Origin of the sequence: Rheinheimera sp. (genome assembly GCF_037442525.1) — a bacterium.
GTDB lineage: Bacteria > Pseudomonadota > Gammaproteobacteria > Enterobacterales > Alteromonadaceae > Pararheinheimera.
The window spans coordinates 516,352-568,878 of record NZ_JBBIQD010000001.1; the positions used below are offsets into that span (position 1 = coordinate 516,352).

Consider the following 52,527-nt stretch of genomic DNA (forward strand, 5'->3'; position numbering starts at 1 on the left):
CCACCCGCAACGGTGCTGAGGCGCTGGGCATGGAACAGGACATTGGCAGTCTGCTGCCGGGTAAAAAGGCGGATCTGGTCGTGGTGGCGGAAAACCCGCTGGCCAATTTCAAAGTGCTGTTTGGCACCGGTCATTACCGGCTCAACGCCAATAACGAGCCCGAACGCAGTAAAGGGGTGAGGTACACAGTGAAAGACGGCATTGTGTATGACGCCCAGCAACTGCTGGCGGAGGTGCGCCAGATGGTGCGGCACGCCAAAGCCCAAACCAGCAAGCCATAAAGGCAAAAGGGCGGTCCATGCCGCCCTTTCCTTTCGTCCTCGCTGATTACTTCAGATCATAACGATCCGCATTCATCACCTTAACCCAGGCTTTGACAAAGTCCTGCACAAACTTGGTTTTGTTATCGTCCTGCGCATACACCTCAGCGTAAGAGCGCAGCACAGAATTGGAACCAAACACCAGGTCAACCCGGGTGGCCGTCCATTTCACCACACCGGTTTTACGTTCGACTACCTGGTACGAGTTTTTGCCTGTAGGTTTCCAGCTGAAGGCCATGTCCGTCAGATTGACAAAGAAGTCGTTACTCAGCACGCCCACCCTGTCCGTAAAGACACCATGGCTGCTGCCGCCATGGTTGGCGCCCAACACCCGCATACCACCAACCAGCACCGTCATTTCAGCGGCCGTCAGACCCATCAACTGAGTGCGGTCGAGCATCATTTCTTCCGGGCTCACCACGTAATCCTGTTTCAGCCAGTTGCGGTAGGCGTCATGCAGCGGTTCCAGCACCGCAAAGGATTCCACATCCGTCATCTCTTGCGTGGCATCACCACGACCTGGCGCAAAAGGCACTGTCACACTGACTCCGGCATCTTTGGCCGCTTTTTCCACCGCCGCACTGCCGCCCAGTACTATTAAATCGGCCAGACTGATTTTTTTGCTGAGCCCAGCCTGCAGCTGCTCCAGCACGGTCAACACCTTTTGCAGACGGGCTGGCTCGTTGCCTTCCCAGTCTTTCTGTGGAGCCAGCCGGATACGGGCCCCATTGGCACCGCCACGGTAATCCGAGCCCCGGTAAGTGCGGGCGCTGTCCCAGGCCGTTGCAACCAGCTCTGCCACCGACAAGCCTGTCGCCAGAATTTTTGCCTTCAGCTCTGCAATTTCAGCGTCGGACAAGGTGTAATTCACCGCCGGGATCGGGTCCTGCCAAATTAAATCTTCAGCCGGCACATCCGGGCCTAAATACCGGCTCTTCGGGCCCAGATCACGGTGCGTCAGTTTAAACCAGGCACGGGCAAAGACTTCTTCAAAATAGGCCTGGTCTTTATAGAAACGCTCGGAAATTTTGCGGTACTCCGGGTCCACTTTCAGCGCCATATCAGCGTCTGTCATCACCACCCTAGTACTGCCAGGGCCACCTTCCACATCCGTGGGGGTATCTTCAGGTTTCAGGTTCACCGGCTTCCACTGATGGGCACCGGCCGGGCTTTTAGTCAATTCCCAGTCGTATTCCATCAGCATTTTAAAGAAGCCGTTATCCCATTTAGTCGGGTGAGTCGTCCAGGCCCCTTCCACGCCACTGGTGACCGTATCGCGGCCAATACCGCGGCTTTGCCTGTTCACCCAACCGAAACCTTGCTCTTCAATAGCGGCGGCTTCCGGCTCAGGGCCCAAATTGGCCGCATTGCCATTGCCGTGAGCTTTACCAACTGTATGGCCACCGGCCGTTAACGCCACTGTTTCTTCGTCGTTCATCGCCATACGGGCAAAAGTCACCCGCATATCCTGAGCTGTTTTTAACGGATCCGGGGTGCCGTCCACCCCTTCAGGGTTCACGTAAATCAGACCCATCATCACGGCGGCCAAGGGGTTTTCCAGATCACGCTGTCCAGAATAACGGCTGCCTTCGCCACCGCTTTTCGCCAGCCACTGTTTTTCCGAGCCCCAATAAATATCTTTTTCCGGATGCCAGACATCTTCGCGGCCTCCGGCAAAACCGAAGGTTTTAAAACCCATCGACTCATAAGCCATATTGCCAGCCAGGATCATCAGGTCGGCCCAGGACAGTTTATTGCCGTATTTTTTCTTGATGGGCCATAACAAACGGCGGGCTTTATCCAGGTTACCGTTGTCCGGCCAGCTGTTCAGAGGGGCAAAACGCTGAGTACCAGTGCCACCACCACCGCGGCCATCCGCAATGCGGTAAGTACCGGCACTGTGCCAGGCCATGCGGATCATTAAACCACCATAATGGCCCCAGTCGGCCGGCCACCAGTCCTGTGACACCGTCATTAAGGCTTTTAAATCGGCTTTGACTGCGGCCAAATCCAACGACGCAAAAGCTTTGGCGTAGTTAAAATCCGGGTCCATAGGGTTGGTTTTACTGTCGTGCTGATGCAGGATGTCCAGATTCAGCGCATTAGGCCACCACTGCTCTGAAGCATTAGCCGTCACTGTTTTAGCGCCATGAGCGAACGGACAGGTTCCGGTAGATTTATCCATCAATACTTTCCTCATCGTTGAGATCACGTTAGTCAGGGTCTGGTTCGCCCCTTGGGTGCTATAAACCTTAGCCCCTTTTTTTGACAACAGAAAGAAAGTTAAATGAACAGCCCTAATCGATTTTATTGATATAAAACAGGATTATCCTTCTATCTTCAATGGCCATTTGGAATGTCTGAGCTGTCGCCAGACCAGCCGCTTGCATCCTTTCTATTTATGGTATACAAGTTACTATGCAATACATAGTAACTTGTATCACTGAGTATCAACCATGACAGATACAGACAAAAATTCTGACAAATGGGAAGCCCAGTTGCGTAAAGGGACCTTGGAACTGGTCATTCTGGCCCTGTTGCAACAGCGCACTTTGTACGGGCTGGAGCTGTTGAAACAACTGCAACAGTACAGATCCACAGCCATCAGTGAAGGCACCCTATACCCCTTGCTGGACAGACTGAAACGGGATGACCTGATCGACGCTGTCTGGGTGCAGGAACATGACACCAGACCACGTAAGTATTACAGCCTGGCCCCTGCTGGCGTCGAGCGGCTGGCCGCCCTGCTCCAGCTGTGGCGCCAATCCGTGGCCGACATTGAGCAGTTGTTGTCGCCTGTCTGTATCCCCTCAGCTGAGTGAAGGAGAAACTTAGATGCAAACCCATACCACAGTGCAACAGTACCTGCAGCAACTTGAGCTGTACCTTTCCCGACTGAGCCATCAGGAACGCAACGATGTGCTGCGGGAAATAGAAAGCCATTTGTTTGATGTGCTGGAGACCCAACCGGAGACAGATATCCACACAGTGCTGCAAGGCTTTGGTTCACCCCGCGAGCTGGCGGCGCATTATGTTGCCCACCTGACGACAGGAGCTCCACTGCCAACAGGCTTTAAAGCCATGACAAAGGTAAAACGGGGCGTCACCTACAGCCTGTATTTTTCAATGGCTGTATTTGGTGGTGTGGTCGCCATCAGTCTTTTGATCACAGCTCTGGCTAAACTGTTTTGGCCAGAGCATGTCGGGGTCTGGTCGGAATCGGCAGGTGAAGCCGTGACCCTGGGCATTATGGCCGACCCCAAACCAGCAGAGCTGGAAGTACTGGGGTTTGCGTTGGTGCCCGTCGCGGCTATCGCCAGCCTTGCGGTGTTCTGGCTTACCCGAAAGGTACTACAGGTGCTGAAAAAGCAACTTTAATCGTCGTCCTGCCACAGCTCATCGTCTTCGGCCAGCTGTTGCAGCAGTTCAGCCTGGCGTTTGAGCTGCCGGGCGCGGTCTGCCAGATCACCAGGCACCACCGGGCTGCCTTGCCAGTCTTGCCCTTTAACGGCACCGGCCGCCAAAGCGGCCCATTTTTTCGCAAAAGCCTGCAAAGCTTCACGGGGCTCCGCCAGATCTGTGGCAGGTAAATGATCAAAAGGCACAGGCTGGGGCTGCGTGCCACTGCTGTCCCCGGCCAGGATCCAGTGCCCGACAAAACCTGGATCGTCCGGGTCTTCCACCGCCCATAAGCTCAGATAAGGCGCACAGTCCCACTCGGGCCAGTCGCAAATTTCGCCGTGCTGAATTTGTTGTGTTGTGACATAAGCCACCACAGCCGGGTAGAGCTGCTCACACCAGGCCCAGTCGTCGGTTTCATCCAGTTGCATATCAGTGTTACTCAGAAGTGTTCAAGGCAGCATTGTCGGTAAGTCGGGCGTCAGCGGCAAGAAAAATAATACCGGAAAAAAAATGTCAGAAAAAAGCCCCGGGAGCCGGGGCTGATCACGATTGAGTTATTGCGCGACACAACCGCAGACAGAACCAGCGCTGCTGTTGATATTGGTCCACTGGCCGTTCCATTTCAGATTACTGGCCGCATTGGGGCAAACGCCTGGATTGGCTGTGGTGCCCTGACAAATGCCCTGAGCGGCGCTGTTGCTGCCAATGGGAGTTGTTGAGGTCACATCAATGGCTTCCCCTTTGCCTATGACGATATCCAAAAAGGTATGGCTCAGATTCTGACTGGTGATATTGTTATTCACCGTCTGGCCTGTGCCGACAAAGTTGTGGCAGCCAAAGCAGTTACTGGCAAAACTGGCGCTGTTCAGATTCACATGCTGAAAAGTGGTTTCAGCCACCGTATTAGCCAGACGTAAGGAACCCCGCTCATTTGGCACCCCCTGCCCACCAGAGCTTTGGGCAATATTACTGACCCACAACGCCCCCACGTTAAAGTACTTGCTTAACACGGCCATACCGGCGGGCACCGAACTGCCACTGAGCAACGTATCCAGGCCACTGTTTTGTGCAGTAATAGCGGCCAGATTCTGATCCGCTTTTAAATCCCCTGACCCTGTGCCGTACGGAAACACCCGGCAGATATTGGTCGGGGTGCCTGTTGGGGCTGTCTGGTTTTCCGGAGGATTATTAAAGTTGCAGTTCAGCTTGGGATCGGTCAGCGAACCAGTCAGACCAGCAGCACAACTCTGGCTGGCAAAGGTCCACTGCGAGTTGGCAGGAACCAGTTGAGGCTCACAGTCTGGTGAGTTTTGTTGGTGCTCAAAGGTGGCCCAGATAAATTCCGGATGATCCGGGGTGGCAATGGCAATATGCATACCGACCAAACCTAAGGTTTGAGGCTGCCCACTGATCGTCAGTGGTTGAGTGACAAAATTGCCGCTGCTGATTTCAGAAGCTGACAACACTTTCCAGGCCGCTTTAATTTCGGTGGTGCCACCGGGAAAGTTAATCAGGTTTTGTTTTTGCAGCTCAACAGCGCTGCCAGATAAGTTACACATGGCTTTGTTAAAACGCACATCGTAATACACCACATTGCCGTCCTGTGCATAAATGGTGGCACCATCACCGGCCTGTTCGGTCGAAATGGAGGTGCTGTCCGCTTTATCCAGGCTGGTGCGTAAAGTCGGCCCTGTCACCGTCGCGTCACAGGAATTGGCCGGATTGCCCTGGTTGTCAAATTCCAGCACGGCGTATTGGCTGGGGTCCATAAAATTGCGTTGGCCCTGGCTATTTTGCGACATCAGGTATAAATAGGCTTGCGTCGAAAACTGGTAGAAATCGCAAAAGGTTGAATCGCCGGGTCCGGCACTTTGTTTGACTTCTGTTGGCATTGAGGGACTGCTCAGCCAGCTTGGGTCCACAGGGCAACTGGTATCAGCCATGGCTGGAGCACAAAATCCAGCCAGCAATAAGCTGGCACCAACAAGGGTTCTGGTGGTATTCATAGCAGGTGTTCCTTCCTTTTCATTGTTGTGAAAACAGACAATGCAACCGGCAGCCCATCCACCAATCGATTTTCTGTTTTAGATACACTAGTTGATGTTATCCAAATTTGAAACTAAATGAAAAAAAAGAAACTTAGAATCATCTAATTCAACGACGATCAGCCTGTCAAACGGGCCTGCTTCAGTGCGTATCGGACCCACATAAAACAGCTGCCTGGCTTGAATTGAATGGGTTCTCCACCCACTATGAAGAAAGAGCCATTGGCTTCAACAGGAACCTGACCATGAACTACCGGATTGAACATGACTCCATGGGCGCGTTGGAAGTGCCTGCAGATGCCTTGTATCAGGCTCAGACCCAACGGGCCGTACAGAATTTCCAACTGCACCCGGCCAGCCTGCCACTGCCTTTTATCCGCGCTTTGTTACTGATCAAACAAGCCGCAGCCCTTGCCAATGCGGAGCTTGGCTTATTAACGGCCCGCCAGAGTGATGCCATCGTCAAAGCGACCGAAGCCCAATTGGAACACACAGACCTCAGGCAATATCCGGTGGGTGTCTATCAGACCGGCTCCGGCACCAGCTCGAATATGAACGTCAATGAAGTGCTGGCCACAGTGGCAAGCCGTATAGCCGCTGAAAAAATCCACCCGAACGACCATGTGAATTTAGGCCAGAGCAGCAACGATACCATTCCAACCGCCATTCATGTCAGTGCCGCCTTAGCCATCAGCGGTGATTTATTGCCTGCGCTGGTTCAGTTGCAACAGGCACTGAACCAGCTGTCGGAGCAACAAGGTCATATTCTGAAAACCGGCCGCACCCATCTGATGGATGCCATGCCACTGCGTTTTGCCCAGGTGTTCAGCGGCTGGCAGGCTCAACTCAGCCACGCTGAACAACAACTGCAAGCGCAGTTGCCACATTTGCAGCACCTGGCCCAAGGCGGCACCGCTATTGGCACAGGCGTCAATGCCCATCCGGATTTTGCCCCGGCTTTTGCCAAAGCGCTGAGTCAACAAACCGGCCTGGCTTTTACCCCAAGCCCGAATTTCTTTTTCAGCCTGAGCACACAGGATGTGGCTGTGGCGACGTCCGGCGCCTTAAAAACCCTGGCGGTGGCGCTGCTGAAAATTGCCAACGATTTACGCTGGATGAACTCAGGCCCACTGGCAGGCCTGGCTGAAATTGAACTGCCTGCGCTGCAACCGGGCTCGTCCATTATGCCGGGCAAAGTGAACCCAGTGATCCCGGAAGCTGTGGCTATGGCGTCTGCCCAGGTGATAGGCCACGACAGCGCTATTACCATTGCAGGCCAGTCCGGTAACTTTGAGTTGAATGTGATGTTGCCTCTGGTGGCAGCCAACCTGCTCGACAGCATCAGTTTGTTGTCGGGCAGTCTGAGATCCCTGGCGGAAAAAGCCATAGTTGGCCTGAAAGTGCGGGCCGACACCACGGCCAAAGCGCTGGCGCGTAACCCCATTCTGGTCACCGCATTGAACCCGGTGATTGGTTATGAAAAAGCCGCAGCTATCGCCAAACAGGCGTACCAGCAGCAACGACCTGTGCTGGAGGTGGCGCTGGAACACACTGACTTCACTGAAGAGCAGCTGAAAGCACTGCTGGACCCGGCCCGGCTGGCCAACTAAGCGCAGAAACAAGACCAAACCCGCTGCTGCAGCGGGCTTTTTTTATCCGGCCGCCTGCACCACTTTTTGTTGCCCCAGCCGCCAGATGGCGTAACTGAACGCCAGGCTCAGCACCAGCATAAACAGGCTGGCCCACAACCATTTGCCTTCCGACGGGTTGTAAAACAGAAAGTAACCCAGCTGGGCCAGATTCAGGATGGCGATGCCTTTGAGCATCAGCTCTTTGTTTACCTTCGCCAGCACCAGCGCACCAAAAGGCGCCATAAAGAGCACCACAGGGTAAGCACAAAGCCAGGTCTGAATTTGATAACCGCTCAGTTGCTGTTCAACCAGACCGCGCCAGATAAAACCTGACACACTGATCGCCGCCATCAGCATGATGGCCAGCTGGGTTGCACGTTTTTCCTGCATCCGGAACAGTGTCACCAGCAAGGTGTACAGAATAATGTCTGCCCCTGTGCCAAACAGGCTGGCACACATGCCTCCAGCCACCAACACCATCAGCAGCAATCCCCATTCATAGCCTTTGGGAGTACGCAGTTCAGCCTGGCAACCCCGGTGTTTCCCCAGACTGTACACCAGTGCAAAGGCAGTGATCAGGCTTAAAAACAGCGCCTGAATAATGTACACCGGCAGTTGCTGCAACAGCTGCATACCCAACACAAAACCGGCAAAACAAGTTGGGATCATCCACAGCAGTGGCTTAAACACCCGCCGGTCCGGCGTGCTGCACAAAATAAAAATACTGGCGCTGGTCATGCCAATGCTCTGGATCATCAGGCTGAAATCCCGCGCCATCACACGGTCAATCTGCAAAAAAATATTCAGCACAGGAAACGCCACAGCGCCACCGCCTTCAGGGGTGGAACCCGCCACAAAAGCGCCCACCACCATAATGGCCGGGTAAAACCAGTGGTCCGCCAAAAAAGCCAGATCGTTAAAACGAAAGAACAGCCCCAGCCATACCAGCAAAGCAGCGACAAACCAAAAACGGAACCAGGGGTAAAGAAACATGCAAAAGTCTCCTGAAAGGGCTTCCAGTGTTATACCTGTTTCGCCTGAAACTGAACAGCCACTGCGGCAAATTTTGCGGGCCCCTTCATCGGACGTATTTCGCCGTGTCCTGGCAGCTTCAGCGTGATTTCCCCCCGGTTTGAGTTTTATACTACCGGCTTTTCACCCCCAGAGCTGTCTGAATGAACGCCCCTGCCCAGCACACCTCAGGCTTTGATGCCACAAAAACCATTTTGCCTGTCGTGGCAGCCGTCAGTTTTGTGCACCTGCTAAACGACTTGATACAGGCCATTCTGCCGTCGATTTACCCTTTGCTGAAAACCGAATACGACCTGAGTTTTGCCCAGATTGGCCTAATTACGCTGTGTTTCCAGCTGATGGCGTCCATGCTGCAGCCTGCGGTCGGCCTCTACACGGACAAACACCCCAAGCCTTATTTATTGCCAACCGGTATGGTATTTACCTTAGTGGGCCTGGTATTGCTGGCCCTGAGCAGCAGCTTTGCAGGCTTGCTGGTGGCGTCTGCGCTGATTGGCATGGGGTCGTCCACTTTTCATCCGGAAGCCTCGCGGGTGGCCCGTATGGCCAGCGGCGGCCGTTTTGGTTTTGCCCAGTCGTTTTTTCAGGTGGGAGGAAATACTGGCTCTGCCTTCGGCCCTTTATTGGCGGCCGCCATTATTCTGCCGCGTGGGCTGGATGCCATTTTGTGGTTTACTCTGTTTGCCATTTTGGGTATTGCGGTGCTCAGTGCGGTCAGCCGCTGGACCATCCGCTCTGGTGCCAGCTTAAAAGGCAGCAAAAAACAGCCCCATTTCAGCCATTTAACTTCGGCTCAGGTGAAAGGCGCCTTGCTGGTACTGGCTGTGCTGGTGTTCTCCAAATACATCTATATGGCGGCGCTGACCAATTACTACACCTTCTACCTGATAGAAAAATTTGCCCTGTCGGTGGCCGATGCGCAGCTGTATCTGTTTGTGTTTCTGGCCTCTGTCGCTTTCGGGACTTTCGTCGGCGGCCCTGTCGGCGACAAAATCGGCCGTAAAGCGGTGATCTGGATTTCTATTCTTGGCGCTGCACCATTCACCTTACTGTTGCCTTACTGCAACCTGGCCTGGACAGCCGTGCTGTCCGTGCTGATTGGTCTGGTGTTGTCCTCGGCATTTTCCGCCATTATTGTGCTGGCGCAGGAACTGGTGCCACATAAAATTGGCCTGGTCTCCGGCATCTTTTTCGGCCTGATGTTTGGAATCAGTGGTATTGCAGCTGCGGGCCTGGGCGCCTGGGCCGATCACTCATCCATAGTGCAGGTGGTGGATTATTGCGCTTATTTACCTCTGCTTGGCATCATCACTGCCCTGCTGCCCACAATGCGGAACCGCTGACGCCCCCCAGTCCGCCTCCCAACACAGCAGGTACAACCCAAAGCGCTCCGACGGACAGGGCGCCGGGCCCCTGCCCTTGAAATTCTCGGATTGAAAAGTTACAACAGACCAGACAGTGTTCAGGGAGGTTCAAATGGCAGTCCGTTTTTTAACCACAGCAATGGCGCTTGTATTGTGTCTGGTCCAGTCCATCACCCAGGCAGCGCCTGCACTTCAGGCTGGCGCTGTGGCGTCACCGGATCGTTATGGTGCTGACGTCGCGGAGCAAATCCTGCGTCAGGGTGGCAATGCGGTCGACGCCGCCATAGCCACTGCCTTTACCCTGGCCGTAACCTACCCGGAAGCCGGCAATATAGGGGGTGGCGGCTTTATGCTGATCTGGTTCAAGGGCCAGCCCTACTTCCTCGATTACCGCGAAACCGCGCCGGCCGCTGCCCACCGCGATATGTACCTGAATGCCGACAAACAGGTGATTAAAGATTTAAGCCTGATTGGTCATCAAGCCAGCGGAGTGCCCGGCACTGTGATGGGTTTATGGCTGGCGCATCAGAAATTTGGCAGCCTGCCGTGGAAACAACTGCTGGCGCCAGCCATTGCTTACGCCCAACAGGGCTTTATCGTCGCCGAAAATCAGTATCAGTACCGCGCTGATCTGTTGCAGCAACTGCAGGGGAAAACCAATTTCGCCGCCTATTTTGGCAGCATGAAGGCGGGACAGACCTTTAAGCAACCGGAGCTGGCGCAAACCCTGAGCCGGATTGCCGACCAGGGGCCGGACGATTTTTACAAAGGCAAAACTGCTCAACTGCTGGTGGCCGAAATGCAGCGCGGTGGCGGCCTGATCAGCATGGCCGACTTAGCCGCTTACAGGGCTGGCTGGCGGGACGCTTTGCAAATGCCATGGCAAGACAAAACCTTAATCAGCGCGCCGCCGCCAAGCTCAGGCGGCATCGCCATTGGCCAGTTGCTGGGCCTGAAACAACGCCGCCAGGCGGACTTTCAGGGAGTCGCCCATAACAGCAGCCAGTATGTGCATTTGATGGCCGAACTGGAAAAACGGGTCTATGCGGACAGGGCCCAGTATTTAGGCGACCCCGGCTTTGTCACAGTGCCGGTCGCACAACTGCTGAGCCCTGCTTACCTGGACCAACGCGCCAAAGAAATTAATCCCACCGCCATTTCGGCGACAACCCAGGTGAAACCGGGGCTGGAAGGCTACCACACCACGCATTTTTCCATTCTGGACAAAGCCGGTAATGCAGTGTCCAACACCTACACCCTGAACCTGGATTTTGGCAGCGGTGTGGTGGTCGAAGGGGCTGGTTTTTTACTGAATAACGAAATGGATGATTTTTCGGCCAAAGCCGGGGTGCCCAATGCCTTTGGCGTGGTCGGCAACGACGCCAACTCGATAGCGCCGGGCAAACGTATGTTGTCGTCGATGAGCCCCAGCCTGCTGGTCAAAAAGAACCAGGTGGAACTGGTGGTGGGTACGCCGGGTGGCTCCACCATTATCACCTCAGTGTTTCAGGTGATCAGCAACCTGTACGATATGGGTATGTCGCTGCAACAGGCGGTGGCGGCTCCGCGTTTTCACCACCAGTTGCTGCCGAAAGACCAAATCAATATGGAGCCTTATGGCCCGCTGGCCAGCGACGTGCAGCAGCAACTGACAAAACGTGGTTATCAGCTGCAGATCCAAAGCTGGAATTTAGGCGACGTACAGGCCATTCAAATCCGGGATGCCGTGGTCCAGGCGGCGGCCGATCCACGTTCACGCGGGGTTGCCCGCGTGATTCATTATTAACTCAGCGCTTAAAGACGCCACCGCGGCTCTGGTATTGCGGCGGCGGGCTGCGCCTGCGCATTTTTGTCTACACTTCAGGGTGCCTTCAATCTGCCAACCCGGCACACACTACACCAAAGTAAGGATACAGCATGAGTCCATCCCCTTCGTTTTATCTGGCGCTGGCGGCACTAAGCTGCTGCGCCGCTTCCGCCAAGGACACCACCTCTCCCCCCTCCATGGTTGTGCCCGACCAGGTGATCAGTGCACAAAATGCCAAACTGGACGCCAACAGCCTGGACAAAGGTTTTGGCCCGCAGTCGCCGCGGGATATAGAGGCCAAAGCCGGGAACACTATGCGGATTTTTGCACTGGCGCCGCCGTCCAACCAGATGAACCTGTGCAATATTCATCTGCACCGCAGTGCTGAACATAAAGGTGGGGAATTTACCCGTTATGCTGGCAATGGCGACGGTAAAGGCATTGGCAGCGGCTACCGCTACAGCGGAACATTAACCGCCAGCGAACTGAAACCTCTGGCTGAGCCGGTTTGTGCCAGTGAACATGGCAGTCTGCAAGCAGGCGACACCATTGAAGTGCATTATGTGTATAGCAGCGCCAGGGTTGGGCCGGGCGCGCCCCTGAAGGCCTGTTTCAACGACAGCATTAAAAACCCGGACCTGAGGGTGGAAGCCCAGGTGTATGTCCTGGTCAATGACAGCCAAGCACTGGATTTCGGCCAGTTAACAGCCGTCAGCATGCACAAGGGCTACCATCAGGCACCCAATATCCCGACCAATACCGGCACCCCGGTCCAGTATGCTGGCTCGACCACTGGGCCAGACTACAATGAAGTGGCGTCGCCTTTTCAGGTGACCTGGAGTGTGCGGCCCAAAGTGGCCAAGGTCAATGTGGCTTCTATGGCGGCCTGGTGCACAGCCAATCCCTTCAATGAACATGGCCCACATGGGGTGCGCAACCTGGTGATCAACCCGGAACTGCTGTCGGTGATCCCCTGACAAAAAAGCCCGCAGTGCAACTGCGGGCTTTCTGGGCTAATCAACAATCTGCACCCTGCTTTGCAGCGCCCTGTTATTGCTGACATCGGCCGCAGGGCCCACCACGTCAAAACGGCCATCTAAGCGAATGTCAGCCGAAGAGCTGCCCAGTTGCAACCGGATTTCCCCAGGCTCCAGCAACCAGCGCATCTTGCCTTGTTGCTGTGGCCCTAAAAAGGCCAGCAGGTTCACCGGCAGATGAAAGCGCACTGTTTTTTGTTCCCCCGGCTGCAAACTGACCCGGGCAAACCCGGCCAGTTGCTGCACAGGCCGGGTTAAACTGGCCACCGGGTCCTGCACATAGAGCTGTACCACTTCAGTCCCTTCGCGGCTGCTGCTGTTTTTCAGCTGCATACTCACTTCCACCTCTTGTCCTGCTTTGGCTGTGGTTTTATCCAAGCTGAGATTGCTGTAGTCAAAACTGCTGTAACTCAGGCCATGACCAAAGGGGTACAGAGGTTGAATGTCGTTATGCAGGTAGCCTCGGCTGCTGGACGGCTTGTGGTTGTAAAACAGCGGAATATGGCCGGCGCTGCGCGGAAAGCTCAGCGGCAGTTTACCGGACGGGTTCACCTTGCCAAGCAGCACATTGGCCAGTGCCGTGCCACCCTCCTGGCCCAGATACCAGGCTTCCACAATGGCCGGCATTTGTTCTGCCAAAGTACCCAGTGCCAGCGGACGGCCATTGCTCAGCACCAGCACCAGCGGTTTATCAGCGGCCACCGCCAGCACGTCTCTGGCCAGCAATTGCTGGTCGGCACTCAGTTCTAAGCTGGGGCTATCCCCCAAATGTTTATCCGCCCAGGCTTCGCGCGCCAGCCCTTCGTTTTCGCCCAGCACCAGCACTATGGCATCCGACCTTTGAGCCAGAGCCACAGCCTCTGCGCGCAACTCTGCATTGCTGGCCGGACTGGCCAGCACAGTCTCGTCATGGTTCCAGCGCAGCATCGAATAGGTGCCCGCCTTGTGGCTGCGCTCCACCACTGCCCTGGCCGCCGCTTCAGCCAGCGCATTGGTGCTGGAGGTATCGGTGCTGTCGGCACTGCCGCTGGCCTTGGGTTCTAAAAAGTTATTGTCCGTAATACGGCTGCCGCGGGCGAATGTCACTGCCACCTTGCCCTTTAACTGCTGCTCTAACGCACTTTTCAGGCTGACCGTCTGGCGCGGAATGCTACTGTAACCACCAAGCAAGGTCTCGTCAGCATGCGGACCTATCAGTGCCAGGCTCTTCAGTTTATTTGCATTCAGTGGCAGGGTGCCGTCATTTTTCAGCAGCACTATGGATTTTTCCGCCAGCTCCAGCGCCAGTTGACGTCCTTGCGCATTCCCCAGCGCAGCATCCGCCTTCGATGCATCCACATAAGGCTGTTCAAACAACCCCAGGCGGAACTTTAACGCCAGCACAGGACGCACCGCCTGATCGATGGCACTGACCGCCAGCTCTCCCTTTTCAACCAGGGCCTTGAGCAAAGGAAACGTTTTCGGATCCGGCGTTTCCATATCCACCCCCGCCAGCAGCGCCGCTTTGGCGGCGTCGGCCTCACTGGCAAACAGCTGATGGCGGCTGCGCAGTTCCTGCACGGCAAAATAGTCGCTGACCACAGCGCCATTAAAGCCCCACTGCTCACGTGCCAGCTCACGCAGCAGGTAGCTGTTGATATGGGACGGCACCCCATCCACTTCGTTGTAGGATGGCATAATACTGGCCGCGTAAGCGTCTTTGATAGCGGCTTCAAAAGGCGCTAAAAAGACTTCCTGCAATTCACGGGGCGCTATATGGGCCGGCGCCGTGTTCACTCCAGCCTGTGGCTGACCATGGCCGGTTAAATGCTTCAGTGTGGCCACCACTTTATCTTCAGCAAAAGCTGCCTCTTTGTTGGCAAGGCCCTGAAAACCCCGCACAGCGGCGATGCCCAGCGCAGACACCAGGTAGGGATCTTCCCCCATGGTTTCTTCAATACGGCCCCAACGCGGGTCACGGCCAATATCCAGCACTGGCGCTAAAGCCCAGTGCGCGCCGGTCGCACGCATTTCGCGGGCAGCCAGTGCATAGAGTTTTTCCAGATCAGCGGGTGACCAACTGCTGGCCAGCGCCATGGCCTGCGGAAAGCTGGTGGCGTCATAGGCCACATAGCCATGCAGCGCTTCTTCGTGCATCAAGGCTGGTATTCCAAGCCTGGTCTGCTCCGCCAGCCAGCGCTGCACCGCATTATTGAATTCGGCCATCTGGCGTGGTGTTTTGTATTCGCTTGGCCGGCCAATATGGCCTATGCCGTGAGGGATCAGGGCCCTGGCTTTCTCGGGCAAAAACTGCATCCCGCTGCTTTCCATCTGACGGCGTTGATGCCAGACGCTTTGCAGCTGAGCCAGTTTTTCATCCAGCGTCATCCGGCCCAATAAATCCTCCACCCGCTCCGTCACAGGTGCGCTGGCATCTTTATAAAGCGGTGGGATGGCTGCACTGTCTGCTGCCTGGGCGCCACAACTCAGCAGCGCGGCAGACACTGTGGTAATCATGGTTTTACGCATAGTATTAAGTTCCTTGTCGCACACCTGAACCGGTGCATCCGGTCTGATTGGTATAAGAGCCGCCAAAACGACTGCCTTACCTTAGCCTGACCCCAAAGCCAGTCCTTTAATGGAATGTTTTTAGTGGGTTATCTTTTTTCGCAGCCCTGCTGTGCAGCGGCGGCAGAAGCCCTATGCTGGCAGGCAGGCTGCAAAGGTATTTAAAAACAATCACAACAGGCAGCCCGAATCACAACAAGGGGAGAGTTCAGGTGCAAACCGCAACACAACAGACGGCCGCCATTGACAGCGCCAACAGTCCGCCTGCCGAAAACAGCGGCTTTATTTTATTTATCAGCCTGGTCGCCACTATAGGCGGCTTTTTGTTTGGCTTTGACAGCGGGGTGATTAACGGCACTGTGGACGGCCTGCAGCAGGCCTTTCAGTCCGAAAGCGTCGGCACTGGCTTCAATGTCGCCAGTATGTTGCTTGGCTGCGCCGCAGGCGCTTATTTTGCCGGCCGGCTGGCCGACCGTTATGGCCGCAGAAGTATTTTGCTCTGGGCTGCGCTGTTTTTTATTGTCAGTGCCTGGGGTTCCGGCATTGCCAACGGTTCATTGGAGTTTGTCATTTACCGTATTCTCGGTGGTCTGGCCGTTGGTGCGGCCTCGGTCATTTGCCCGGCCTATATTTCAGAAGTGGCCCCGGCCCGCTATCGCGGCATGCTCAGTAGTTTGCAGCAAATCGCCATTATCTTTGGTCTTTTTATGGCTTTTGTCAGTAATTATCTGCTGGCCGATATTGCGGGCGCTTCGACTCAGGCGTTCTGGTGGGGTTATGAAGCCTGGCGTTGGATGTTCTGGATTGAACTGCTACCCGCCGCGCTGTTTCTACTGATGCTGCTGTTTATTCCGGAAAGTCCACGTTATCTGGTCCTCAAAGGCCGTCAGGCCAATGGTGCGCAGGTGCTGACCCAACTTTTTGGTGAGCCCTCAGCCCAGAAAAAACTGGCTGAAATTCAGCACTCGCTGCAAGCCAACCACCAGCCCCGCTTAAGTGATTTACGTGATCCGGCCACCGGCAAACTGCGCACTTTGGTTTGGGTGGGGTTGGGTCTGGCCACCTTTCAGCAACTGGTTGGCATTAATGTGGTGTTTTATTACGGGGCCGTGCTGTGGCAGGCCGTGGGCTTTTCCGAAGCCGATGCCCTGTTAATTAATGTGATCAGTGGCGCCATCAGTATTCTGGCTTGTGTGCTGACGCTTTTGGTCATTGACAAAATTGGCCGTAAACCGCTGCTGCTCTGGGGCTCAGCCGGCATGTTTATCACGCTGGCCCTGCTGGTGTACGCCTTTGCCAACGCAGCGCAGGATCAAAACGGCAACCTGCTGCTCGGCGAACACGGCACACTGGCACTGGTCAGCGCCAATGCTTATGTGTTTTTCTTTAACCTGTCCTGGGGCCCGGTGATGTGGGTGATGCTGGGCGAAATGTTCCCGAACCAAATTCGTGGCGTCGGCCTGGCGGTGAGTGGCCTGGCACAATGGCTGTGCAATTTCCTGATCACCATGACCTTTCCGCTGCTGCTGACCGGCATTGGTCTGGCCGGTGCTTATGGCCTTTATGCGCTGGGAGCACTGCTTTCTGTGGTGTTTGTGCTGAAAATGGTGCACGAAACCAAAGGCAAAGAGCTGGAGGACATGCAGTAGCGCCAGCCGGGGCCGATGCAAAACAGAGCGCTTCGGCCCCTAGCCAATCAAACGTTGTTTAAGTTCTTTGGCAAAAGTACGGCTGACTTTTAACTCTTTACCTGTATTCAGAAACAAACGGAATTCGGTGTTATTCAGCGGCTCCAACCGGTCAATGTAGTTCAGGTTCACCACTGTGGATTTATGAATTTGCACAAAGCAGTCCGGCAGTCGCTCCTGCACCAGGCTTTTGAGCCGGGCCCTCATCACATGAGTGTCCTGCGGGGTATGCACACACATATAGTCCCCGGCGGCATCAATCCAGAGAATGTCCTGAAATGGGATCAGCTGAATTGGGCTGCGGCCATCCTGGATCACCAGTTTTTGCCGCTCCCCCGCTTTCGGTTCCGCCGATTCAACCCCTTCTGCAGCCATAGGTGCTGCCGCAAGGTTGAACCGGGCCTGGCGGTCGGCCCCCGCCTGCCCGCGCACCCGCTCAATGGCGTCGGCCAGTCGCTCCAGCGTTACAGGTTTCAGCAGATAATCCAGCGCCCTCACTTCAAACGCCTGCACCGCGTGCTGATGAAATGCAGTGACAAACACAATGGCTGGCCCATAGTGCAGCTGCCGGACTAAATCAAACCCGCTTTGTCCGGGCATTTCGATATCCAGAAAAATCAGTTCAGGCTGCAGCTGGTCAATTAAGCACAAGGCCTGTTCCACACTGGTGGCTTCCCCCACCAGCTCAATGTCCGTAAAGCCCTGCAGACGTAAGCGCAGCCCTTCAATAGCGGCAGGTTCATCATCCACAATCAGGGTCCGGAGTAAGGTCATCTGGCCTCCTGCGGGCCAGCATCGGCAGGCTCAATCGGAATGCGGATATGGATCCAGGCGCCCTGCTCAGGCCTGTTGCCAAACTCAAACAGGCTTTGCCCGGGATAAATCAGCGCCAGCCGTTCCTCACAGTTATGCAGGCCAATGCCGGTGGACCCTGTGCCTGGGCGCTGCGTAAAACCGCAGCCATTGTCCAACATGGCAATGAGCAGGTAGTGATGTTCCCGGCTGAAGCTGACGCTGACACTGTATTGCGGCTGCAAATGCAACATGCCGTGTTTAAGTGCGTTTTCTGCCAGCGGCTGCAATAACAGCGACGGCATTAACAGATGCCTGACATCATCCGCAGCATCCACTGTCACTGCCAGTTTGTCGCGAAACCGGCACTGCTCCACCGCAAAATAGGTTTGTAAAATCCGGATCTCTTCCGCCACTGTCACTTTGGCCAAAGGGTCGGTGTACAGGCTATAACGCAGCAATTCGCACAGTTTCTCCAGCATGGTCACGGCATGCAGGTTCTCTTGCTTCAGAATCAAGGTACAAATGGCGTTAATGCTGTTAAACATAAAATGTGGGTTCAACTGGTAACGCAGCATTTTCAGCTGCGCCTCTTTGGCAAGGTCGAGGGCTTCTGCGGCTTTTTGCCGCTGTTCCATGGTTTCGAAGGTGGCTTTGGACGCATAATACAAGGCAGTCCAGGTTAATAAAATGGTTAACGACGCCGAATTCCAGGTGCCAAAATCAAACCAGGTCATTTGCTGCCAGACGGTGCCATAAAGCCACTGCAAGGTCAGCCATTTCCACTGGGTCCACACCAGACAACCGACCAGGATCACCAGCAAATGCCACAGCACTTTTAAACGGGTCTGTTGCACGCTGATCCGTCGGTACCAGGCCCGCAGCAATAAGGTTAAGCCGAAACCAAAGCAGCTATCGAGCAGCAGATGAGGCAAACCCACCTGCCAGGGTTCCTGGCTGGGAATTTTAATCATCAGTTCGGTCAGCAGCGCATACACCACCCAACCCCCAACCTGACACAGCCAGAACAATTGTTGTCGACTCAGAGTTTGTAACACCTTTCCAATCCAGCCTGTTCAACAAGGCCCGGCTTCAGCAGAGAAAAGCCGGGCGACCTGGTTTATTCTGATGACTATTTTGCTGGTTCTGCTTCGCACTCCAGGCGCAACGTCTGTTTGTCAGCGTGCGGCTCAGTGTGCTGAGTCAGCAGCACAATATCGGCGAGCGCCAGGCTATGTTGCCCTGACGAGCGGATCACCAGTGCGTCTTTCAGCGCTGTGGTCAGCGGTTTTTGCCCGGCACAGCCCAAAGCAAGCTCGACAGTATGCCACAGGCCGGCTTTGAAGTGGGCCAGAGGCTCAACCAGCGAAAGCTGCCGCAGGCACTGCCCCTGCGCATCACATAAAGCGCCAAGCTGAAGTGTGGACGGCACTGGTTGGTCGAAACGCAGGCTAAACCGCAGGAATTTCGCGCCCTGGTGAGCCCTGTTCGCCGATTTGGCATAACGCAGGCTGGCAGAGGCGTCCGCCGCACTGTTCCAGCGGAACTGCCGTCCATCCTCCTGATAAGATAAATTCACCGACTGCATCACCAGGCTTTTACCATCGGCACTGACGCCAAAAGGCGTGCTGATCAGGCGGTCCGCCGCTGCCTCCGGGGTTGAACTGCTGTCGGTTAATACCCAAGCCAGGCCGGGCGCTACATTACGTAACAACAGAGGTTCAACTCCATCGTCCCCGCTGGCAGCAGCAGGTGCCGTCGTCTTCTCTGAAAAAAGCCCCAGTTGCGTCTGATCCTGATAGGTCAGGCCATACCCATAGGCAAAGAGCGGCTCATAGTCCTTGTCCCCTTTGTTTAAGACAAACTGGTGATCGTAACGAGGCCAGGAAAAGCTCAGTTTGCCCTGAAAATCATACTGGGCTTTGCCATCAGGGTCCGACAACAAGACATCGGCAACCCCTTGTCCTTCGGAGCCCGGCAACCAGGCCACCACAAAGGCGTCAGAGGCGTTGATTTCTTTGTTGGTCCAGAGTGGCCGGCCTGTTAAGAAAACAGTCACCACCGGAATCCCCTGCTGTTTTAACTGTTTAATTAAAGCTAAATCACGCTTGTCGCCATGCTGGTACTCCAGCTGCTGAATATCGCCAAACCACTCGGCATAAGGGTTTTCTCCCATCACCACAATAGCGGCATCAGGCTTGTTGCGGTAACGGCCATTCACGGCCAGTTCCACCTGCCCACCAGCCGCCTCCACCTGTTGACGAATGCCTTGGTAGATTGAGGTGGCGTTCGGGAAATCGTCGTTGGTATTGTCGGTGCCTTGCCAGGACACACTCCAGCCCCCTGCCTGCTTGGCGATGTTATCTGCGCCATCTCCTGCCACCAGCAGCCGGCTTTTTGCAGACAAAGGTAAAACATTCTGGTTATTCTTCAGCAGCACCAATGACTTCCGTACAGCTTCCCGCGCCAGCAATTTATGCGCTTCACTGTTAAACTGCTGCAGTGATTCCGGCCGCTCAGAGGGTTTGCCCCGTTGCAACAGGCCCCAGCGAATTTTCGCCCGCAAAAAACGCCGCACCGCATCGTCAATACGCGACTGAGGGATCAGCCCCTGCTCCACCTGACGAATGGTGTTGTGATAAAAAGCTTCAAAGTGCTCTGGCACCATCAGCACATCCACACCGGCATTGATCGCACCTGCGCATTGCTCCAGATCGCAGCCCTCTACAAATTTATGGGCGTTCCAGTCACTGACGACAAAACCGTCAAAGCCCATTTGGTTTTTCAGCACATCGGTCAGCAGGTACTTGTGGCCATGCAAACGCACACCATTCCAGCTGTTAAAAGACGCCATCACCGACTGCACCCCAGCCTGAATCGCCGTCATATAACCTGCGGCATGAATATCGCGCAGGCCTTGTTCGTCGATGAGCGTGTCGCCGCGGTCTATGCCTTTTTCAGTGCCACCATCGCCGACAAAGTGTTTGGCGGTGGCGATACGGCCATAACCCTGCAGAAAATCTTTGCCCAAAGTGCCCTGTAAACCCGACACCATCTGGCCAGCATAGGCTTTGACTAGGGCCGGGTCTTCCGAGTAACTTTCATAAGTGCGGCCCCAGCGGTCATCGCGCACTACAGCCACAGTAGGTGCAAAACTCCATTCAATGCCGGTAGCCGCCACTTCTTTGGCTGTCGCTACCCCAATACGGTGAATAAGCTCAGGATCATTAGCCGCACCCAACCCAATATTGTGCGGAAACAAGGTGGCACCATAGACATTGCTATGACCATGCATCGCATCCGTGCCCCAAATGGTTGGGATCCGGCTGCCGTCCTGGCTGGCGTCCACTGAAGCGGCATACATTGCATCGGCATACTTCAGCCACTCCGCTGGCGAGGCCCGTTTTTTGCCATAAGGCGCCGTATTGCCACCATTGAGGTAAGAACCAAAACCGTATTTACGCATTTGGTCCAGGCTCAGGTAACCAATTTCTGGCTGAATCATCTGCGCCACTTTTTGCGGCAAGGTCATTCGCGCCAGAATTTGATCAAGCAACTGCTCCAGCTGCGGATCTGCCGGCAGGCCCGTGTTGACATAAGGCCACTCAACCGGCCCTTTTGGTGTGGTTTGGTCAGCGCTTTGCTGTTGTTCACTGGCCAGTACATGGCTGCTAACAGCAAGCGTTGCACACAGCAAGGCCAGTAACTTTTTGCCCTTGCTGGTTGTTACTTGTTTATTCTTCGGCATAAAAACCTCATCACTTTGCCAGCCAAACGCTGGCTCGCCGCACCTGATAAAAAACAAACCGCTCACCAAAAGGGGAGCGGTTTTAGTCTGGTCTGTGCGCCTTAGAAATTAAAGCCAGCGCGCACCCCGTAGTAACGCGGCATGCCGAAGCTGCCTTTGGGGAAACCTTTGCCTGTGTTACTCCATTGCTGGACTATTTCGTTGGTGGCATTGCTGATAAAGGCTTCAGCAAACCAGGCCTGACCGACCGGCTCGTATTTCAGTGATGCATTGGCAGAGGTGTAAGCGTCTCTGCGATCATCCATATACCGCACGGCTTCATCCGGCACCGCAAAGTCCATATCGTCTAAATGGCGGTCCACGTTCCAGATGGTGTTGTAGGACTTATCTTTCCAGCTTAAGTTAAACCAGCCGTGGATAAAACCGTAGCTGCCCAAATCAACACTATGGGTGTAACTGATATTGGCGGTGTATTTTGGCACCATCGCCAGCTGATTGCCTTTCAGGTTCGTGGTCAGCAGGCTGTTTTCCGGGTCTATTGACTCTTCATAGGACAGGCCAAACAGATACTCCGGGTCGTAATCCCACTTGGTGATCCAGTCTTCGGTCACCCGGGCGTCCGTCCAGGTGACATAACCGTTGATACGGCCACTTGGGTACGGTTTCCAGTCAAATTCCAGCTCCAGCCCTTTGATGGTCGAACCCGGTACGTTTTGGGTGTAGTACGCCACCACCGGCATATTGCGGTAATCCAGCACAGGCTGACCATTTTCATCCAGCACCGGGCTGCCATCCGGGTTTTCCACCGGAGCCAGCCGTTCGACGTTGCCAACAGAACCGACAGAGGCGTATTGCATGTCGGTGTAGTCGGTATAGAAAAACACCGCCTGTAAGTTCAGCGAGTTCTCTAACAAGCTTGTTTTTGTCCCCAGCTCATAGGTGACGACCTGTTCAGGATCAAACTGGGTTTCGATACGTTGTACCTGGCCTGTTCTGTCATTCACCACTTCAAACACGTCACCTATACCACCGGCTTTAAAACCTGAGGCCACATAGCCATAGATCATAGTGGTTTGCGTCAGATCATAATCCAGCCCTAAGCGGAAATCGTGGTTGCGCCAGCTGCCTTTGTTGTCATTGGCAAAAGAGGATTTATAGATAGACGGATCTTCAAAGGCATTGGTTGGCAGGTTGGACAACAGAGTGCGGTTATACCAGCCCGGTGCACAACCATCGGCATTGGAACAACGTAAAGTGCGGCCCCCCACGTCCTCTTTGGTCTCGTCACTGAAACGGTAACCCAGGGTCAGGTGCAATTCAGGGCTCAGGTTGTACGTCGCCTGACCAAAAGCGGCCAAAGCGTCGGTCGAACGGTCAGGTTGATCCCAAAACGCCTTGTCATCCATAGGGTTGTCGTAATAACCCACAGTGGTGGTTTTTTCATGAAACAGGTTAACACCAGCGATCCAGACTAAATCCCCCAGTTCATCCGACTGCAATTGCAGCTCAGTGGAATACGAACGTGCACCTGTGCCGTCGAGGAAAAACATAGCGCCGTCCCAGACGTCCAGGCCAACTTCAATATCCTGAGCGGATTGACGTTTCATGTCTTCAAAACCGGCCAGCCAGACCAGGCTGAGTTCGTCGGTTAACTCGTAATTCAGGCTGTTACGCAGGTAGGTAATGTCCAGCTCCAGTTTACCCGGCACGTTGACCACGGCCTGATAAGTGTTGTCGCTGGGTAAAAAGTTGGAACAGTCGCCACCAAACTCTGCAGGTCTGCCACGTAATTTTTCGCAGTTGACCATGTCGGTAGAGCCGGCACTGTCATTTTTGTAGTACTGGAACACCGTATGGTTGGAGAAGTTACCTGCAGCAGGTTCCCACAGGGTGCTGACGCGGAACGAGTGCTCATTGGCGTTATTGTAGAAATCGCTTTTGTCGGCTGGCGTTAGAGCCCGCACTTTTTGGGCTTCAGGATCTGTGCCTGCTGCATCTATCCACCAGTTTTCGCGTTGGGTTAAGGTTTGGCCTATGCCCTGATAGGAGCCTTCGGCAATAACCGGAGCATCCAACACCCCAGCGGGCAGATAGCGGGTGTCGTATTGGTTCGGGTCCCAATAGCCTTCGACATACGAATCACGTTTTAAGCCTTTGCCGGAAAACCGCACGGCAAAGTCGTCGGACACCGCCAGGTTAAACATACCACCTGCACTGCGGCCATTAAAGCGGCCCAGTTCGGTATTGAGGTTACCAAAGGTGCTTCCAATTTCAGGTTTGGCGGTCAGTACGTTAATACTGCCGACTGTGGAGTTACGGCCAAACAAGGTTCCCTGCGGACCACGCAAGGCTTCCACCCGCTCTACGTCGTACATCAGCGCCAGCGCGCCCTGCATACGTGGCGAATAAATACCGTCCAGGTGCACACCCACAGCAGGGTCACCCAGCTCAGTGATATTGGTGGAACGGATACCACGCATGGTGATCACAGGTGCGGCCTGCTCGGAAGACACGGCAATATCCAGTCCCGGCACCAAATCGGCGATATCCACCACATTATTCACGCCATGCTGCTGCAGCTGAGTGTCGCTCAGCGCTGAAATGGCCACAGGTGTTTCCATCAGCTTGGTTTTGCGTTTGGTCGCGGTGACGGAGATGATTTCCAGCGCAGTGTCGTTCTCTGACGCCTGCGATTGTGTTGAAACTGTATTGGTGCCGACATCGGCCTGCTGCGCCATTGCTGAAAAAGCGCATGCCATCGCCACCGCAAGCGAGAGTGCGTTACGTTTGTGCATGATCTAACCCCTGTCTGTTATTTTTTATTCTGTCGTTTTGGCAAGCCAAACTGCCTGCTTTTGCCAGGCTTTACCATAATGCGCAGTCCCAGCAGGAGATACAGAGATTCGACAAGGCGAGCCAGCCGCACTACAACCCGAAAAACAGCCTTTGCATTGCAGCAACAGGGCGGAGTCTGACCACCTTCGCGGGCCAGTCATGAATATTTCTCACGCACCAATGAAATAAAGCCATTTTTATTCATGCCATTTGGGGCGTATAACATCCCTACCGCCAATTTGGCCATCCAGACGTTTTTACAGCCGCCTTGATGAAAGGAGTCGAACACGATGAACACAAATTTCAGCTTCAGCATTCAACGCATTGGTTTTGATGAGCACTATCAACCGGCCAATCACACCCGCATCACCACCAACTTTGCCAATCTGGCGCGTGGCGAAAGCCGCCAGCAAAACCTGCGTAATGCCATTGCAATGATCAACAAGCGCTTTAATGCACTGGTTAGCTGGGACAACCCGCAGTCAGACCGTTATCAGGTAGAGCTGGAGATCATTTCGGTGGATATCTGCATTGAGAACCAAGGCCACAGCTTCCCGACCATTGAAGTGCTGCAGACCAGCATTCTGGACCGGCAGACCGGACAGCGTCTGGCAGGTATTGTTGGCAATAACTTTTCCTCTTATGTGCGGGATTACGATTTCAGTGTGTTGTTGCCCGAATACAATAAAGACCAGGCCAGCTTCAGCATTCCACCTGGTTTTGGCGAGCTGCATGGCAAGCTGTTTCAGTCGTTTATTAATTCAGCCACCTACCGGCAAAACTTTAACAAAGCCCCGGTGATTTGCCTGAGTGTGTCCGACAACAAAACCTACCATCGCACCAACAATCAACACCCTGTGCTGGGGGTGGAATACCTGCCCAATGAATCGTCACTGACCGAGCTGTACTTTAAAAAAATGGGCTTAGCAGTTCGCTACTTTATGCCTGCGGGCAGCGCCGCGCCTTTGGCGTTTTATTTTGTTGGCGACTTGCTGAACGACTACAGCAATCTGGAGCTGGCCAGCACCATCAGCACCATGGAAACCTTTCAACGAATTTACCGGCCGGAAATTTACAACGCACACACTCAAGCCGGAGAGCGTTATCAGCCGAATTTGAAGAACCGCGATCACGCCCTGACAGACATAGTGTACGACAGAGAAGAGCGCAGCCGCTTAGCGGTAGAGCAAGGCAAGTTTGCGCAGGAGCATTTTATTAAGCCGCACAGCGTTGTTTTAGAACAATGGGCAGCGCAACAACAGTAATCCCGGCACAGCATTTAATTGACCCAAAGAGCAACGTATTGATGAACAAATTACTCCCGACATCCACAGCAGGCAGCTTACCTAAACCTTCCTGGCTGGCCCAACCTGAAACCTTATGGTCGCCGTGGAAATTGCAGGGCGAGGAATTAACAGACGGCAAACAGGACGCTTTACGTTTGTCGCTGCACGAACAACAGCAGGCAGGCATAGATATCGTCAGTGACGGCGAACAATCGCGCCAACACTTTGTCACCACTTTTATCGAGCATCTGGACGGTGTTGATTTTGCAAAACGCGAAACAGTCCGTATCCGCAACAGATACGACGCCAGCGTGCCGACTGTGGTTGGCCCTGTCAGCCGGCAAAAACCTGTCTTTGTGGAAGATGCGAAGTTTTTGCGCCAGCAAACCAGCCAACCTATCAAATGGGCACTGCCAGGCCCTATGACCATGATAGACACGCTGTACGACGCCCATTACAAAAGCCGCGAAAAGCTGGCCTTTGAGTTTGCCAAAATTCTGAATCAGGAAGCCAAAGAACTGGTTGAGGCTGGTGTGGACATTATCCAGTTTGATGAGCCCGCCTTTAATGTGTTTTTTGACGAGGTGAACGACTGGGGTATTGCCGCTTTAGAACAAGCCGCCGACGGCCTGAAACAGCTTAAGTGCGAAACCGCAGTGCATATTTGTTATGGCTATGGCATTAAAGCCAATACCGACTGGAAACAAACTTTGGGCAACGAGTGGCGTCAGTACGAAGCCGTATTTCCGAAGCTGCAACAATCCAGCATCGATATTATCTCGCTGGAATGCCACAACTCGCGGGTGCCAATGGAATTGCTGGAACTGATTCGCGGCAAAAAAGTAATGGTCGGCGCTATTGATGTTGCCAGCCACAACATCGAAACGCCGGAACAAGTAGCAGCTACCTTGCGCCAGGCCCTGCAGTTTGTCGACGCTCACCACCTCTACCCATGCACCAACTGCGGCATGGCACCCTTACCGCGCCATGTGGCACGAGGCAAACTCAATGCCTTAGCGGCAGGAGCAGAGATAGTGCGCCGGGAATTGGCGGGCAAATAGCCACGGATTGAAAGCAGTGTCACAAGGGTAGTGCTTTGCGGATTTTCCGTTGCGGTTTGATTGGAATAAATAGCCATTCAAACCGCCGCCCTTCCCCCTGAAATAACGGCAAGACCAGGTCGAAACCAGCTCATAGCCCATCCGCTAAATATAAACGCTGTGCTGCACCAATCTCCGCCACCAACCTTGCCATGCCGTCAAAATCTTTTAACCCTGCAAGCTCAGCGTAGTGTGGCCACCTGGACACAGCACCCACCACCTGCTTCACGATTTTTTTTGCTTTTGCCAGACTCAAATCGCCATGCCTGGCCACCTTCATCAAGTCATCAAACTCTATGTCTTTCGCTTTGCCATTTATGGTCATCTGGTGACGACTTGTCCAGCCTGCGCCATTACTGTAGGTAATGTCATAGGCAGGTGACAGCGACCACTTGCCCTTCTGATCCATCAAAAATGCAATGTTCTTGGTGTGATCATCCTGGTTAACCGCCACCACGTTAAACACCATTCTGAGATAAAACTGCTCAATCTCTTTGGCCGATAATCCAAGCTGACGTAAAACCCCAATCGCCTGTTCATAGGAGTAAGCACCAGACTCATTAAAATCATAATGCGCCAGGCCACACAAGGATTGCATATGCAACTTGTCGCCACCGGCTAACCTGTCAAAACGTTTGGTCATAAAATGTGAGCGGCCATTTTCTTTAAACAACCGACACTCACTCATCAGTACGCCAGCATCCAGCGCCATTAAGTAATAGGCATACTCCAGTAAACCAAATCCCTTCGGATCAGCCAGTAGCTCTTTATCTTTGTTTTCTGTTACGCCGTCGAACTTCAGCAGGTAATAGTCAAAGCCCTCACCCGCTGGCGCCTGGCCTGTCTTGATCACATTGGTGTCTTTATTCCAGGCAATCACCGCCTTGGCTCTGGCACCACCAGCGGAGGTTCCAACCTGAATAATTTGCTCAACCACCTGTTGTTTATTCTGGTCGTCGGAGCCGTGCAGTTGAGTATCAAGTTCAACCTTTTCTTGCAGCGCCTGGTTCGCTAACTCCACCAGATCCGCTAGTTGCACTTCTGTAGTGGATGTACTGATTGCGCCAATGCCCGGCCGAAATTCTAATCCTCCCATGCCACGGGAACCTATGTAACATAAGCGCTCAATGGGGCTGAACGACTCTGGCGTGCGGTTATTACGTTCTAACCATTGATCAATCAGTCTATTACCAAACTTGTCCGGTAAGCTGTCTGCCAGTAATCCGGGAAGCCGCTTAAAAGTTTGTTCGGACAATTCACTAAAGGCATAGACTTTGTTGCTGAGCGGCATTTTAATGGGCGACAACTCAATACCTGAACGTTGAAAATTCCGATCGTATTCAAAGTAGCCCAAGTCATTTTGCCAAATAACTGAGCCAATTTTGGTATCCCACAGATACACCTCGGCTTTCTCGATTGCCCCTGCCATACAACCCCCTTTTAATCGCCGCTTGCAGCTATGGTTTTATTCCATTGAAATGGCTCCGAATCCTGCTTGTCTTCTTTACGCTTACTGACCCGTTTTCTGACCTGATTCTTGTTCGTAAGCAATGAAGCCGATCGCACCGGAGGTTTTGGCATAAAGTTGTCTAATTCATGCAACTTATCCAGCGCCCGTAGTATCGCGATGATTTTTTCCAGACCAACACTGCGCTTACCGTTTTCTAAACTCTGCACCGTACTGACGTTAACACCAGCTTTTTCCGCCAGTTCAATTTGTTCTAAGCCTTCATTAAGCCGTGCTTGTAAAAAACGCTCACCAAGCATCACCAAAATGGCTTGATTGCTCATTCGACCTATTTCCATAATATGGCTTATCCGCATTATTAACCCGCATTAGATGCAATTATAGTGCTTAATTCCAACATTAAACAAATTAAATAAAAGTGCTTTTATTCACTATAAACGCATTTAAAAGCCATAATAGTGCTTTTATTAATTATTAAAACAAATTACTGAGCCTGGCCTGCCACTTTACCATGACAACCAGATCAAAGTAGTTGTAGCCGCTGCAAAAGAGAACTTCAGGCATGCAGTACGGGTGGAGTTAAGCCGCAACACCTTCTTAGTTTTATCTGCTTTTGGGTCTTAGGATACTCAATCTGCAGCTTTAAGCAGCGACGCCAGAAACTGCGTAAAAGGCACAATATCCTGTTGGACGCTGGCAGATTCCAATGCCTGCATATATTCATTTCGCCGCTCAACAGGCACCACTGTCCAGGGATAACCGCCTGAGGCCATCATTAAATTCATGATAAACCTCGCCATTCTGCCGTTTCCATCGAAGTACGGATGGATATACACAACAACAAAATGCCCTAACACCACCCTGACAGCCGCATTTTCTTCTTCAGCAAGTAAATCGAAGAAGGTTGGCATCATATCCCTGACAGCTTCCCGATTGGGCGGTGTATGCATCGACTGGCGAATATGAACCGGCCCAGTCCGATAACCGGCTAAGTCAGATGGCTTGATAATACCGGCCGCAACGCTTGGACCAAATAAAGCCAGGTACCAATCACTATGAGTTAGTTCCAATACTTCGCCAGGGTTTTTGCCTTCCAACACAGCCCGAACGGCTTTTTTAACTTGCAAAAACGCATCCCAGTACCCTTTCGCGGCCATAGCATCCAGATGTTTTTTATGTTCATCTGAGCCGTCGGCTTGCCATCGACCTGACCGTACCAGATCAATGAATTCACGGCTAACCCGGTAACCTTCAATAGACAGTGAGTGGTAGGCATCGCTAACATATTTATCTTCCACTTCAGCCATATAAGTTTCGATGTTGATTACTGGGTTCAGGTTGTCAGGAAAATGCGCAATCACAGCTTGCCGCATCTGGGCCCACATCAGACGAATGCGATTGACGTAGGGTGACACTTCACGACGACCAAAGCTTAGCTGCAGTTTTTCAGCGAAAGGGTCTTGTTCCTGCACTTTAAAATCGGCCGCTTGCATGCCCTTTAGAATGTTATCTGCGATCAAGTCCCTGCCGATATTTCTGAAAGCTCCAGCTAAGCGGCCTGCAATCACACTGTGATTGCCTGCAAGTAATACAGACAACAGATCCGAAGCATCTGCCACCATAGACAATGCAGTTCGCAGTTGAATGGGCGCTTTTTGAAAGTGGTTTGGTGAGCAATAGACCAGAGCTGCCGCCAAACTGTACACCTTGAGCCCTTCTACATTTTCAATCTGTTTCAGATCAGGCATGTTCAGCCTGACATCAAAAATCGAGGTGTTATGCAAAAAAGCAGTGGGTTTATTATTCCCATTAGGGGTTCGGACAAGCAGCTGTTGAGGAACAGTTTTATCGCCAATATGCAGGCTAATCGACTGCTCAGGCGACAGACACCAGCAGCTGCCGAACCGCTCTGATAAATAGGCAGCACAGAAATCCCAAAAAGAGGCATACCAGGATGTGCTGTCGCCGGGCTTTTCATCTGGCATTGCAGCTATGTACCAGCCTCGGATCACTTCCCGAATAAAGCCATGCTTCAGTAAACGCTCACGATGCACCCGGCTCAGTTGCTCAGACTTTATGGCAACAACTCCCGATCCTTGCAGCTGTTGTAGCTGTTCAAGCGAATCAGCTAATTTTTGCGAGACATCGCTCATGCCAGCTCCTGACAGTTCTAAGGATTAATCTACAGGTTTTAGTGTAATACCATTTATAGGTTTTAATGTATCTCAATCTATAGGTTTTGACGCATTTTGATCTGATGATGAGTTATGAAGAAGGGTGTTGGCAGATTTGAAGACTAAATAACTGGCCTAATTGGGGAGTGGCAATCAGGTAGAGTGAGACGTTTTCGCTCTATTCAGCGCTCTTCTCTTGTATGCCAAAGCCGCAATATATAGATGGCCTGCTGCTGGAGTTCGTAGCGCATCTCAAAATGCCCTACTAATAATCGCCTCACCTCTCGGGGCAAAAACTCGAATAACTGCTCGCCTATACGTGGATTAGTCAGCAATACAGTTGGTGCTTTGGTCAAACTTAGTACTGTTTTGGCGGCAGCCCGTTTATTTTCCGGAGCCAGAAATTCGTAAAGTCGGGCTAAATCCGACAATGCTTTACTGGTCCATTTCAGTTCCATCAGCCCGGCACCGCTAACGGGTTATCTGTCCCTAAGCTTTCGGCCCATGCCTGCACAGCCTGATGATCGATCACTTGCCCTGCATCTACATCTGCCAAAGCTTCACGGGTTAAGCGTTCGCGCTCTTCTTCCTGTTCCAGCCAGGCAGATAAAGCTTGTTTCATAATCCAACCGCGGGAGCGCTCTAAGCGTTCAGCCATTTGGTCAACTTTTTCAGCCAACGGCAACGGGATATGTGCGGTTAACACTTTAGTTCCGGCTTGTGCCACAGCGATGCTCCTGATGTAAAGTGATTCAAAATTAATCATACTGATTAAACCCTATTCCAGCAAGGCGCACGGCTGATACCTTAATTTTTGGCACAGGGATTTTTCTGAAATAGACAGTACGGTAAGAAAGCCTCTGAGATTGGATAAATCCAGACCCACAACTACTGCTCAATACTCCGGCACCAACCCCAACTGCTCCAGCCGAATCGCCATAGCCTCCACCGAGACTTTAAAGTACTCAGCCAAAGACGGCACCGCATGGCCGTTAATGCTATCCAAACCAGCCAATGCACGCGCCAAACCACGTGTGGTTTTTAACTGCTTTTCTGTTTTCTTGTCGCTCTTACGATTGAGCAAGTCACGCAACACCTCATGGTTTAACACTTCATCAGGAAAACGCTGGGCAAAAATGGCTCGTACCAGTTTTTCCGGCATTAAAAAACAGGCGGCAAAATAGTCGGCTTCTTTTTCGATAGAGTCTCTTTGGCCTCCTGCACTGCCATCAATAGGCTTGTCACGATGCAGGCCAGACTGTTGATGCATAATGGCATGGCCAAGCTCATGAGCAGCGGTAAAGTTACGCACCGCAACTGGGTAACGCCTGGATATAAACACTTCTTTTTTGTCTTTATCGATAATACCGGCCACATCAACACCAGGTTCTATTTCGCCCAAGGTATCTACTTCGTGGTAGGCGTAACCCAATAAATAAAACGCTTTTTCCGGGTTCAGTAACTGTACCGGTTCATCTGGCACACCTTCAGGCCATAAGCTATCGCGTTCAATGTAGGTTGAATGCGCCAACTGACGGGCAGCTTTGGCAACTTGTTGCAAGGCAATATGCCCTTGCTGATCTGCTGGCATATCCGGAAAAATCAAAACAGGCGGTTGTTCATCCTGCTGAATCAATGCATAAGGGTTCTGATGCCCACGCTGTAATGGGTGAATAGCTTCAGCTGCTGGCTTTGATACAACAGCGTCAGGTTGAGCCGACATATCCAACACAGGCCAAACTTCATCTGAATTATCGCCATTATTTAAACTGGCATAGGGATTATGGCCCGAACCCAAGCGCGACTCTGGCAGTAAAGCGCTCAAGCCGCCTTCCTCATCCAAATGAGCATAAGGGTTATTCATTCGCAGCCTGTCGGCTTTGATCTGATCTTTTGATGCAAGCATAACTGTTACCTTTGGTACAAAAAACAATCAGTTAAGCTTAGTAGGTTTTTCGGGAAAGTGGTAAAAGTGCTTAGATAGCAAAGCTCTCAAGGCTATCCAAGATCTTTAGCATCACATTAGTCAGCACGTGCATCAGTTTTAGGAAATTAAATAGCAAGTAGTCTTCAACACATGTTCTTTTAGACAAAAAGTATGTTTAGTAACTGCATTAACATAAATTAAAGGAAAATTGGCTAGCATCCCTAACTATATCTAGTACAGTTTAAAGACACCAGCCTAATTGATTCAGACTCAGAACTAGATTGCAAGTCTTATTGAATCAAAAAAACATTTAGATAATGTTGATAAATCGCGCTCCCTGGACTCTAAACTAGCTAAATTCGCGGAGTATATTCCTGAATCAACTTCGGAAAGTTCATCTGCAAAGAACCTCTTATTACCGAGCCTATTTCTTATACTCTTATCCTTAGACACATTCATAGGTGGATAACACAGCTTGTCAATACGTACATAGTCACTATCAATACAATGCTTCAATACTATGTTATACAGCACCTTACCATGAGCAGATTGTGAGTTGAAACTACCTTCTTCTATTTTATCGCAGAAATCCTTAAAATAATCCGTCTCCAACAACTGTTTCATTTTTTTAGTCAATAACGATTTATCAAAACCATTTTTAAAATAAAGGAGTATCTTTTCCGTTCCAGAAGGACTTACATTTGGCAAACCTGATACCGAGCTAGCAAACAAATTATATATCAGATCGTACTTATTAATAAATCGATTATCAACCAATGAGCCATAGAACCCAACAAAAATCATGTATATCAAGTTAACGTATGGAAGCTGTTCATAACGATAAAATTTATTTTCTATAAGAAACTCCAGTGTTTTTTTGTATGCATTGAGAATATTATCTATGCTACGTTCAAAATTATCTGATTTAATACTATCTGATAATTTCATTGTATCGTCTTCAGAATAAAGAGGAAAACCCAATGAAATCCTAATAATTTTAAGGAATATATCAGAGTAATCTGAACGTTCTTCAACATATGCATCTTTACTATTAGAAAAGAAATTAAAATCTTCATTAACTTCTAGAAACTTATCATACGCCTTTTCAAAGCTACTCAGATTATCATTACTATAGTTAAGTGCACGTATAATATCGACGGGTTTTATTTGAATACCAGTTCGATTTAACCTAGTAAAAATCTCTATTGCGTCGTCAATTCCACCGCCTTCAAGATTTATCACAGATATTTTATACTTTCTTACCAAGTTTGCGAAAAATTGACACTTCTCTACATACTCATCAGATTTAGTTTTTTCATATATTCTACTAGACTCTTTTAAAAAGTCAGACGTTTGTAGCGCCATCTTTACTGAGAAAAAGTTATCCGGCATTGAATCAACATCATCCTCATAGAAGAAGATCGACTTATCTAAATCAAACTTCAAGTCCCACAACAGTCCAAAATCTCTATTTATTAAGCATTTATATAATGTCGTTAATCGCTGCTGCCCATCAAGAACAAAAAGACCTTCAATATCATTTTTAGGGAGCTGATTGTCTATTGATTTCGTTATTTTTAAAGCAGTTTTCCAAAGTAAAACGGCACCTATAGGAAAACCTTTATATATACTGTCGAATAAGTCAATTATATTACTCTTCTGCCAAACATATTTTCGCTGAAATGCGGGTATAGTATAACGCCCAGTGACAATATTATTTACGACATCATCTAAAAAATGGACTTCTGGGTTAACCGTAGTTCTTTGCGACATGTCACACCTCACAGTAAAAGTTCTATACTTTCAGCTATTTTTTTGAATTCGGACATCATTGAACCACAGTGGTTATCGATATCAGATTCTGTTATTTCGGTTATAAGGTCACTAGAAAATGCGAGCTCTGAAATGTCTTCTCCAAAACCATTCTTTAAAATAGTCTTCTGACTATCTGATAACGAGTTGAAAAGGCCATCATAAACTTCATCAGAAGCGCTTTTACTTCTAAAACCTATCTTGTAATCATAATGACTCTTTTGAGCATTGGTCAGAGATGACCAAGCTTCTTTATATTTTTCATCCATGGGGAATACGGAATGTAGAACTTTATCTAATATATAGTTCTCTGGTTCTCTTTTTTTCAGCGTGTGATAAGCGACATTCACTTGCCTGCACATGTGCACTATATTTGTATGCGTTTTAGATAAATTTTGTTGAGGATATAAACGATCTGAATCATGTAACACAAATACTCTATTTGAACCTACTATATTAGCTTTAAGTTCAGTTAACCCAGGGATCTGTCCGCAACCACCATTACTGGAGACCTCCCAATATATGTCAATTTTTTCAATTATCTTTTGTTTTCCGCAAACACTTAAAATATACTTTAAAAACCTTACGTCATTAATGCTATTTTCTACGATAACAATTGATTTATTAAGGAATATTTTTTCATTTAAATTATCAAATGAGACTTGCCCCACGCTAGGAGAGCCACTTACAACTTCTATTTTATTTTTAAAAATAAGGAAATTTGTTTCCTTTTCTAAAATTACTTTGCATTTTTCTTTATATTCAGAATCTAATCCCTCAATAGATAGAATTTTTCTAATTTGATCTGAAGATATAGTGTGCCTAGGTGAACATTCAAAAATCATATCGATGATTCTTTTTACTAAGCCAATGTCTTTAAAAATACAATTTGAAAGCAATATAACCATCATTGTCTACCATGGTTTGCATCGTGAATAGCCATCACTTCTTCAAAGCTTTCTTCGAAAATTCCTGTAGGCCACCAATCTGTTGTTCCATCATTATTGATTCTTATATATCTAGTCCGAAGCGAGTCATCCCCACTGAGCTCGTCAGTACCAACATAAATAATATTGATAGATTCAGACAATGATTTATCTTGACTTTCTGCAACTCTTCTCCTAAACCTGAGAATCACCTCTTTAGAGTGCGTTTCAATAATAGATATAGTATTGTTTTCATCACCCTTATACAATAATAAGTCTGCAACTACTCCTGCCACACTTGGATGTAGATGTATCTCCGGCTGTTCTATTATATTAATTCCAGCACCGCCCTCTAAAGCACTTTTGAAGTGACAAAGAATTACAGGAAATAGTTGAGAATAACCTACCCCCTCATCACATATATTAATATTGCCAGAATTAGATTTGACTGTTATTGAGAAACCATTTTCGCTATCGCGGCAAGAAATCTGTTTCCCCCCCAAATTCATGTTCATCCATTTTTCAATTTCACTGATGATTAATGAATCAAACGCTCTATATGCATCATAAAAAATATATGGCGCATGTTGACCTCCCACTCCTACATTTCGATAAGTCTCTAATCTGTGTGGGTAAACCCTTAGTGGCAAGTCTCGAAATGGACCTAAATAGTTGAAATTACCATTAATTAGAGCAACTTCCTGAATAAAAAAATCTAGTATTCTTTTATTCTCTTCCGATATGTAATCGACATTTTCATATCTAATGAAGAAACCATCAAAAAATATTTCATTTTCGTTACCAAAGAATGTATATTTTATTTTTTTATTTTCAATTCCACCATACTTTACGTCTACGATCTTCACACCATTAGAAGAAAAAATGAAACTATTCACTACAACTATTCTTAATTCAGTTGAATACATTAACTGAATTTCATATAGATATTTTGATTCTGTGATATAGAATTCAGCCCCCAAGGTTACAATGGAAGTCTCTAAGCCCTTATGCACAAGTTCAGAGAATTTCCCTGCGAGATTCAACCCTTGAGGTGCAAACATGCCAAACTTAGAACCGGACGCAATACCATCTATAATCAGAGCAACTAATCTTAAAATCGAACTCTTACCAGCGCCATTTTTCCCAAGAAAGATGTTAATCTTTCGGAGATTGAGATCAACTTTTTTAAATCCTTTGTAGTTATTTGCGTAGACTCTTTCAATTTTCATGTTTTATCCTATAAACCAAATGAATTCCCTATCAGCGAAGAAGCATATCTCTAGTCCACCTGTTTTTCAAACACTAACAGTGTGCCATGTAGCTAAATGAATTGACAAAACACACATACTTCGACTTTACTCAGGATTAGTACTAATCCTTCTACAGAGTTTTTAGTTAAAAAAATGCGATATAAAACGCTATGATATCCCAACACAAAATACCGCTTCAAAGCGCAGGTTTCAAAGTAAATAAATCACTACCCATCCACCATCTCCAACCAGCTAAACCCGACAGTATTGGTTAACTGCGTTCATAGCTAAACCTCTACAATTAAATTTATCAGTCATTCAGCAGCTCATTGAGAAAGCAGGCCGATTAAAACCTGCTCCTACAAATGATCATTCCCAGGTAATAAAAAACCCGCCTAAAAGCGGGTTTTCTAATCAATTTCAAAGCCTTAGCTCAAAAATTTCAATTACCTATAATCTTCCGGACTAGGGCAAGCACACATCAGGTTGCGGTCGCCGTATACGTCGTCGATACGGGTGACTGTTGGCCAGAATTTGTTTTCTGCCACGTACTGTGCAGGGAATGCAGCGTACTGACGCTCGTATGGGCGGTCCCAGCTTGGGTCGAAAATATCTTCCATCGTATGAGGGGCGAAGTGCAGCGGGTTGTTGTCTGCAGTCCACTCCCCTGCTTCTACTTTGGCAATTTCATTGCGGATAGAAGTCATGGCGGTGATAAATTTGTCCAGCTCTACTTTGCTTTCAGACTCAGTAGGCTCGATCATCAGCGTGCCGGCTACCGGGAATGACATAGTTGGGGCGTGGAAACCGTAGTCCATTAAACGTTTGGCGATATCCATTTCGGTGACGCCGGTTTTTTCTTTTAATGGACGCATGTCGATAATACATTCGTGCGCTACGCGGCCGTTGGTGCCTACGTACAGTACCGGGAAGTGTTCGCCCAGTTTTTTCGCCATGTAGTTGGCGTTTAAAATCGCCATTTCAGTGGCCTGACGTAAACCTTCGCCGCCCATCATTTTGATGTACATCCAGCTGATTGGCAGAATGCCTGCGCTACCAAATGGAGCAGCAGATACTGCGCCGTTGTTTGCGCCAGTGCCTTCAATTTTCACAACAGCGTGGTTTGGCATAAACGGAGCCAATTGTTTTTTCACGCCAATTGGACCCATGCCCGGGCCGCCACCGCCGTGAGGAATACAGAAGGTTTTGTGCAGGTTTAAATGCGATACGTCAGCACCGATGAAGCCAGGAGAAGTAATACCTACCTGAGCGTTCATGTTGGCGCCATCCATATACACCTGGCCACCGTGGGCGTGGATGATGTCACACAACTCGCGGATAGACTCTTCAAACACACCGTGGGTCGAAGGGTAAGTCACCATAATGGCGGCTAACTTGTCGGATACGGCTTCAGCTTTGGCTTTTAAGTCAGCCATGTCGATGTTACCGCTCTTGTCGCAGTCCACCAGTACTACTTCAAAGCAGGCCATAGCAGCTGTTGCAGGGTTAGTACCATGAGCAGACACAGGAATTAAACAGACGTTACGGTGTGAATCGCCGCGGCTTTCGTGGTATTTACGAATAGCGATCATACCGGCGTATTCGCCCTGAGCGCCTGAGTTGGGCTGCATAGACACAGCGTCGTAGCCTGTGATATCAACTAACCAGTTGGCCAGCTCACCAATCATGTCGTAGTAACCTTCAGCCTGGTCACGTGGCACGAAGGGGTGCAGTGAACCAAATTCTGGCCAGGTCACAGGGATCATTTCGGCTGTGGCGTTTAACTTCATGGTGCACGAACCTAAAGAAATCATTGAGTGGTTCAGTGCTAAGTCTTTGTTTTCCAGCTTTTTGATATAACGCAGCATTTCAGTTTCACTGTGGTACTGGTTAAAGACCGGGTGCGTTAAATACTTGGACGTACGAACCAAGTCAGCAGGAATAGAGTTGGAGCCTTTAGCAACTATGTCAGCGTCCAGCTTAGTTACGTCTAAGCCATGACCAGCGCCTAATACGATATCAAACAGCTGAGCTATGTCAGAAGCTGAAGTCAGTTCGTTAAAGCTTACGCTTAAGCTATCGGCGATATCAGTACGTAAGTTCACTTCAGCGGCGATAGCGCGTGCTACAACAGCGGCACGGTCAGCTACTTTGAAGGTCACAGTATCGAACCAGGTGTTGTGTACTAAAGACACGCCTTTGGCTTGCAGGCCAGCTGCAAATACGTCAGCAGAACGGTGAATACGTTCAGCGATGTTTTTCAGGCCTTCTGGGCCGTGGTACACAGCGAAGAAAGACGCCATGTTTGCCAGTAACACCTGTGCAGTACAGATGTTGGAGTTGGCTTTCTCACGACGGATATGCTGCTCACGGGTTTGCATCGCCATACGCAAAGCCTGATTACCACGACGGTCTTTCGACACACCTATGATACGGCCTGGCATAGAACGTTTGTAATCGTCACGGGTGGCGAAAAACGCTGAGTGTGGGCCACCAAAAGCCATAGGCACACCAAAACGCTGGGCTGAACCTAATACAACGTCTGCGCCTAATTCGCCTGGCGATTTTAATAACAGTAAGCTCATCATGTCGGCTGCTACTGCAACTACGGCTTTTTTCGCCTGCAGCGCTGCAATCAGGCCGCTGTCGTTACGCACTTCACCAGTCGTTGAAGGGTACTGTAATAAAGCACCAAATACGTCGTGGTTCACAGCATCAGTGGCTTTGCCGATGATCACGTCAAAACCAAACATTTCCGCACGGGTGCGCACTACGTCAATAGTTTGTGGGTGCACGTCGTCAGCGATGAAGTAGGTGTTGGCTTTGCTTTTCGCTACACGTTTAGCCAGCGCCATAGCTTCAGCAGCTGCAGTGGCTTCGTCCAGTAATGAAGCCGATGCCAGCTCCATACCGGTTAAATCTAAAGAAATTTGTTGGAAGTTCAGCAGAGCTTCTAAACGGCCCTGAGCAATTTCCGGCTGGTATGGGGTGTAGGCGGTGTACCAGCCCGGGTTTTCTAACACGTTACGTAAAATTACGTTTGGTGTCAGTGTTGGGTGGTAGCCCATACCAATGTAGCTTTTGAACATTTTGTTTTTGTTCGCAGCAGCTTTTAAGTACGCCAGAGCGTCCGCTTCAGTTGTGGCTTCACCAGTTGCCAATGGCTTTGGCAGGCGAATGGAAGCAGGCACAGTTTGTGCGATCAGCTCTTCCATGCTGCTTACGCCTAATTCAGCCAGCATAGCTGCTGTTTCGTTAGCGTCCGGGCCTATATGGCGTTGTATAAATTCCTGGTGGTTCGCAAGTTGCGACAGGGTTTTCACAGCTGAAGTGGTCATGCCTTGAAGTTCCTAAAGCGTTTATAACATCTGTTGTTGCCCGCAGTGGGCGTCATGTTTGGGTGGGTTTACCGCCCCTACATCTTTCGGTGGATGCGGGCGGGTTAAAACCCGCCCCTACACACCATGTTCGTTTTTTGAACGGGCATAACCGCCCCGTTCAGATAACCGATTTTTTATTTCACCGTAGGGGCGTAGCTTGCTGCGCCCTTGCCACCTATATGCCTGCAATCTGCTTGTGTCGGGCGGGTTAAAACCCGCCCCTACACAAATAATCGCCGGTTGGCCGGTAAATAAAAAAACCCGTGTTGCCACGGGGTTTAAAGACGACTTATTCGGCGTCGATCACGGCCTGGTAACCAGCGGCGTCTAACAGGCTGGCCAGTTCGCTTTCGTCAGAAATTTTGATTTTGAACATCCAGCCGTCGCCGAATGGCGCGCTGTTTACCAGCTCTGGTGCGTCGTTCAGTGCGTCGTTGGCTTCAACGATTTCACCAGACAGAGGTGCATAAATGTCGGAAGCCGCTTTAACCGATTCAGCGACAGCCACGTCGTCGCCTTTGGTCACTGTTTCGCCAACTTCTGGTAATTCAACAAACACCATGTCACCCAATAAGTCCTGGGCGTGTTCAGTAATACCCACTGTGTATACGCCGTTACCTTCGTCGCGTACCCACTCGTGTGATGAAACATATTTTAAATTAGTTGGAATAGAGCTCATCTTTTGTTCCTCAGACCTTGAAGCTGTTGTTATCGGCGCCAGTGTGTTGGCTCGGCAACCACCATAGCCAAGGCTTGGGGTTGCCGCAAGGCGGGTTTTGCAGGCAAGACTGATTATTTTTCAGCCAGCGCCCGCCCCACCATTAAATAACTTTTTTACCCATACGGACAAAGTTCGGTTTGACCACTTTGACCGGCACCAGTTTACCGCGAATATCCACTTCTGCACTGTCAGCAGTCGCAGCGGGTACGCGGGCCATGGCGATACTGAAACCTAAAGTGGGAGAGAAAGTACCGGAGGTAATCACACCTTCACCGGCCGCTGTCACCACTTTCTGGCCATGACGTAATACGCCTTTGGCTTCCATCACCAGGCCAACCAGTTTGTCAGTGCCTGCCGCTTTTTGTTGTTCCAGCGCCGCACGGCCAATAAAGTGACGGTCGCTTGGCTCCCACGCAATGGTCCAGCCCATATTGGCGGCCAGCGGAGAGACGCTTTCGTCCATATCCTGGCCGTACAGGTTCATACCTGCTTCTAAACGCAGCGTGTCACGGGCGCCTAAACCTGCTGGTTTTACCCCGGCGTCCAGCAGTTTTTGCCAGAAATCAGCGGCTTCTTCGTTTGGTAAAGAAATTTCGTAACCGTCTTCGCCTGTGTAGCCAGTAGTCGCAATAAACAGAGAACCGGCCTGCACACCAAAAAATGGCTTCATACCCGCCACAGCGGCTTGTTGCTCTTCAGTGAGTAAGGTGGCGACTTTGGCTTTGGCATTCGGGCCTTGCACGGCGATCATGGCAAACTCAGGGCGTTCGGTCACAGTGACGTCAAAGGCTTTGGCCTGTGCATTGATCCACGCCAGGTCTTTTTCGCGGGTGGCCGAGTTCACCACCAAGCGGAAGAAGTCTTCCGTCAGGAAGTACACAATCAAGTCGTCAATCACGCCACCGGCTTCGTTTAACATGCCGCTGTATAAGGCTTTGCCTGGTACAGTCAGTTTGTTGACGTCGTTGGCGAGTAAATAACGCAGGAAGTTGCGGGTGTTTGGCCCTTTCAGGTCAACGATAGTCATGTGCGACACGTCGAACATACCAGCGTCCTGGCGCACAGCGTGGTGTTCTTCGATTTGTGAACCATAGTTCAACGGCATATCCCAGCCGTGGAAGTCCACCATCTTGGCGCCAGCTTCGAGGTGCTTGGCGAATAATACGGTTTGTTGGGCCATCGGTACTTTTTCCATTGTTGTATGCTGCGTACGGCGCGGCAGAGGTAAGGTATCAACCAGCGTGGTTTACACAGCAGGCTGACGCCATTGAAAAAGTTAGATTGCAGTGATCAGTTCAACACATTTGTCTGTATATAACTGAAGTTGCAAATCAGGATGCCCCTGATTATAACCGATGGCCCAAGGGGCCAACAGCCCCCAGTTCATTAGATTTATTAATGCGAACAAGCCACAGACCTGAAGACTGTTGCGGCGAGGTCAGCCAGCTGTATAGTCTGGTCGGGCGCGCTTAGGTAAGTCGCCGCTATTGCCAAGCGCGGCAGCCATAATACTTTTCTTTAGTGGTCCCGCCTTATCGACCAGCCGCATTCCCAGGCCTCGCACCAGTTTTAATGCGGGGTTGCTGCTGCCAAAACCACGTTTAAAGGCCTCCATAGCAACAATCAGTGTCTGCGCTTCAGCCTTGCGCCAACGTTCATAGCGGCGCAATAAACGCTCTTCGTGCAGCGGCTGGCGGGCACCCAACTGTTCTGAGATTAGCTCTGCTAATGCGACAACGTCCATTAAACCTAAATTCATGCCCTGACCTGCCAGCGGATGAATGGTGTGTGCCGCGTCGGCCACCAGCACCACTTTATTCAGCAGCCACTCGCTGGCATAACGCATTTTCAGCGGATGCGCACTGAGTGCGCTGGCGCGGCTTAATAAGCCAAGCGCATGGCCACTGGCCACCGTCAGTGCTTTATTAAAGTCCGCTTCACTCAGCGCCAGCAGCTCAGCGGCCTGCTCTGGCGGCACACTCCAGACAATAGACAGCAGATGCGGGTCGGCCAGCGGTAATAAGGCCAGCGGGCCGTCCTTTAAAAACACCTGGCGTGCGCACTGGCCATGCGGTTCTGTGCTGCGGATTTGGCACACCAGCGCCTGATGGTCGTAATCCCAGAACGCAATGGGCATGTTCAGCTGCTGACGCACAAAGGAGTTGGCACCGTCGGCCGCCACCAACAATTTACATAACAGCGGGCCCTGCCCCTTCAGGCTGAGCAAGGTTTGCTCGTCACCGGCACTGATGCTGTCAATCTGGCAGTGAAACAGGCAGCGCACATTGGTTTTGTCGGCCAGCTGCTGGTAAAGGCTCTGTCGCAGTTCCTGGTTGTCAACCAGATACCCCAGAGCGTCCACTTGCTGTTCAGCGGCGTCAAAAGCGATACGGGCGAAGCTGTCCGCTTCCCAGACTTCCATCTTCTGAAAACCAGCTTTGCTGGACAGCTGTTGCCAGGCCCCCAGTTGCTCAAGCACCCGGCGCGACGCCTGGTTTAGCGCACTGACGCGCTGCAGGCTGGGCGCGGCACCAATCTGTGGCGCCTCACCTTTATCCAGCAGCGCAATTTTCAGCGGCAGCTCGCTTAACAGCAGCGCCAGCGTCAGACCTGCGCTACCGGCACCGACAATAGCGATATCCAAATCCAGCATCTTAAGCTCCTTCACTCTGGCGCACTGGCGCTGCCAATCCAAGTTGCTGCAGGCGTTGCTCGATGTGCCGCAAAGGCGTCAACCCCATGGCAAAATGCGCCAGCTGTGATTTCAGTGCGCTGCAGTTATTCAGCCCGCTGAGGCCTAAATTACGGCCAAACGCTATCAGGCGGGACGAGTTGGAAAACAGCCGCACCAAGGCGTCTGTGTACAAAATCAATTGCTGCATATCCGGTTCACGCAACTGCTGATAAGCGCGGGTAAAGGCGTAGTCCCCCAGCTGGAATGACTTTGCCTGCGTTGCCTGCATCCGTTGCACTAGCAGCACTAAGGAGTAAATATCGCGCAGCGCCAGGTTAAAGCCCTGACCGGCAATGGGGTGTAAGTTATGCAAAGAATTGCCCAAAAGTACGACGCGATGCCGTGCTGCTTCGCTGGCGCGGCGCAGTACCAGCGGGTACAAAGCCCGCGCGCCGGCTTTTTGAAACACACCGGCACGGTAACCGCCCTCTTTTTGCAGCTCCGCCAGAAAGTCAGCCTCATTCAGCTGCATCAGTTGGGCTGCCCGTTCTGGCGCTAAAGTCCAGACCAGCGAATAACGCTGCTGAGTCAGAGGCAATAAGGCCAGCGGGCCTGTTGGGGTAAAACGTTCAAAAGCTTTGCCCTGATGCGGGCCTTGCAGACCAATATTGGCGATCAGCGCCGTCTGGCCATAGTCATCGCTTTGCAGCGCAAAACCGGCCAGCTCACGGCTGGGTGAAGCGCCGCCTTCGGCAATCACCAGCAAACGGCAGCTGACACTAAGGCCTGATTTCAGCTGCACCTGCTGCAAGTCCAGTGAAGGCGTAATGGCACTGATGGCATCCGGCCTGAACCAAACCAGACGGCCTTGAGCTTCAAAGGGTTGCAGCCTTTGGTGCAACACAGCGCCAATATGCTCCACCTCAATCACCTGCCCCAGCGCATCCAGTTGGTAGTCGCTGCTTTGCAGGTAGGTTTTACCGAAGTGGCCCTGGTCAGACACTGTGATGGTTTTAATAGGGCTGGCGTAAGACGCCAGCAGAGGCCAGAGCCCCCAGTTTTTTAACAGGCCAATGCTGCCTTCAGATAACGCAATGCTGCGGCTGTCGAAACTGCTTTTGGATGGACTGGCGTCAGCCTGTTGCTCCACCACCGCCACCTTCAGGCTGCCTCGCTGCAATAACTGGTGTGCCAGCATGGCCCCGGCCATACCGCCACCTGAAATCAGAATATCAAAAGGCTCTGTCAACGCATCCTCGCTTGTGCTGGGCCCGCTTACCGGGCGGCCATCAGCGCTTCTATTTCGGCAATCTCTTTTGGCACGGCCGCAGTCAGGTTGTCATGCCCTGTGGCGGTGACCAGTAAATTGTCTTCAATCCGTACCGCCAGGCCCCACCATTTAGCGTCGCAGGCTGAGCCAGACGGAATATAGAGGCCGGGTTCAATGGTCAGCACCATGCCGGGTTCAAAAGGCCGTGCCGCGCCGTCTTTCTGATAAGCGCCCACATCATGCACGTCCAGCCCCAGCCAGTGGCCCAAACCATGAATAAAATACTGTTTACAGGCGTTGTCTTGCAGCAACTGCTCCAGCTCCCCCTGCAAAATACCCAGCTCAACCAGGCCTTTGGTCAGCTCCAGCTGCGCCGCCGCCACTGCGTCGTTCATGCTGTTGCCTGGTTTGACTGCGGCGCAGGCGGCGTACTGGGCATTCAACACCACCTGATACAGCGCCGCTTGTTCGGCACTGAAGTGACCATTGACCGGAAAAGTCCGCGTAATATCGCCTGTATAGCCCTGGTAGTCAGCCCCTGCATCTATCAGCACCAAATCGCCGTCTTTGAGTACGTCGTTATTGTCGGTGTAATGCAAAATGCAGCCGTTTTCGCCACCGCCCACTATGGTGTTATACCCAACCCGGCGCGCACCGTGCATGGCAAATTCATGCACAATTTCCGCTTCGAGCTGGTATTCATAAACCCCCGCTTTGGCAAAACGCATGGCTCTGCGATGACCCAGCGCACTGACAGAACCGGCTTTTCGCATCAGCTCTTGCTCAGCCTCGTCTTTAAACAAACGCAGCTCTGCGATTAACGGCCGTAAGTCCTGCTGCACTGTGGGCGCCAGATAACCACGCTTGGGGTAAAGCCTTAAAGTTTTCAGCGTCTCAGCCACTTTGGTATCAAAAGCAGCATAGGTGCCTTCGGCATACACCAGTGTTTGCTTTTTATTCAGTGCGTCAAGCAGCAGGCTGTCCAGCTGGTCAATGCAGGCGGTCTCCAGGCCAAAGCGGGTTTTGGCCGCTTCAGGCCCAAAACGACGGCCCTGCCAGACCTCTGCCAATGGGTCTTTGGCGCGACAGAGCAAAAGATGCCTGCTTTCGCCGTTCTGCGCTTTGCTTAAGATCAATAAGCTTTCAGGTTCGGGAAAACCAGTCAGGTAATTCAGGTCGCTGTCCTGACGAAACGGAAATTCGGTATCCCGGCTGCGGGTCAGCTCTTCGGCAGACGGAATTAAGGCGACTGAGTTGACCGGCATCTGCGCGAGCAGCGCGTCACGGCGCTGTTGGTAAATCGTTGTATTCATCTCAATGCAGGGTCTTGTTCTGAACTTCGGCTTTGGCAAACTTCTGACCCACTTCATTAAAACAGGTCAGCACCAGTAAACGGATATGCTCCAGCACCAGGAAATAGGATTCTTCGTTGTCTTCGCTACTGCTGTCATCCAGCGCAAAAGGGTCGATATGGGTGATTTCGGTCAGTTGCTGCACGGCGTCGCGCACGTCTTCTGAACAGAGTGACAAATCATTTTGCTGAATGGCAAACCCGACCAGAAAAGACTGCGCCCATTCCACCATGGCTTCCAGCCGCTCCGGCAACGAATCGTCGTCGGACGGCAGTAATAACGCAAAGGAATAGTCGGTTTGTGCCAAAGATGCAGACGTTTGCGTTATTAATTCAGAAATTTCTGTTTTTGCTTCATTAGATAAGGCTTGTCCGTCATTTAAGAAGTCATACAGAACTGGTAAGATCTGCGCTGCTTCGGCATTGACACCGGCAGACAGCAAACCGGCAATTAAGCCATGAACTTCGGCGGCAGACGCCATCAGGTAAGATTGATCCAGCAGGCTGGTCCAGTAGTCGTACGAGCGTAAGGCATTCGGATCCATAAATTTTTCGGCCACAGCGACTTTTCAAGGCGTGTATCCTACCATCTGTGCGTCAAGCCCGCCAACAGATGGCGCCCAACTCGCAGGCCCAGGCGGTAACTATGCAACTTCGTAAATTTCGTCCTGTTCCCCCACCTCCGGCTGACGCCGTGGTGAAAAAACCTGTCGCCGTCAAAAGCAAAACAGACAAACCCAAACAACTGACCATTTCGGTATTGGGCCGGGTGCTGAAAGTGGCGTGCCCTGTTGGCGAAGAGCAGCGCCTGCAGGCTGCTATTACCGAACTGGAAACCAGGGTGGCCAGCACCAAATACAAACCCGGTGTGCATATGAATGAAGATGTGCTCTTGATGATCGCGCTGAATTTATGCAATGAGCTGGTGGATTTAAAAACCAAAGCGGCTGTCGATTCCAACTAAGTTGTGAATAAAAACACCAACTTGCGGCAAAACTACGCAACTAAACGCTAAAAATGAAATTCGGGGCTGAACAGCCCCGGAGCCGGTGTTATACTTGGGGCGTTCTCTGAGTTGTTTGTGATTGGGTTGACGTCCCTGAGCCGATATTCTTTTTAACCAGGGGCTCTTCTGTGTTGCTAGTGTGCAAGCTCAGCCCGTACTGAGAAGCCTGAGGCGACCATTGGACTCCCGCCTTGAACCTTGGGTTCAAGGGCTATCACCTGACACGGCAACTTGGAGAACGACCCTCTGCTTTTGTTTATTCCCTCTTTGTTTTAAGCTCTGTGCATTCTGTGTTGTGGTTAGCTTTTTATGTCATCCAGCCGTGCTGAATTACGAACCCTGACCCGTCAACGGCGCCGCGCTTTGTCGGATGCCGAGCAGCAGCAGGCCGCGAATGAGCTGACCATCCGACTGCTGCACTGGCCAGAACTTGCGTCTTGCCAGCATATTGCGCTTTACCTGACCAATGACGGCGAAATTTCCACTCAGCCCCTGATCACGGCCTTATGGGCCCGTGGCAAAAACCTGTATTTACCCCTGTTGCACCCGCTGGTGCCCGGCTATTTGCTGTTTCAGCAATTTACCCCGGATACGCCCCTCACCCTCAACAAATTTGGTATTGGCGAACCGGCGCTCAATTGCAGCCAGATTTTCCCTGTGCAGCAGCTGGACTTGGTTTTAACCCCGCTGGTGGCTTTTGATGCGCAAGGCCACCGCCTGGGGATGGGCGGTGGCTTTTATGACCGGACTTTATCGCAGTTACCTTCAGACCGGACAAGGCCTGTGCTGATGGGCCTGGCACATCAATGCCAGCAGGTAGAGCAGGTGCCGGTTGAAGCCTGGGACCAGCCGCTGCGTTTTATCGCCACCCCTGACCGCCTCTGGCAATTTGACTAAGCGCGGCGCTGGTCAGAGTGGCCTGCTTTCTTTTTTAGCAAAGACCTTTTTCGCCCCCCTGCTTTCAGGGTAATATCCATCTGTATGGCTAAACGCTTTTGGACCCTCTGATGACCCAGGATCAACTGAAAAAAAATGCGGCATGGACCGCATTGGATTATGTGCCCCGCAATACCATCGTCGGTGTCGGCACCGGCTCGACCGTCAACCACTTTATTGACGCCTTAGCAACCATCAAAGATGAGATCCTGGGCGCTGTGTCCTCTTCAGTGGCGTCCACGGAAAAAATGCAGGCATTGGGCATTAAGGTGCTGGACCTGAACGAGGTGGAAAGTTTTAGCGTCTATGTGGACGGCGCCGACGAAATTAACCCCCGCAACCATATGATTAAAGGCGGTGGCGCGGCCCTGACCCGGGAGAAAATTGTCGCTGCGGTGGCAGAGCAATTTATCTGCATCGTCGACCAGAGCAAACAGGTGGACGTACTGGGTAAATTCCCGCTGCCGGTGGAAGTGATTCCAATGGCGCGCGCTTATGTGGCCCGCGAGCTGGTGAAACTGGGCGGCAACCCGGTATGGCGTGAAGGCGTTGTTACCGACAACGGTAACATTATTCTCGATGTGCATGGCCTGTCGATTACAGAGCCAGAAGTCTTAGAACAACAAATAAACAACCTGGTCGGCGTGGTCACTAACGGCATTTTTGCCCGCCGCGCAGCCAACCTGGTGCTGGTGGGAACCCCACAAGGCACTTTGGTGCTGAACTGATTTTTGCAATTAACAAGAGTGAAGTAACAATGACTAAGTTTTCGTTGCCAAAGGACAAGATCAAAATTCTGCTGCTCGAAGGCCTGCACCAAAGTGCGGTACAGACCTTTAAAAAGCAGGGTTACACCAATATCGAATACCTGAAAACCTCGTTGGAGGAAGATGAGCTGATTGAAAAAATCCGCGACGTGCATTTTATTGGTATTCGCTCCCGTACTCAGCTCAATGAAAAAGTGCTGGATGCAGCAACGAAACTAACGGCTATCGGCTGTTTTTGTATTGGCACCAACCAGGTCAATCTGGATGCGGCCATGGCCCGCGGCATAGCTGTATTTAACGCACCATTTTCCAATACCCGTTCTGTAGCCGAACTGGTGTTAGGCCAGCTGATTATGCTGCTGCGTGGCATTCCGGCCCGCAACGCCGCCGCTCACCGTGGGCAGTGGCAGAAGACTGCCACTCAGTCCTTTGAAGCCCGTGGTAAAACTCTGGGTATTATCGGTTATGGTCATATAGGTACTCAGCTGTCGATCATGGCGGAAAACATTGGTATGCGGGTGCAGTTTTATGATATTGAAGACAAACTGGTGCTGGGTAACGCCACTCAGGTGGATTTAGGCAGTCTGCTGAAAACGTCCGACGTGGTCACCCTGCATGTGCCTGAAACGGCCTCCACCAAAAATATGATCGGCGAAGCCGAACTGGACCTGATGAAACCAGGTGCCATTTTAATTAACGCCTCACGCGGCACAGTGGTGGACATTGACGCCCTGGCGTCCGCCCTCAAAACCAACAAGCTGGCCGGTGCGGCTATTGACGTATTTCCGGAAGAGCCAACCAGCAATGACGAAGAGTTTATTTCGCCACTGCGTGAATTCGACAATGTGATCCTGACCCCACACATCGGGGGCTCCACTCAGGAAGCGCAGGAAAACATTGGTTTTGAAGTGGCCGGCAAACTGGTGAAGTACAGCGACAATGGTTCGACCCTGTCTGCCGTCAACTTCCCGGAAGTGTCGCTGCCAGAGCACAAAGGTCGCTCACGCCTGCTGCATATTCACAAAAACCAACCCGGCGTACTTGGCAAAATCAACGAAGCTTTTGCCAAACATGGCATCAACATTTCAGGTCAGTACCTGCAAACCAACGCCGAAATTGGTTATGTGGTGATTGATGTGGATTCAGAAGACCACGAGCTGGCGCTGAACGAGTTAAAAGCCATTCCAGGCACCTTGCGTGCCCGCGTGCTGCACTAAAAATTTGGGGTCAGAGTAGTACTCTGACCCCATTCATTTTTAGACCCGTTAAAACGAGTACACCACTGTAGCTGCGGTTTCGCTGTCCGTACTTTTCTTGTCTGCTGCTACATCTGAATCGTATTTGATATTCACACTTAAGCGTAACGCCAGCTGGTTATTAATTTGCGCGGTAATGGCACTGCGGCTGACATAACTGGTGTTGTGACCATCCAGTGACACGTTGTATTCCAGCGTCTGCTTAAATTTACTGGTGGCGGAGAAATGGTATTCAAAGTTCGCCGCTGCGTACCAGATTAAACCTGAATTGCTTTCACCTTCCGAAGGTCTGTCATAGGCCATACCGGGACCGGTTTCAAAATCCAGGTAGTTTTCACCTTCAGAATACAGACGGTTGGCATAACCGGCTGCCACCGACATTTGCTCCCGGAAGGCACCAAAACGGTCATTCAGGTAATGTGCCCGGCCGAACAGACTGCTGTCAGATTGCCAGAACTTGTAGTTGCTCTGGCCGGTCAGGCCAATGCGCTGGCCTGTGGTGTAATCGTTTTTTTCACCAGTCACAGAGTCTTCGGTGCTATTGCGCTGAAACAGCGTCTGAATAAAGTACTTGTTACGAAAACGTTCCAACTCCTGATTCAGTTCAGCGTTGCTGCGCACCGCTGTGGACTCGGTGTTACCACGGCTTAAAGCAACCCCCACCTCCACATCGCCAGACCAGGGTTTAATTTCAGTGTCAGCAAAACCGACTTCTGCTTGTTGTGCCAGGCTACTGGCGGATAACAGTAATAAAGATGCGACAACAGCACGCATAACAACTTTACCTTTCTTGTTTAATTCATGGTTCGGATAAAGAAAAACCAGGCGGAGCCTGGCTTTTCTGGCCATGCTGAAGCGAATTACTCCGCGTCAGCAGCCCGGTTTTGGATATACTCCAACGCCATCTCGATGCGGGCCAGACAACGGGCTTTGCCAATCAGCGTCAGCGTGACATCCAGCGATGGCGAGTTGCCGCCGCCGGTGACAGCGACACGCAGTGGCATGCCCACTTTGCCCATACCTAAACCCAGGCTTTCAGCCGCCGCGTTAATAGCGCCATGCACGGCTTCGGCTGTCCAGTCGGTTAATTCAGCCAGTTTGCTTTTTACAGCAGCCAAAGGCTCTGCGGCCACGGGGCGTAAATGCTTTTTCGCTGCAGCTTCGTCGAATTCGGCAAAGTCTTCATAGAAATAGCGACTGACTTCCACCATTTCCTTTAAAGTTTTTACCCGCTCCGCCTGCACTTTCACCAGCTCAGCCAGCGCCGGACCATGGCTGGTATCCAGCTTCTGTTCGGCCACATGCCATGCCAGGTGTTTAGCCACATAAGACGGCTCCAGCGTTTTCATATAGTGCTGGTTCAGCCACACCAGTTTGTCGGTGTTAAAAGCCGATGGCGCCCGGTTACAGTTGGCTAAATCAAACAGCTCCACCAATTCAGCTTTGCTGAAAATTTCCTGATCGCCGTGGGACCAGCCTAAACGCACCAGGTAGTTCAGCAGCGCCTCTGGCAGGAAACCATTGTCACGGTATTGCATAACCCCCACAGCGCCATGACGTTTGGACAGACGTTTACCGTCATCACCCAGAATCATTGGCACATGGGCATATTTAGGAATCTCAGCACCTAAGGCGGCCAGAATATTCATCTGGCGTGGTGTGTTGTTGACATGGTCGTCACCACGGATCACATGGGTGATGCCCATTTTCCAGTCGTCCACCACCACAGTCAGGTTGTAAGTGGGCGTGCCGTCACTGCGGGCGATGATCAGGTCATCCAGCTCTGCATTGGCAATTTCAATGCGGCCTTTAATTAAATCGTCGATCACCACCACGCCGTCCAACGGGTTTTTAAAGCGGATCACATAAGGGGTGTTTTCCGGATGATCGGTGCGGTCGCGCCACATGCCGTTGTACTTCGGCTTCAAGCCCGCAGCCATCTGCTCTTCACGCATTTTGTCGACTTCTTCTACGGTACAGAAGCACTTATAAGCCTTGCCTTCAGCCAGCAGCTGCGCTACGACTTCTTTATACAGGTCAAACCTTTGAGTCTGAAAATACGGGCCTTCATCGTAATCCAGGTCCAGCCAGTGCATGCCTTCCATAATGGCATCCACAGACTCCTGGGTGGAACGCTCTAAATCTGTATCTTCAATACGCAGAATAAACTTGCCGCCGGTTTTGCGGGCATATAACCAGCTGTATAACGCCGTTCTGGCGCCACCAACGTGCAGATAACCTGTAGGGCTTGGCGCAAAGCGAGTAACAATCGACATAATAAATCCATCAGGGCCAAAAAATCGGCCGCTATTGTAGCGCCGTTAACCGTTGAATGCACGGCCGATACTCGCACTAACGGCAATAAAGCGGTTACTTTTACAGCAGACGAATACGCAAACCGAAAATAGTGTTGACACAAAAAGTCCGCCCCCTATAATGACCGCCGAACGTTACGCCGGATGGTTAGCTCAGCCGGGAGAGCACCGCCCTTACAAGGCGGGGGTCACTGGTTCGAACCCAGTACCATCCACCATAATTTGTTGTGATAGTGTAAGGTCGGTGAAGCACCGCCCGCTCTCTGTGACAACACGGGTGACACTGATTAAACCCAGTAGCATCCACCATCAAACTCTGTTTGACACATTGTTTACTGCAGTACCCAGACCGGATGGTTAGCTCAGCCGGGAGAGCACCGCCCTTACAAGGCGGGGGTCACTGGTTCGAACCCAGTACCATCCACCATAATTTGTTGTGATAGTGTAAGGTCGGTGAAGCACCGCCCGCTCTCTGTGACAACACGGGTGACACTGATTAAACCCAGTAGCATCCACCATCAAACTCTGTTTGACACATTGTTTACTGCAGTACCCAGACCGGATGGTTAGCTCAGCCGGGAGAGCACCGCCCTTACAAGGCGGGGGTCACTGGTTCGAACCCAGTACCATCCACCATAATTTGTTGTGATAGTGTAAGGT

Annotated in this window: 41 protein-coding genes, 3 tRNA genes and 1 other RNA gene (1 of these 45 only partly in view); 18 read left to right on the forward strand and 27 right to left on the reverse strand. The window is 51.3% G+C overall.

The features are described 5' to 3' along the window. Positions 1-281, forward strand: the 3' end of a protein-coding gene (locus WKJ03_RS02425; RefSeq protein ID WP_337840559.1) for an amidohydrolase family protein. The gene continues 1,300 nt to the left of window position 1, outside the view; 281 of the gene's 1,581 nt are visible here — the last part of the coding sequence; its start codon lies beyond the left edge, outside the window; its stop codon occupies positions 279-281. Positions 282-327: 46 nt separating this feature from the next. Here WKJ03_RS02425 and katG read toward each other — a convergent pair whose 3' ends face one another. Further along, a complete protein-coding gene (katG, locus tag WKJ03_RS02430) occupies positions 328-2,505 on the reverse strand; it encodes a catalase/peroxidase HPI (RefSeq protein ID WP_337840560.1) in 2,178 nt (725 codons plus the stop codon). 271 nt (positions 2,506-2,776) lie between these two features. On the opposite strand from katG, the gene WKJ03_RS02435 reads away from it, so the two are divergent. Both WKJ03_RS02435 and WKJ03_RS02440 read left to right on the forward strand, forming a co-directional pair. Next, entirely contained in the window at positions 2,777-3,142 is a 366-nt protein-coding gene (locus WKJ03_RS02435; protein ID WP_337840561.1) for a PadR family transcriptional regulator, read from the forward strand. Positions 3,143-3,155: 13 nt separating this feature from the next. After that, complete coding sequence (locus tag WKJ03_RS02440) at positions 3,156-3,698, forward strand: hypothetical protein (protein ID WP_337840562.1); 543 nt, start codon at positions 3,156-3,158, stop codon at positions 3,696-3,698. Here WKJ03_RS02440 and WKJ03_RS02445 read toward each other — a convergent pair. Then, positions 3,695-4,150, reverse strand: coding sequence for a DUF4826 family protein (locus WKJ03_RS02445; protein ID WP_337840563.1), 456 nt, complete (start codon positions 4,148-4,150; stop codon positions 3,695-3,697). The genes WKJ03_RS02440 and WKJ03_RS02445 overlap by 4 nt on opposite strands. Positions 4,151-4,276: 126 nt before the next feature. Beyond that, positions 4,277-5,728, reverse strand: coding sequence for a mannan-binding lectin (locus WKJ03_RS02450; RefSeq protein ID WP_337840564.1), 1,452 nt, complete (start codon positions 5,726-5,728; stop codon positions 4,277-4,279). 284 nt (positions 5,729-6,012) lie between these two features. Between WKJ03_RS02450 and WKJ03_RS02455 the strand changes: the two genes are divergently transcribed. Next, positions 6,013-7,377 (forward strand): class II fumarate hydratase, encoded by a 1,365-nt coding sequence (locus WKJ03_RS02455; RefSeq protein ID WP_337840565.1) that lies wholly within the window; start codon positions 6,013-6,015, stop codon positions 7,375-7,377. 42 nt (positions 7,378-7,419) lie between these two features. Here WKJ03_RS02455 and WKJ03_RS02460 read toward each other — a convergent pair whose 3' ends face one another. Then, positions 7,420-8,391, reverse strand: a complete 972-nt coding sequence (locus WKJ03_RS02460) for a sulfite exporter TauE/SafE family protein (protein WP_337840566.1) — start codon at positions 8,389-8,391, stop codon at positions 7,420-7,422. Between the two features lie 182 nt (positions 8,392-8,573). Between WKJ03_RS02460 and WKJ03_RS02465 the strand changes: the two genes are divergently transcribed. The 3 genes from WKJ03_RS02465 to WKJ03_RS02475 all read left to right on the forward strand — a co-directional run bounded on the left by WKJ03_RS02465 (position 8,574) and on the right by WKJ03_RS02475 (position 12,578). Beyond that, the gene (locus tag WKJ03_RS02465; protein WP_337840567.1) at positions 8,574-9,773 is read left to right on the forward strand and encodes an MFS transporter; all 1,200 of its coding nucleotides are present in this window, start codon (positions 8,574-8,576) and stop codon (positions 9,771-9,773) included. A 133-nt stretch (positions 9,774-9,906) separates the two neighbouring features. Further along, positions 9,907-11,580 carry a gamma-glutamyltransferase gene (gene ggt / locus WKJ03_RS02470; protein ID WP_337840568.1) on the forward strand — a complete coding sequence of 558 codons (1,674 nt, stop codon included), beginning with the start codon at positions 9,907-9,909 and terminating at the stop codon, positions 11,578-11,580. A 131-nt stretch (positions 11,581-11,711) separates the two neighbouring features. Beyond that, positions 11,712-12,578 (forward strand): delta-class carbonic anhydrase, encoded by an 867-nt coding sequence (locus WKJ03_RS02475; RefSeq protein WP_337840569.1) that lies wholly within the window; start codon positions 11,712-11,714, stop codon positions 12,576-12,578. A 36-nt stretch (positions 12,579-12,614) separates the two neighbouring features. Here the strand turns inward: WKJ03_RS02475 and WKJ03_RS02480 are convergent, their stop codons facing one another. Next, the gene (locus WKJ03_RS02480; RefSeq protein WP_337840570.1) at positions 12,615-15,146 is read right to left on the reverse strand and encodes a glycoside hydrolase family 3 N-terminal domain-containing protein; all 2,532 of its coding nucleotides are present in this window, start codon (positions 15,144-15,146) and stop codon (positions 12,615-12,617) included. A 251-nt stretch (positions 15,147-15,397) separates the two neighbouring features. On the opposite strand from WKJ03_RS02480, the gene WKJ03_RS02485 reads away from it, so the two are divergent. Continuing rightward, the gene (locus WKJ03_RS02485; protein ID WP_337840571.1) at positions 15,398-16,834 is read left to right on the forward strand and encodes a sugar porter family MFS transporter; all 1,437 of its coding nucleotides are present in this window, start codon (positions 15,398-15,400) and stop codon (positions 16,832-16,834) included. A 39-nt stretch (positions 16,835-16,873) separates the two neighbouring features. On the opposite strand, the gene WKJ03_RS02490 is transcribed toward WKJ03_RS02485, so the two are convergent. The 4 genes from WKJ03_RS02490 to WKJ03_RS02505 form a co-directional block, all read right to left on the reverse strand. Continuing rightward, a complete protein-coding gene (locus WKJ03_RS02490) occupies positions 16,874-17,647 on the reverse strand; it encodes a LytTR family DNA-binding domain-containing protein (protein WP_337840572.1) in 774 nt (257 codons plus the stop codon). After that, positions 17,644-18,723, reverse strand: coding sequence for a histidine kinase (locus tag WKJ03_RS02495; protein ID WP_337840573.1), 1,080 nt, complete (start codon positions 18,721-18,723; stop codon positions 17,644-17,646). Before WKJ03_RS02495 ends, WKJ03_RS02490 begins: the two co-directional genes overlap by 4 nt. 74 nt (positions 18,724-18,797) lie before the next feature. Then, positions 18,798-21,413: a glycoside hydrolase family 3 N-terminal domain-containing protein gene (locus WKJ03_RS02500; RefSeq protein WP_337840574.1), complete on the reverse strand. Its 2,616-nt coding sequence runs from the start codon at positions 21,411-21,413 to the stop codon at positions 18,798-18,800. Between the two features lie 101 nt (positions 21,414-21,514). After that, on the reverse strand, positions 21,515-24,208 hold the full coding sequence (locus WKJ03_RS02505) for a TonB-dependent receptor (protein WP_337840575.1): 2,694 nt from the start codon (positions 24,206-24,208) through the stop codon (positions 21,515-21,517). A 330-nt stretch (positions 24,209-24,538) separates the two neighbouring features. Between WKJ03_RS02505 and WKJ03_RS02510 the strand changes: the two genes are divergently transcribed. Together WKJ03_RS02510 and WKJ03_RS02515 are read left to right on the forward strand one after the other, a co-directional pair. After that, the gene (locus tag WKJ03_RS02510) at positions 24,539-25,513 is read left to right on the forward strand and encodes a DUF1852 domain-containing protein (RefSeq protein ID WP_337840576.1); all 975 of its coding nucleotides are present in this window, start codon (positions 24,539-24,541) and stop codon (positions 25,511-25,513) included. 41 nt (positions 25,514-25,554) lie between these two features. Next, on the forward strand, positions 25,555-26,595 hold the full coding sequence (locus WKJ03_RS02515; RefSeq protein ID WP_337840577.1) for a methionine synthase: 1,041 nt from the start codon (positions 25,555-25,557) through the stop codon (positions 26,593-26,595). Positions 26,596-26,725: 130 nt separating this feature from the next. Here the strand turns inward: WKJ03_RS02515 and WKJ03_RS02520 are convergent, their stop codons facing one another. The 16 genes from WKJ03_RS02520 to WKJ03_RS02595 form a co-directional block, all read right to left on the reverse strand. Beyond that, positions 26,726-28,063 (reverse strand): type II toxin-antitoxin system HipA family toxin, encoded by a 1,338-nt coding sequence (locus WKJ03_RS02520; RefSeq protein WP_337840578.1) that lies wholly within the window; start codon positions 28,061-28,063, stop codon positions 26,726-26,728. 11 nt (positions 28,064-28,074) lie between these two features. Continuing rightward, positions 28,075-28,425 (reverse strand): helix-turn-helix transcriptional regulator, encoded by a 351-nt coding sequence (locus WKJ03_RS02525; protein ID WP_337840579.1) that lies wholly within the window; start codon positions 28,423-28,425, stop codon positions 28,075-28,077. A gap of 306 nt (positions 28,426-28,731) precedes the next feature. Then, positions 28,732-30,255 carry a Fic family protein gene (locus WKJ03_RS02530; protein ID WP_337840580.1) on the reverse strand — a complete coding sequence of 508 codons (1,524 nt, stop codon included), beginning with the start codon at positions 30,253-30,255 and terminating at the stop codon, positions 28,732-28,734. Positions 30,256-30,458: 203 nt separating this feature from the next. Then, the gene (locus tag WKJ03_RS02535; RefSeq protein WP_337840581.1) at positions 30,459-30,734 is read right to left on the reverse strand and encodes a type II toxin-antitoxin system RelE/ParE family toxin; all 276 of its coding nucleotides are present in this window, start codon (positions 30,732-30,734) and stop codon (positions 30,459-30,461) included. Next, a complete protein-coding gene (locus WKJ03_RS02540; protein WP_206099351.1) occupies positions 30,734-31,003 on the reverse strand; it encodes a ribbon-helix-helix protein, CopG family in 270 nt (89 codons plus the stop codon). Before WKJ03_RS02540 ends, WKJ03_RS02535 begins: the two co-directional genes overlap by 1 nt. 168 nt (positions 31,004-31,171) lie before the next feature. Continuing rightward, the gene (locus tag WKJ03_RS02545; RefSeq protein ID WP_337840582.1) at positions 31,172-32,182 is read right to left on the reverse strand and encodes an ImmA/IrrE family metallo-endopeptidase; all 1,011 of its coding nucleotides are present in this window, start codon (positions 32,180-32,182) and stop codon (positions 31,172-31,174) included. 297 nt (positions 32,183-32,479) lie between these two features. Further along, complete coding sequence (locus WKJ03_RS02550) at positions 32,480-33,976, reverse strand: DUF262 domain-containing protein (protein ID WP_337840583.1); 1,497 nt, start codon at positions 33,974-33,976, stop codon at positions 32,480-32,482. A gap of 8 nt (positions 33,977-33,984) precedes the next feature. Then, complete coding sequence (locus tag WKJ03_RS02555; protein ID WP_337840584.1) at positions 33,985-34,926, reverse strand: hypothetical protein; 942 nt, start codon at positions 34,924-34,926, stop codon at positions 33,985-33,987. Then, on the reverse strand, positions 34,923-36,170 hold the full coding sequence (locus WKJ03_RS02560) for an AAA family ATPase (protein ID WP_337840585.1): 1,248 nt from the start codon (positions 36,168-36,170) through the stop codon (positions 34,923-34,925). Before WKJ03_RS02560 ends, WKJ03_RS02555 begins: the two co-directional genes overlap by 4 nt. Positions 36,171-36,637: 467 nt before the next feature. After that, positions 36,638-39,529, reverse strand: a complete 2,892-nt coding sequence (gene gcvP, locus WKJ03_RS02565; protein ID WP_337840586.1) for an aminomethyl-transferring glycine dehydrogenase — start codon at positions 39,527-39,529, stop codon at positions 36,638-36,640. A gap of 331 nt (positions 39,530-39,860) precedes the next feature. Continuing rightward, on the reverse strand, positions 39,861-40,250 hold the full coding sequence (gene gcvH / locus WKJ03_RS02570; RefSeq protein WP_337840587.1) for a glycine cleavage system protein GcvH: 390 nt from the start codon (positions 40,248-40,250) through the stop codon (positions 39,861-39,863). 142 nt (positions 40,251-40,392) lie between these two features. Continuing rightward, the gene (gcvT, locus tag WKJ03_RS02575; RefSeq protein WP_337840896.1) at positions 40,393-41,472 is read right to left on the reverse strand and encodes a glycine cleavage system aminomethyltransferase GcvT; all 1,080 of its coding nucleotides are present in this window, start codon (positions 41,470-41,472) and stop codon (positions 40,393-40,395) included. A gap of 258 nt (positions 41,473-41,730) precedes the next feature. After that, a complete protein-coding gene (locus WKJ03_RS02580; protein ID WP_337840588.1) occupies positions 41,731-42,945 on the reverse strand; it encodes an FAD-dependent monooxygenase in 1,215 nt (404 codons plus the stop codon). A gap of 1 nt (position 42,946) precedes the next feature. Then, positions 42,947-44,215: a 2-octaprenyl-6-methoxyphenyl hydroxylase gene (gene ubiH, locus WKJ03_RS02585; protein WP_337840589.1), complete on the reverse strand. Its 1,269-nt coding sequence runs from the start codon at positions 44,213-44,215 to the stop codon at positions 42,947-42,949. Positions 44,216-44,241: 26 nt separating this feature from the next. Then, positions 44,242-45,549 (reverse strand): Xaa-Pro aminopeptidase, encoded by a 1,308-nt coding sequence (pepP, locus tag WKJ03_RS02590; RefSeq protein ID WP_337840590.1) that lies wholly within the window; start codon positions 45,547-45,549, stop codon positions 44,242-44,244. Between the two features lies 1 nt (position 45,550). Beyond that, complete coding sequence (locus tag WKJ03_RS02595; RefSeq protein WP_337840591.1) at positions 45,551-46,132, reverse strand: UPF0149 family protein; 582 nt, start codon at positions 46,130-46,132, stop codon at positions 45,551-45,553. Positions 46,133-46,233: 101 nt separating this feature from the next. Here WKJ03_RS02595 and WKJ03_RS02600 point away from each other — a divergent pair, with 101 nt between their 5' ends. The 5 genes from WKJ03_RS02600 to serA all read left to right on the forward strand — a co-directional run bounded on the left by WKJ03_RS02600 (position 46,234) and on the right by serA (position 49,513). Then, positions 46,234-46,551 carry a cell division protein ZapA gene (locus tag WKJ03_RS02600; protein ID WP_337840592.1) on the forward strand — a complete coding sequence of 106 codons (318 nt, stop codon included), beginning with the start codon at positions 46,234-46,236 and terminating at the stop codon, positions 46,549-46,551. Positions 46,552-46,651: 100 nt separating this feature from the next. Further along, positions 46,652-46,835: non-coding RNA, 6S RNA (gene ssrS / locus WKJ03_RS02605), on the forward strand. Between the two features lie 67 nt (positions 46,836-46,902). Further along, positions 46,903-47,490, forward strand: a complete 588-nt coding sequence (locus WKJ03_RS02610; protein WP_337840593.1) for a 5-formyltetrahydrofolate cyclo-ligase — start codon at positions 46,903-46,905, stop codon at positions 47,488-47,490. 110 nt (positions 47,491-47,600) lie between these two features. Beyond that, complete coding sequence (rpiA, locus tag WKJ03_RS02615) at positions 47,601-48,257, forward strand: ribose-5-phosphate isomerase RpiA (protein ID WP_337840594.1); 657 nt, start codon at positions 47,601-47,603, stop codon at positions 48,255-48,257. 29 nt (positions 48,258-48,286) lie between these two features. Continuing rightward, a complete protein-coding gene (gene serA, locus WKJ03_RS02620) occupies positions 48,287-49,513 on the forward strand; it encodes a phosphoglycerate dehydrogenase (RefSeq protein WP_337840595.1) in 1,227 nt (408 codons plus the stop codon). A 48-nt stretch (positions 49,514-49,561) separates the two neighbouring features. On the opposite strand, the gene WKJ03_RS02625 is transcribed toward serA, so the two are convergent. Beyond that, positions 49,562-50,326 (reverse strand): DUF481 domain-containing protein, encoded by a 765-nt coding sequence (locus WKJ03_RS02625; RefSeq protein WP_337840596.1) that lies wholly within the window; start codon positions 50,324-50,326, stop codon positions 49,562-49,564. An 86-nt stretch (positions 50,327-50,412) separates the two neighbouring features. After that, positions 50,413-51,828: a glutamate--tRNA ligase gene (gene gltX, locus WKJ03_RS02630; RefSeq protein ID WP_337840597.1), complete on the reverse strand. Its 1,416-nt coding sequence runs from the start codon at positions 51,826-51,828 to the stop codon at positions 50,413-50,415. 181 nt (positions 51,829-52,009) lie between these two features. Here gltX and WKJ03_RS02635 point away from each other — a divergent pair. The 3 genes from WKJ03_RS02635 to WKJ03_RS02645 all read left to right on the forward strand — a co-directional run bounded on the left by WKJ03_RS02635 (position 52,010) and on the right by WKJ03_RS02645 (position 52,503). Then, positions 52,010-52,085: transfer RNA gene (locus WKJ03_RS02635), tRNA-Val, on the forward strand. Positions 52,086-52,218: 133 nt separating this feature from the next. Beyond that, positions 52,219-52,294 (forward strand) — tRNA-Val (locus tag WKJ03_RS02640). Between the two features lie 133 nt (positions 52,295-52,427). Beyond that, positions 52,428-52,503 (forward strand) — tRNA-Val (locus WKJ03_RS02645). The last annotated feature ends 24 nt before the right edge of the window (positions 52,504-52,527 follow it).

Coding starts and splice junctions, on each gene's coding strand:
- WKJ03_RS02435 (WP_337840561.1), top strand. CDS start 2,777: ATGACAGATACAGACAAAAATTCTGACAAATGGGAAGCCCAGTTGCGT.
- ggt (WP_337840568.1), top strand. CDS start 9,907: ATGGCAGTCCGTTTTTTAACCACAGCAATGGCGCTTGTATTGTGTCTG.
- WKJ03_RS02515 (WP_337840577.1), top strand. CDS start 25,555: ATGAACAAATTACTCCCGACATCCACAGCAGGCAGCTTACCTAAACCT.
- WKJ03_RS02500 (WP_337840574.1), bottom strand. CDS start 21,413: ATGCCGAAGAATAAACAAGTAACAACCAGCAAGGGCAAAAAGTTACTG.
- WKJ03_RS02535 (WP_337840581.1), bottom strand. CDS start 30,734: ATGGAACTGAAATGGACCAGTAAAGCATTGTCGGATTTAGCCCGACTT.
- WKJ03_RS02480 (WP_337840570.1), bottom strand. CDS start 15,146: ATGCGTAAAACCATGATTACCACAGTGTCTGCCGCGCTGCTGAGTTGT.
- WKJ03_RS02455 (WP_337840565.1), top strand. CDS start 6,013: ATGAACTACCGGATTGAACATGACTCCATGGGCGCGTTGGAAGTGCCT.
- WKJ03_RS02595 (WP_337840591.1), bottom strand. CDS start 46,132: ATGGATCCGAATGCCTTACGCTCGTACGACTACTGGACCAGCCTGCTG.
- WKJ03_RS02610 (WP_337840593.1), top strand. CDS start 46,903: ATGTCATCCAGCCGTGCTGAATTACGAACCCTGACCCGTCAACGGCGC.
- WKJ03_RS02625 (WP_337840596.1), bottom strand. CDS start 50,326: ATGCGTGCTGTTGTCGCATCTTTATTACTGTTATCCGCCAGTAGCCTG.
- rpiA (WP_337840594.1), top strand. CDS start 47,601: ATGACCCAGGATCAACTGAAAAAAAATGCGGCATGGACCGCATTGGAT.
- WKJ03_RS02450 (WP_337840564.1), bottom strand. CDS start 5,728: ATGAATACCACCAGAACCCTTGTTGGTGCCAGCTTATTGCTGGCTGGA.
- WKJ03_RS02475 (WP_337840569.1), top strand. CDS start 11,712: ATGAGTCCATCCCCTTCGTTTTATCTGGCGCTGGCGGCACTAAGCTGC.
- WKJ03_RS02505 (WP_337840575.1), bottom strand. CDS start 24,208: ATGCACAAACGTAACGCACTCTCGCTTGCGGTGGCGATGGCATGCGCT.
- WKJ03_RS02530 (WP_337840580.1), bottom strand. CDS start 30,255: ATGAGCGATGTCTCGCAAAAATTAGCTGATTCGCTTGAACAGCTACAA.
- WKJ03_RS02525 (WP_337840579.1), bottom strand. CDS start 28,425: ATGAGCAATCAAGCCATTTTGGTGATGCTTGGTGAGCGTTTTTTACAA.
- WKJ03_RS02490 (WP_337840572.1), bottom strand. CDS start 17,647: ATGACCTTACTCCGGACCCTGATTGTGGATGATGAACCTGCCGCTATT.
- WKJ03_RS02580 (WP_337840588.1), bottom strand. CDS start 42,945: ATGCTGGATTTGGATATCGCTATTGTCGGTGCCGGTAGCGCAGGTCTG.
- gcvP (WP_337840586.1), bottom strand. CDS start 39,529: ATGACCACTTCAGCTGTGAAAACCCTGTCGCAACTTGCGAACCACCAG.
- gcvH (WP_337840587.1), bottom strand. CDS start 40,250: ATGAGCTCTATTCCAACTAATTTAAAATATGTTTCATCACACGAGTGG.
- WKJ03_RS02465 (WP_337840567.1), top strand. CDS start 8,574: ATGAACGCCCCTGCCCAGCACACCTCAGGCTTTGATGCCACAAAAACC.
- WKJ03_RS02550 (WP_337840583.1), bottom strand. CDS start 33,976: ATGTCGCAAAGAACTACGGTTAACCCAGAAGTCCATTTTTTAGATGAT.
- gcvT (WP_337840896.1), bottom strand. CDS start 41,472: ATGGCCCAACAAACCGTATTATTCGCCAAGCACCTCGAAGCTGGCGCC.
- WKJ03_RS02445 (WP_337840563.1), bottom strand. CDS start 4,150: ATGCAACTGGATGAAACCGACGACTGGGCCTGGTGTGAGCAGCTCTAC.
- gltX (WP_337840597.1), bottom strand. CDS start 51,828: ATGTCGATTGTTACTCGCTTTGCGCCAAGCCCTACAGGTTATCTGCAC.
- WKJ03_RS02460 (WP_337840566.1), bottom strand. CDS start 8,391: ATGTTTCTTTACCCCTGGTTCCGTTTTTGGTTTGTCGCTGCTTTGCTG.
- WKJ03_RS02440 (WP_337840562.1), top strand. CDS start 3,156: ATGCAAACCCATACCACAGTGCAACAGTACCTGCAGCAACTTGAGCTG.
- serA (WP_337840595.1), top strand. CDS start 48,287: ATGACTAAGTTTTCGTTGCCAAAGGACAAGATCAAAATTCTGCTGCTC.
- WKJ03_RS02600 (WP_337840592.1), top strand. CDS start 46,234: ATGCAACTTCGTAAATTTCGTCCTGTTCCCCCACCTCCGGCTGACGCC.
- WKJ03_RS02545 (WP_337840582.1), bottom strand. CDS start 32,182: ATGCTTGCATCAAAAGATCAGATCAAAGCCGACAGGCTGCGAATGAAT.
- pepP (WP_337840590.1), bottom strand. CDS start 45,549: ATGAATACAACGATTTACCAACAGCGCCGTGACGCGCTGCTCGCGCAG.
- WKJ03_RS02555 (WP_337840584.1), bottom strand. CDS start 34,926: ATGATGGTTATATTGCTTTCAAATTGTATTTTTAAAGACATTGGCTTA.
- WKJ03_RS02510 (WP_337840576.1), top strand. CDS start 24,539: ATGAACACAAATTTCAGCTTCAGCATTCAACGCATTGGTTTTGATGAG.
- WKJ03_RS02560 (WP_337840585.1), bottom strand. CDS start 36,170: ATGAAAATTGAAAGAGTCTACGCAAATAACTACAAAGGATTTAAAAAA.
- katG (WP_337840560.1), bottom strand. CDS start 2,505: ATGGATAAATCTACCGGAACCTGTCCGTTCGCTCATGGCGCTAAAACA.
- WKJ03_RS02520 (WP_337840578.1), bottom strand. CDS start 28,063: ATGGCAGGGGCAATCGAGAAAGCCGAGGTGTATCTGTGGGATACCAAA.